This is a genomic window from Microbulbifer mixtoriginis (SeqCode) (genome assembly GCF_052466695.1).
The window spans coordinates 3226028-3283698 of record NZ_CP174285.1; the positions used below are offsets into that span (position 1 = coordinate 3226028).

At 52.7% G+C, this 57671-nt stretch carries 52 protein-coding genes (2 of these 52 running past the window's edge); 38 read left to right on the top strand and 14 right to left on the bottom strand.

The annotated features are described in order from the left end of the window. Window positions 1-891 carry the beginning of an HzsA-related protein gene (locus tag ACJJI0_RS13930; RefSeq protein ID WP_444883054.1) on the bottom strand. Its footprint begins 1725 nt before the window's first position, so only the first 891 of its 2616 coding nucleotides appear in the window; the start codon lies at window positions 889-891; its stop codon lies beyond the left edge, outside the window. A 225-nt stretch (window positions 892-1116) separates the two neighbouring features. Here ACJJI0_RS13930 and ACJJI0_RS13935 point away from each other — a divergent pair, with 225 nt between their 5' ends. The 13 genes from ACJJI0_RS13935 (at window position 1117) to ACJJI0_RS13995 (ending at window position 17064) form a co-directional block, all read left to right on the top strand. Beyond that, on the top strand, window positions 1117-2343 hold the full coding sequence (locus ACJJI0_RS13935; RefSeq protein ID WP_252083677.1) for a hypothetical protein: 1227 nt from the start codon (window positions 1117-1119) through the stop codon (window positions 2341-2343). A 5-nt stretch (window positions 2344-2348) separates the two neighbouring features. Next, on the top strand, window positions 2349-4832 hold the full coding sequence (locus ACJJI0_RS13940; RefSeq protein WP_444883055.1) for a LamG domain-containing protein: 2484 nt from the start codon (window positions 2349-2351) through the stop codon (window positions 4830-4832). 159 nt (window positions 4833-4991) lie between these two features. Next, window positions 4992-6563 (top strand): general secretion pathway protein GspF, encoded by a 1572-nt coding sequence (locus tag ACJJI0_RS13945; protein WP_252083679.1) that lies wholly within the window; start codon window positions 4992-4994, stop codon window positions 6561-6563. A 12-nt stretch (window positions 6564-6575) separates the two neighbouring features. Next, entirely contained in the window at window positions 6576-7577 is a 1002-nt protein-coding gene (locus ACJJI0_RS13950; protein ID WP_444883056.1) for an FAD:protein FMN transferase, read from the top strand. A gap of 111 nt (window positions 7578-7688) precedes the next feature. Then, window positions 7689-8213 (top strand): AraC family transcriptional regulator, encoded by a 525-nt coding sequence (locus tag ACJJI0_RS13955; protein WP_444883057.1) that lies wholly within the window; start codon window positions 7689-7691, stop codon window positions 8211-8213. 6 nt (window positions 8214-8219) lie between these two features. After that, window positions 8220-10316 carry a tetratricopeptide repeat protein gene (locus ACJJI0_RS13960; RefSeq protein WP_444883058.1) on the top strand — a complete coding sequence of 699 codons (2097 nt, stop codon included), beginning with the start codon at window positions 8220-8222 and terminating at the stop codon, window positions 10314-10316. Then, window positions 10309-13176 carry a tetratricopeptide repeat protein gene (locus tag ACJJI0_RS13965; protein WP_444883059.1) on the top strand — a complete coding sequence of 956 codons (2868 nt, stop codon included), beginning with the start codon at window positions 10309-10311 and terminating at the stop codon, window positions 13174-13176. The genes ACJJI0_RS13960 and ACJJI0_RS13965 overlap by 8 nt, the downstream gene beginning before the upstream one ends. After that, window positions 13163-13813 carry a tetratricopeptide repeat protein gene (locus ACJJI0_RS13970; RefSeq protein ID WP_444883060.1) on the top strand — a complete coding sequence of 217 codons (651 nt, stop codon included), beginning with the start codon at window positions 13163-13165 and terminating at the stop codon, window positions 13811-13813. Before ACJJI0_RS13965 ends, ACJJI0_RS13970 begins: the two co-directional genes overlap by 14 nt. Continuing rightward, entirely contained in the window at window positions 13813-14091 is a 279-nt protein-coding gene (locus tag ACJJI0_RS13975) for a hypothetical protein (RefSeq protein ID WP_444883061.1), read from the top strand. Before ACJJI0_RS13970 ends, ACJJI0_RS13975 begins: the two co-directional genes overlap by 1 nt. 236 nt (window positions 14092-14327) lie before the next feature. Beyond that, a complete protein-coding gene (locus ACJJI0_RS13980) occupies window positions 14328-14996 on the top strand; it encodes a MotA/TolQ/ExbB proton channel family protein (RefSeq protein ID WP_252083686.1) in 669 nt (222 codons plus the stop codon). A gap of 11 nt (window positions 14997-15007) precedes the next feature. Then, entirely contained in the window at window positions 15008-15535 is a 528-nt protein-coding gene (locus ACJJI0_RS13985) for an ExbD/TolR family protein (RefSeq protein WP_252083687.1), read from the top strand. Between the two features lies 1 nt (window position 15536). Continuing rightward, window positions 15537-16058, top strand: coding sequence for an ExbD/TolR family protein (locus ACJJI0_RS13990; protein ID WP_444883062.1), 522 nt, complete (start codon window positions 15537-15539; stop codon window positions 16056-16058). Between the two features lies 1 nt (window position 16059). Next, the gene (locus tag ACJJI0_RS13995) at window positions 16060-17064 is read left to right on the top strand and encodes an AgmX/PglI C-terminal domain-containing protein (protein ID WP_444883063.1); all 1005 of its coding nucleotides are present in this window, start codon (window positions 16060-16062) and stop codon (window positions 17062-17064) included. 83 nt (window positions 17065-17147) lie between these two features. Here the strand turns inward: ACJJI0_RS13995 and ACJJI0_RS14000 are convergent, their stop codons facing one another. Together ACJJI0_RS14000 and ACJJI0_RS14005 are read right to left on the bottom strand one after the other, a co-directional pair. Next, window positions 17148-17525 (bottom strand): DUF2237 family protein, encoded by a 378-nt coding sequence (locus tag ACJJI0_RS14000; protein WP_252083689.1) that lies wholly within the window; start codon window positions 17523-17525, stop codon window positions 17148-17150. A gap of 2 nt (window positions 17526-17527) precedes the next feature. Continuing rightward, window positions 17528-18145 carry a DUF2939 domain-containing protein gene (locus ACJJI0_RS14005; protein WP_444883064.1) on the bottom strand — a complete coding sequence of 206 codons (618 nt, stop codon included), beginning with the start codon at window positions 18143-18145 and terminating at the stop codon, window positions 17528-17530. Between the two features lie 170 nt (window positions 18146-18315). Between ACJJI0_RS14005 and ACJJI0_RS14010 the strand changes: the two genes are divergently transcribed. The 10 genes from ACJJI0_RS14010 (at window position 18316) to ACJJI0_RS14055 (ending at window position 29768) form a co-directional block, all read left to right on the top strand. Next, entirely contained in the window at window positions 18316-19062 is a 747-nt protein-coding gene (locus ACJJI0_RS14010) for a DUF2189 domain-containing protein (RefSeq protein ID WP_444883065.1), read from the top strand. 27 nt (window positions 19063-19089) lie between these two features. Then, entirely contained in the window at window positions 19090-19773 is a 684-nt protein-coding gene (locus ACJJI0_RS14015; RefSeq protein WP_444883066.1) for an RDD family protein, read from the top strand. Window positions 19774-19779: 6 nt separating this feature from the next. Next, on the top strand, window positions 19780-20751 hold the full coding sequence (locus ACJJI0_RS14020; protein WP_444883067.1) for a stage II sporulation protein M: 972 nt from the start codon (window positions 19780-19782) through the stop codon (window positions 20749-20751). After that, window positions 20741-22336, top strand: a complete 1596-nt coding sequence (locus ACJJI0_RS14025) for a DUF4129 domain-containing protein (protein WP_444883068.1) — start codon at window positions 20741-20743, stop codon at window positions 22334-22336. The genes ACJJI0_RS14020 and ACJJI0_RS14025 overlap by 11 nt, the downstream gene beginning before the upstream one ends. Further along, window positions 22326-23633 (top strand): DUF4350 domain-containing protein, encoded by a 1308-nt coding sequence (locus ACJJI0_RS14030; protein ID WP_444883069.1) that lies wholly within the window; start codon window positions 22326-22328, stop codon window positions 23631-23633. The genes ACJJI0_RS14025 and ACJJI0_RS14030 overlap by 11 nt, the downstream gene beginning before the upstream one ends. Beyond that, a complete protein-coding gene (locus ACJJI0_RS14035) occupies window positions 23630-24634 on the top strand; it encodes an AAA family ATPase (RefSeq protein WP_444883070.1) in 1005 nt (334 codons plus the stop codon). The genes ACJJI0_RS14030 and ACJJI0_RS14035 overlap by 4 nt, the downstream gene beginning before the upstream one ends. Beyond that, window positions 24631-26028, top strand: coding sequence for a DUF58 domain-containing protein (locus tag ACJJI0_RS14040; protein ID WP_444883071.1), 1398 nt, complete (start codon window positions 24631-24633; stop codon window positions 26026-26028). The genes ACJJI0_RS14035 and ACJJI0_RS14040 overlap by 4 nt, the downstream gene beginning before the upstream one ends. Before the next feature lie 111 nt (window positions 26029-26139). Beyond that, window positions 26140-26757: a 2OG-Fe(II) oxygenase gene (locus tag ACJJI0_RS14045; protein WP_444883072.1), complete on the top strand. Its 618-nt coding sequence runs from the start codon at window positions 26140-26142 to the stop codon at window positions 26755-26757. Window positions 26758-26925: 168 nt separating this feature from the next. Further along, window positions 26926-27375: a hypothetical protein gene (locus tag ACJJI0_RS14050; RefSeq protein ID WP_444883073.1), complete on the top strand. Its 450-nt coding sequence runs from the start codon at window positions 26926-26928 to the stop codon at window positions 27373-27375. 236 nt (window positions 27376-27611) lie between these two features. Next, window positions 27612-29768, top strand: a complete 2157-nt coding sequence (locus tag ACJJI0_RS14055; protein ID WP_444883074.1) for a TonB-dependent copper receptor — start codon at window positions 27612-27614, stop codon at window positions 29766-29768. A 91-nt stretch (window positions 29769-29859) separates the two neighbouring features. Here ACJJI0_RS14055 and ACJJI0_RS14060 read toward each other — a convergent pair whose 3' ends face one another. From ACJJI0_RS14060 to cysK, 5 genes are all read right to left on the bottom strand, one after another. Continuing rightward, complete coding sequence (locus ACJJI0_RS14060) at window positions 29860-30498, bottom strand: outer membrane beta-barrel protein (RefSeq protein ID WP_444883075.1); 639 nt, start codon at window positions 30496-30498, stop codon at window positions 29860-29862. 122 nt (window positions 30499-30620) lie between these two features. Next, window positions 30621-30878, bottom strand: coding sequence for a type II toxin-antitoxin system HicB family antitoxin (locus ACJJI0_RS14065; RefSeq protein WP_252083702.1), 258 nt, complete (start codon window positions 30876-30878; stop codon window positions 30621-30623). Between the two features lie 299 nt (window positions 30879-31177). Further along, window positions 31178-31381 carry a hypothetical protein gene (locus tag ACJJI0_RS14070; RefSeq protein ID WP_444883076.1) on the bottom strand — a complete coding sequence of 68 codons (204 nt, stop codon included), beginning with the start codon at window positions 31379-31381 and terminating at the stop codon, window positions 31178-31180. A gap of 78 nt (window positions 31382-31459) precedes the next feature. Then, entirely contained in the window at window positions 31460-32299 is an 840-nt protein-coding gene (gene cysQ / locus ACJJI0_RS14075; protein ID WP_444883077.1) for a 3'(2'),5'-bisphosphate nucleotidase CysQ, read from the bottom strand. A 38-nt stretch (window positions 32300-32337) separates the two neighbouring features. Next, entirely contained in the window at window positions 32338-33255 is a 918-nt protein-coding gene (cysK, locus tag ACJJI0_RS14080; RefSeq protein WP_444883078.1) for a cysteine synthase A, read from the bottom strand. A gap of 198 nt (window positions 33256-33453) precedes the next feature. On the opposite strand from cysK, the gene ACJJI0_RS14085 reads away from it, so the two are divergent. The 10 genes from ACJJI0_RS14085 to ACJJI0_RS14130 all read left to right on the top strand — a co-directional run bounded on the left by ACJJI0_RS14085 (window position 33454) and on the right by ACJJI0_RS14130 (window position 43072). Then, on the top strand, window positions 33454-34221 hold the full coding sequence (locus tag ACJJI0_RS14085; RefSeq protein ID WP_444883079.1) for a lysoplasmalogenase: 768 nt from the start codon (window positions 33454-33456) through the stop codon (window positions 34219-34221). Window positions 34222-34302: 81 nt separating this feature from the next. After that, window positions 34303-34977 carry a GMP/IMP nucleotidase gene (gene yrfG / locus ACJJI0_RS14090; protein ID WP_444883080.1) on the top strand — a complete coding sequence of 225 codons (675 nt, stop codon included), beginning with the start codon at window positions 34303-34305 and terminating at the stop codon, window positions 34975-34977. A 51-nt stretch (window positions 34978-35028) separates the two neighbouring features. Continuing rightward, complete coding sequence (locus ACJJI0_RS14095) at window positions 35029-35406, top strand: Hsp15 family ribosome-associated heat shock protein (protein ID WP_444883081.1); 378 nt, start codon at window positions 35029-35031, stop codon at window positions 35404-35406. Between the two features lie 88 nt (window positions 35407-35494). Then, complete coding sequence (locus ACJJI0_RS14100; protein ID WP_444883082.1) at window positions 35495-36985, top strand: S1C family serine protease; 1491 nt, start codon at window positions 35495-35497, stop codon at window positions 36983-36985. Window positions 36986-37013: 28 nt separating this feature from the next. After that, window positions 37014-37451: a DUF4124 domain-containing protein gene (locus ACJJI0_RS14105; protein WP_444883083.1), complete on the top strand. Its 438-nt coding sequence runs from the start codon at window positions 37014-37016 to the stop codon at window positions 37449-37451. 116 nt (window positions 37452-37567) lie between these two features. After that, complete coding sequence (gene hslO, locus ACJJI0_RS14110) at window positions 37568-38446, top strand: Hsp33 family molecular chaperone HslO (protein ID WP_444883084.1); 879 nt, start codon at window positions 37568-37570, stop codon at window positions 38444-38446. A 284-nt stretch (window positions 38447-38730) separates the two neighbouring features. Beyond that, window positions 38731-40278, top strand: coding sequence for a phosphoenolpyruvate carboxykinase (locus ACJJI0_RS14115; RefSeq protein WP_444883085.1), 1548 nt, complete (start codon window positions 38731-38733; stop codon window positions 40276-40278). Window positions 40279-40472: 194 nt separating this feature from the next. Then, window positions 40473-41165, top strand: coding sequence for a D-Ala-D-Ala carboxypeptidase family metallohydrolase (locus ACJJI0_RS14120; protein ID WP_444883086.1), 693 nt, complete (start codon window positions 40473-40475; stop codon window positions 41163-41165). Between the two features lie 3 nt (window positions 41166-41168). Continuing rightward, window positions 41169-41879, top strand: a complete 711-nt coding sequence (locus ACJJI0_RS14125; RefSeq protein WP_444883087.1) for a D-Ala-D-Ala carboxypeptidase family metallohydrolase — start codon at window positions 41169-41171, stop codon at window positions 41877-41879. An 80-nt stretch (window positions 41880-41959) separates the two neighbouring features. Continuing rightward, window positions 41960-43072 (top strand): AI-2E family transporter, encoded by a 1113-nt coding sequence (locus ACJJI0_RS14130; protein ID WP_444883088.1) that lies wholly within the window; start codon window positions 41960-41962, stop codon window positions 43070-43072. A 608-nt stretch (window positions 43073-43680) separates the two neighbouring features. On the opposite strand, the gene ACJJI0_RS14135 is transcribed toward ACJJI0_RS14130, so the two are convergent. Continuing rightward, window positions 43681-43860 carry a hypothetical protein gene (locus ACJJI0_RS14135; RefSeq protein WP_252083717.1) on the bottom strand — a complete coding sequence of 60 codons (180 nt, stop codon included), beginning with the start codon at window positions 43858-43860 and terminating at the stop codon, window positions 43681-43683. A gap of 172 nt (window positions 43861-44032) precedes the next feature. Between ACJJI0_RS14135 and ACJJI0_RS14140 the strand changes: the two genes are divergently transcribed. Next, the gene (locus ACJJI0_RS14140) at window positions 44033-44563 is read left to right on the top strand and encodes a peroxiredoxin family protein (RefSeq protein WP_444883089.1); all 531 of its coding nucleotides are present in this window, start codon (window positions 44033-44035) and stop codon (window positions 44561-44563) included. A gap of 532 nt (window positions 44564-45095) precedes the next feature. Next, on the top strand, window positions 45096-47060 hold the full coding sequence (locus tag ACJJI0_RS14145; RefSeq protein WP_444883090.1) for a hypothetical protein: 1965 nt from the start codon (window positions 45096-45098) through the stop codon (window positions 47058-47060). Between the two features lie 212 nt (window positions 47061-47272). Here the strand turns inward: ACJJI0_RS14145 and ACJJI0_RS14150 are convergent, their stop codons facing one another. The 5 genes from ACJJI0_RS14150 to glnA form a co-directional block, all read right to left on the bottom strand. Continuing rightward, a complete protein-coding gene (locus ACJJI0_RS14150) occupies window positions 47273-47605 on the bottom strand; it encodes a PAS domain-containing protein (RefSeq protein ID WP_444883091.1) in 333 nt (110 codons plus the stop codon). Window positions 47606-47764: 159 nt separating this feature from the next. Continuing rightward, window positions 47765-49171 carry a nitrogen regulation protein NR(I) gene (gene ntrC / locus ACJJI0_RS14155; protein ID WP_444883092.1) on the bottom strand — a complete coding sequence of 469 codons (1407 nt, stop codon included), beginning with the start codon at window positions 49169-49171 and terminating at the stop codon, window positions 47765-47767. 3 nt (window positions 49172-49174) lie between these two features. Then, window positions 49175-50257: a nitrogen regulation protein NR(II) gene (glnL, locus tag ACJJI0_RS14160; protein WP_444883093.1), complete on the bottom strand. Its 1083-nt coding sequence runs from the start codon at window positions 50255-50257 to the stop codon at window positions 49175-49177. Between the two features lie 308 nt (window positions 50258-50565). Beyond that, a complete protein-coding gene (locus tag ACJJI0_RS14165; protein WP_252083723.1) occupies window positions 50566-51207 on the bottom strand; it encodes a DUF4124 domain-containing protein in 642 nt (213 codons plus the stop codon). 225 nt (window positions 51208-51432) lie between these two features. Next, window positions 51433-52839 (bottom strand): glutamate--ammonia ligase, encoded by a 1407-nt coding sequence (gene glnA, locus ACJJI0_RS14170; RefSeq protein ID WP_252086040.1) that lies wholly within the window; start codon window positions 52837-52839, stop codon window positions 51433-51435. Window positions 52840-53158: 319 nt separating this feature from the next. Between glnA and thiI the strand changes: the two genes are divergently transcribed. The 3 genes from thiI to ACJJI0_RS14185 form a co-directional block, all read left to right on the top strand. After that, on the top strand, window positions 53159-54643 hold the full coding sequence (gene thiI, locus ACJJI0_RS14175) for a tRNA uracil 4-sulfurtransferase ThiI (RefSeq protein WP_252083724.1): 1485 nt from the start codon (window positions 53159-53161) through the stop codon (window positions 54641-54643). A gap of 212 nt (window positions 54644-54855) precedes the next feature. After that, the gene (typA, locus tag ACJJI0_RS14180; RefSeq protein ID WP_252083725.1) at window positions 54856-56664 is read left to right on the top strand and encodes a translational GTPase TypA; all 1809 of its coding nucleotides are present in this window, start codon (window positions 54856-54858) and stop codon (window positions 56662-56664) included. A 515-nt stretch (window positions 56665-57179) separates the two neighbouring features. After that, window positions 57180-57671 carry the 5' end (the start) of a glycosyl hydrolase family 18 protein gene (locus ACJJI0_RS14185; protein ID WP_444883094.1) on the top strand. Its footprint extends 1506 nt past the window's final position, so 492 of the gene's 1998 nt are visible here — the first part of the coding sequence; the start codon lies at window positions 57180-57182; the stop codon falls past the right edge of the window.

Below are 57671 nucleotides of genomic sequence, written 5' to 3' on the forward strand. Positions count from 1 at the left end.
CGAACGTAGGTTGACCAGTAAACGGCCATCAGGCATCTCACGCGGCCTGGAGAAAGTGGCAGTAGAATTTTCAGTGCCGGTCTCTTGACTGTGATAACCATAATGAAAAGACAAGTCACTACCATCCGGTTTAATGGTATATAGGCTTAAACGGTCTACACCGGCGGCATTATCCCAACGATTAAACAGAATACGTCCATTATTCAATACTGTGGGATTGAGATCGTGGCTCTGATTGAAAGAGATCTGACGAATATCACTGCCATCCGCCTCCATCACATGTAAAACAAAAGCGGGCTCATCCTGATCATCTGTCAGAGCAGAAAACTGTGGCTTATTATCATCCAATAACAAAGCGCGGGCACGACGCTGGCGACTAGAGGAAAATACAATACGTCCATCTGGCAAAAATGCCGGGGCAACATCCTGCCCTTCCTCTGCAATCAGATCGGACTGTATGACTCTATTCAGCTCTTTGGTTTCAAGATCATATAACCAAATATTCCAGGTAGGCTGTTCATCGTCATCAACATTTTCTAATTCTGGTGCGCGCATCGCAAATACCAAACGCTGTCCATCTGCGGAGGTATTGAGATCTTTAACATCGTAATCACCGGTAAAAATTTCTGCGGTAATTACTGTCTCTGCAGCACTTGCTGTAGCACGATCTTTCAGAATCAGTTCAGCACCGGGGAAAAAATCCTGGGGCTGGTATTGGTTATCTTGCTCTAGGGCTCCTTCATCATCCTTATTAAGCTGGCGACGCACGAAGGCAATAGGGTAATCCACCACTACAGGATCTTCCGCCTGCTCCCCACTACTAGAGGAACCGCCACCACCACTACAAGCAGCCACCAACAGTAGTAGTGGCACTGCACGCAAAGATTTCATTATTTTTTCTACCCAGCATAGGCACCAGCAACATGCCGGTAATATTTGCAGAAGGCCCTTCATTATTTCTGTGTGCGGTTTTTGCCGCCGAGGGTAATTCTCGCAAGTTGCGCACAAAAAGTTTGCCAACTGGGACGCAAATATTAAAAGTCATTCTGACAGTCCAGAAATTCGCTTTTAGTATGCCTTGACATACCCCACTGACCCCATCGACAAAATAAACCAATGAAAAATAATTCGTCTCGAGCGCGTGTGATCCAGCTCACAGTGGTAGGCGCAATAATCGGGGCCGGCCTTTGGAGTGCCCCAGCCCTTGCGGCCCCTCAGGATCAGGCTCTGCAAATTCACAGCCGTATCACCGGCACAATTCCCTCTGAAAGTGTATTGCTGGATATGGCCGAGGACATCGCCAATGGCGATCCTGCCAGTGCTGCCTATACGGCAATGCAACACGATGACTTTTACAATGTGACCCTGAAAAACCTGGCCACACCTTGGACTAACGAGGAACAGGATGTGTTTGCGCCGTTAAATGATTACAGCGCAACCGTTATTGGTATGGTCCGGGACGATATGGATTTTCGCCAATTACTGTCAGCAAATATTCTGTATACCGGAAATGTCTCCGGGCTGCCAAGTTACAGTACCAGCAACAATAATCACTACGAAGCTCTGGAAGCTGGTGGTTATTCCCTGAAAGAAAATCTCACCAGACAAAGTCAGTCTTCCCTTAATGGGCTTCCGGCCGATGCTACTGCCGGTGTGATTACCAGTCGTGCCGCAGCAAAGGCCTTTTTTAGTGCTGGCACCAACCGCGCCATGTTCCGTTTTACCATGCTCAACCATATGTGCCGGGATATGGAGCAGGTGCAAGACAGCACACGTTCACCGGATCGAATTCGCCAGGATGTCAGTCGCAGTCCAGGGGGGGATAGCCGGGTATTTCAAAACAACTGCGTCAGCTGTCACAGCGGTATGGACCCTATGGCCCAAGCCTTCGCCTATTACGATTATGTCTACGATGCAGACAATGACCCAGAGGGCAACAACGGGGCACTCGACTATAACGGTGCAGGAGATACAGATCCGGAAACCGGCAGTCGCGTGAAAGCTAAAAACCACATTAATGCGGCAAACTTTCCCCACGGATACCAGCTTCCCGACGATCGCTGGGACAACTATTGGCGTGAGGGCCCCAACCTGCATCTTGGATGGAATAGTGCCCTATCCGGTAGCGGTAATGGGGCAAAGTCTCTCGGTGAGGAGTTGGCCAACAGTCGTGCTTTCGCCAGCTGCCAAGTCACTAAAGTATTTCGCCAGGTGTGTTTGCGTGATCCTGAAGATGCCAATGATCGTGCACGTATAGAAGCCATCACTAACAACTTCAGCAGCTCCGGTTACAAACTGAAGCAGGTATACGCCGATACTGCAGTTTATTGCGCGGGAGATTAATAACAATGAAAATTTTTAAGAACCTGCAAATATCTACCCTTTTATGTACAGCAGCATTCCTTGCCGCCTGTAGTGGCGGCAGTGGCAAAGATACAGAAGAGCAGCCAAATACGAACCAATCCAATAACGGCACCAGCTATTCAGGCCCAGCACCGGAAACTGAAGATGTCAAACAGTACAAGCGCTATATCTGGGATAACCTGGCCGAACAGAATCGCTGTGGTAGTTGCCACGTAGAGGGCGCGCAGAGCCCCCATTTCGTACGCGGTGACGATATTAATGCAGCTTACGATGAAGGTCGTGAACTGGTAAACCTAAGCCTCCCGGAAGAGTCACGCCTGGTAACCAAGGTGGGCGGCGGGCACAACTGTTGGCTCTCCAGCGACGATGCCTGCGCTGAAATTATTACCAATTATATTGAAGAATGGGCCCGAGCCAGCGGCGGTCTCAGTAATACAGTCACACTAACTGCCCCAATTGAACGCGATGTGGGCGCGAGCAAGAGCTTCCCTGTCTCCAGTAGTAACTTCGGCACTACCGTTTACCCAGTATTGCGTAACTACTGTGCCAGTTGCCACAGCGAAGATGCCGCGCTCACACAAAAACCCTACTTTGCTAGCTCTGATGTGGATCTCGCCTACGAGGCGGCGAAAAGCAAAATGAACCTGGATACCCCTGCGGATTCACGCTTCTCTGTACGCCTGGGTAGTGAATTTCACAATTGCTGGGATAACTGCTCCAGCAACGCAGCGGAAATGACGGCGGCTATCCAAGCCTTTGCCGACAGCATTGCCCCTACTGAAGTCAATCCGAATTGGATCCTTAGTAAGGCTCTGCTTCTCACCGATGGTATTGTCGCCAGCAGTGGTGGCCGTATAGAAAATAATGCAATCGCCCTATATGAATTTAAAACCGGTAGTGGTACTACGGCTTATGACACTTCCGGGGTAAATCCAGCCATTGATTTGGCGCTTTCAGGCGATGTGGAGTGGATTGAGTCCTGGGGTTTGCAGCTTAAAGGTGGTAAAGCCCAGGGCGCTACGGCAACCAGCCGTAAGTTATACGAAACTCTCACTGCCACCGGCGAATACTCTATTGAGGTTTGGGCTGCACCAGCCAATGTCACCCAGGAAGGTCCCGCACGTTTGGTTACCTATTCCGGCGGTGACGATATTCGCAACCTCACCCTAGGCCAGGCGCAGTACAGCTACATATTCCAGAACCGCAGTGACAGTACCGATGCGGATGGAATGCCAGCTCTGATGACTGATGATGCAGACCAGCTGGTACAGGCGAGTTTGCAGCACGTGGTCGCGACCTTTGACCCGATCAACGGCCGTAAACTCTTTGTAAACGGCGCAGATACTGGGGAAATGGACCCCAGCGAAGCGGGGCTTTTGAGCACTTGGGACGACACCTTTGCCCTAGCGGTTGGTAGTGAAGTAAGTAACGGAAATAGCTGGCAGGGTTCTATCCGCATGCTGGCAATTCACTCTCGCGCACTCTCTGCCGAGGATGTTGCCACCAACTATGAAGTAGGTGTCGGAGAAAAATACTTCCTGCTGTTTAAAGTTGAAGAACACACCGGCATTGCCGAAAGCTACGTAATGTTTACCGTTCAGCAGTTCGACAACTATGCCTACCTGTTCAGTGAACCTACCTTTATCAGCCTGGATGAAAGTGTCGATCCGAAAGGCATCGCTATCGAAGGCATGCGTATCGGTATTAATGGTCGCGAAGCGGAAGTGGGCCAGTCTTGGGCTAAATTATCCGCCGAAATCGATGATAGTTATGTGCCCCTGCAAGGCCAGAAGCTGTCGAGGCTTGGCACTATCATTACCCTCGATAAAGGCCCCCTGGAAGATGAATTTTTCCTTACTTTCGAGCGTATCGGCAACGCTAGCTTTACTCGTGTAGAGCCCACACCTGCCGAACCAGCGGAGCCAGCAGACCTGGAGGCCCAACCGCGTATTGGCCTGCGCCGCTTCGAGCAGATTAACGCCAGCCTCTCTCGCGCCACCGGCATTTCCAGCGCCCACCCGGATGTGATGGAAACCTGGGAAGCCGTGAAGCGCCAGCTACCTGTCTCCAGTGATATCAGCGGATTCCTGGCTGCACAACAAATGGGTATCACCCAACTTGCCGTGAAATACTGCAGCACCCTGGTGGATTCCAATGCGCGCGGAACTTATTTCCCAGGTTTTGATTTTAATGCTCCTGCCAATACAGCTTTTGACAGCGCTAGTAAACGAGCACTGGTGATTGATCCATTAATGGAAAGCCTATTGGGCCACGAAATGAACTGGCATGACGGCAGCCACTCGCAGCTGTCTAGTGCACCAGACCTGGGCACCGTAGAAGCAGAATTAAACAGCCTGATCAACACCATGACTGCCTGTGGCAATGGTTGTGAAGCAGATCGCACCGAGACCACGGTCAAAGCCGTATGCGCCGCCGCCATGGGCAGCGCTATGATCCTGATTCACTGATTAAAAAAACGGGCTGCCGCCCAGGTACGGTTTTAAACACCGTACCTGGGAAGATTAATCACAGCCTAGACAAGATTGTCGAAAGAAAATTTTCAACAATCTGCTAAAAATTTAAAAAATAATTTACCGGCACATCGGATAAAAAATCCGCAAAAAACTATGAGCAAGAAAAAACATTTTGAGCTGGACCAGCCCCTACGCCACCCGGATCACCACCGCCCGGTAACCCGTCGTGATTTTCTCGCCCAGGGCTTCCGCGCGGGCATGGCGACAGTATTAGGTGGCTCTGTATTCAGTATGTTTGCCAACCCACATAATGCCCACGCAGCTCTGTCCGCCGACCTGGAAGACCTGCGCAAGAGTAACGGCGGCCCCTGTGATGTTAGCGCTTTTGGCGCCGGTAAAATTCCATTTATCTGTTTCGACCTCGCCGGTGGAGCCAATATCGCAGGCTCCAATGTATTGGTAGGCAAACAGGGTGGTCAGATGGATTTTCTCGGTACGGCCGGCTACAACAAACAGGGGCTGCCGGGCGATATGATCCCCTCAGCCGGAGAAGGATTTGTTAACACCGACCTGGGCCTTGCTTTCCATAGCGACAGCGGCATGTTGCGCGGTATCTTGGAAAAAGTGAGCTCCGGCACTGCTACCGCTACCAACGGTGCGGTGATCCCGGCACGCTCGGAAAACGATACCGGCAACAATCCTCACAACCCCATGTACGGAATCAACAAGGCCGGGGCCAATGGTTCCCTACTGGCCCTGATCGGCTCTCGCTCCAGTGATTCCGGTGGTAACTCCATGGCTCCGTCGGCAATGATCAACCCTGAAGTTCGCCCCACCAAAGTGGACAGGCCTTCTGATGTTACCGGCCTCGTAGATGTGGGCGACCTGGTGGGCCTGCTCAGCCAGGAAGACACGGTTGCAGTGATGGAATCCATGTACCGTATTTCTGATGCCAAGCTGGGTAAGGTAAACACTCGCGTGGGAGCCGATGCGATTATCAAGGATATGGTGCGCTGCGGTTATATGAAGAGCGCCGACCTGGCGGACCGCTTCGGTAATCCCGCCGATCTAAACCCCGAAGCCGACCCGGATATTGTCGGTCCCTCCGGTATTTTTACCAGTGCTGAACTGAGTGGGGATGGAGAATTCCGCAAAACCGCTTCAACGATGAAACTAGTGGTGAATGGCTATGCCGGTGCCGGCACTATCACCATGGGCGGCTACGACTACCATACTGGCGACCGCGCCACCGGCGAGATGCGCGACCTGCGTGCCGGTCGCTGTATTGGCGCCTGCCTGGAGTATGCTGCACGTCGTAACCAGCCACTGATGATTTATGTCTTCAGCGATGGTTCGGTTTTCTCCAACGGAATGATCGACGACTCTGTCGAAGGTCGTGGCAAGGGTGTGTGGACCGGAGACAATCAGCAAACCGCTGCTTCTTTCTTCCTGGTATACAACCCTGCCGGGCGTCCGCAATTACTCGGAGGCAGCGCCGACGAGCAGGCAAGGCATCAGCAGCTGGGTTATATGCGTTCCTCCGGGGACGTGGAAACGTCTTCAAGTCCCGCCGCCAACAACGTTAATCTACTGGTAGAAACGGTAGTCATGAATTACCTGGCTTTACATGGTGAACAAGATAACTTTGAAAAAATCTTTCCCAACCACGGTCTCGGTAGCGTTACCCTCAGGGACAGCATGACCGCTTTTGCCCCTATAAGATAATGTGATACCGAGATGTTGCGTTTTATTCGATCTCTCCTGTTAGGTGGTGCCGCCCTCTGTGCGGCACCAGTATTGGCCGAGTGGCACTATGCCGAGCGTGCAATCATGGGCACTGAAGTCCATCTTCAGCTCTGGCACGAGAATGCCAGTGAGGCTGAATACCTGATCGAAAAGGTAATGGCAGAATTCCATCGCTTAGATAACCAGTTGTCACCCTACAAGCCAGAAAGCGAGCTATCCCTCGTTAATCGGGAGGCAGGCAAAACCGCAGTCAATATTTCCGATGAGCTGCTTTCTCTGGTGGATAAGTCTCTCTGGTTCAGCCACCTGACCGATGGAGCCTTTGATATCAGCTACGCTACTCTCGGCAAACACTATGATTTCCGCAACAGAAAACAGGCAGACTCCGCCCTTACTGACTCTCTAATTGAGGCGCTGAACTACCGTCACTTACATTTGAATAAAAAGTCCAAGACCCTGCGTTTTGGTCACAGCGAAACAAAAATTGACCTGGGTGGAATTGCCAAAGGGTATGCTGTGGATAAAGCCATTCAAATTCTCGAACAGGCTGAAGTCTGCTGTGCCAGTGTCAGCGCCGGTGGCGATGCACGTATGCTAGGCGATAAACGCGGTGAACCTTGGCTGGTAGGTATTCGTCACCCGCGAGAAAAAAGCAAAAGTGCCGCAGTAATCCCCCTGCGCGACATTGCCATTTCAACTTCCGGTGACTACGAGCGCTTTTTTATTGATGAACAGCAAGAGCGTATACATCATATTTTCAATCCAAATACCGGAAAGCCCGCAGACACAGCAGTTGGAGACAGCGATAAACTAATCAGTGTCAGTATTATCGGCCCAAGGGGTTTTGATACCGATCCACTTTCCACCAGTGTATTTGTGCTGGGTAAGAAAAAAGGATTGGCACTCATTGATCGCCTGCCCCAATTTGAAGCAGTGGTTATCGACAGTAACAAACGTCTGTTCTTCAGTCAGGGACTGGCAAATCCACAATAATCGTTACAACGTCGTAAAAAATTTGCCAACGGGATCACACCAGATAGCTGCGCCCCTGACATAATTTGCGCCCATTACACAATAAAGCCAAAAGCAAGCGAAAGGCCTTCCATGGGACGCGTTCTCCAGTTGTTTATTTTCTCACTCGCCCTCTTCACAGGCGCAGCGTCTCAGGCTCAGCAAGAGTCTTTTTCTACTGAAAAGCTGGAAAATCTAAAGCGTGATGTTATTAAGTTAAACCGGGATTTATTAATCCTGGAAGAAGACCTGCTCTACCCGGCACAAAGCCAAGTGGCTTTTTATGTGTCTGTGGATGTCGGTCACTATTTTCAGTTGGACGCTGTTAAATTACATATCGACAATAAACTCACAGCTAGCCACCTGTATACCGATCATCAGCGCAGTGCTCTTGTACGCGGTGGTATCCAACCCCTACACAAAGGCAACCTAAAATCTGATAACTACACCATTTCCGCTTTCTTTACCGGTCTTGGACCAGAGGGACGCGAGTATAAGCGGGGCGCGACTCTAGCGTTGGAAAAGACCGATGAGCCCGTTGTTATCGAATTGCGCATCTCAGATAAAACCGGCAAACAACAGCCAGACTTTGAACTCATTCAATGGCCCACGCCCTGATTACCCATGAGCTACCGGCCCCTCTCCCGCATAATATCCCTCAGTGTCGCTTTGCTAGGTGCCAGTTTGCCTACTTATGGCACCGAGACCGAAGTTACCTCGGAAGGAACAGCGCCTCAGGAAAAGACGCAATCCGAAGACAAAAAGTATCGCCAAGCTCAGGATATGTCCTACGGGGCAACCCTGTATGAGTACTTTCAAGGCAATAATTTCGATGCCCTCAGCACCCTGCTTGTCGCCAAGCAACGTGATTCAATTAAAGTTCACCGCGACAGTGCCGCGTTGATCGAAGGGGGAATCAGCCTCAGTTTTGGTCTGCATCGGCGCGCTGCCGAACTTTTCGAACTACAGCTTCAAACCGGCAACCAAGATACAGATTCCAAACTGCACCAGGCAGCCTGGCTGAAACTGGCAGAGCTGAACTATTTGCAGGGTGACTTTTCCTTAGCGGCAAAAAATCTGGAAAAGTCTGGAGCCATAGATTCCTCTACCCTCCCCCTTAACCTGGCCTTGCGCAGTGAAGAAATCTCCACAGCCCAGGAATTCCTTAAAAGAGCCGATCTGCCGCTGTCAGAGCGCCTACTCGGACACATCAATCTAGGCGCAGCCTTAGCCCGAAGAGGAGAGTTAGTTGCCGCCGCCGAGGAATATCGCTTCGCAAGCACACTGGCGACTGAGCAGGATGAACCCTCAGAGGATATCCTGATACTCGCGGACAAAGCGCATATCGGCGCTGGCTACGCTATGGCATTGTCAGAGCAGTTTTCCCAGGCCCAAGCTGAATTTTCCCAAGTGCGCCTGCACACCCCCTGGGCAACCAAAGCTCTGCTCGGGCTCGCTTGGTCTTTGATCAACAGCGAGCAATACCAGGAGGGAGTAGATGCCCTGCGTTTTTTATTAGCAGAACACCAACACAGTCCCGCCGCACGGGAGGCCAGGGTCGCCCTGCCCTATGCCTATGAAAAGCAGGCTGAACGCAATAAAGCCCTAAGCGCCTATAGTGATGCAGCCACACATTTCGAGAGCACATTGCAGCAGCTGCAGCACTTACAGCGGAAGCTGTCTTCAGAACCGCTGGCGGACGCCAGTCAATTTAGCCAGTCACAACGCTACGGCTGGCTACAACTGGCTCAAGCCGCACCCTTACTGCGGGACAACCAGCATTTTCTCTTACCCATTTTACAGAGCGATCAATTCCAACTGCGCCTGTCGGAGCTACGCGACCTGCAGCAGATGGATAGAGTACTCTATGACTGGTCACAAAAAATTCCACAATTGCATTCATTGATCGAAGAGCGTCACCAAAGGCGCTCCGGCATTATCGGGCAGTACCAGAGCGCAGAGTTTGACCAGCAACTGCAAATCGCCAAGCAACACTACCGCAATCTCAACGATGCCCTGGCCCAAATAGAAGGGGAGCGTGACGCACTGACTCTGCTCGAAGCTACCAGCAACGGGGAGGGTGGAAATAACAGTGAGATATTCGAGATGCTGGAGATACTCCAGGGCGCAGAGCAACGCTATCAACTACTGCGCAGTAACGGTAAGGGGTCTGACTATCAGGGCGAGACCCTGGCTAAAGCCCGTGGCATTTTATTATGGCAAGCCAGCGAACAGTATCATCACCGCTTGTGGCAACAGCGCAAAACTCTGCAACTACTCGAATCCAGCTTACGCGATGGTGAGAAGCAACTAGGTAAAACCTCTGTAGAAGTGGGCCGCGCACCGCAATTGACCCAGCTAACAGAGCGTCTGGCTAGCACTGCGGCGCAATTATCCGGCCAACGAGCAGCCATAGCCAAAACGGCTTCAAAGGTTGAGGCTGCCCTACGCCGGGATATTATTGCTGAGCTGGAGCGAGAGCAGTCGCGGATTCACAGTTACCAGGCCCACACCCGCCTCGCTATCGCGCGCTTACAGGATGCCTCCATGCTAGAGGCCGCCAGCCAGCCTCCGCCAAAAAACCCTGAGAAAAATACTCAGGTGGAAACGCAAGATGGCGAAAATACTCACGAAAAAGGCAATGCCACAGTAGAGAAAATAACTGAGGAAAAGACCGCAGAAGCCCTATTGCCCGATAATGAAGGGGGGCAGAGTGAATAGGTTTGGTTCCAGAAGCTTTTCCCTGCGTCTGCTCACTGCCGCTATCTGCTGTATCAGTACCGCCTGCAGCAATCAGTCCGCACTGACACTTGCAGATCTGCCCACGGCCACGGCTGCTTCCACTGAAGAACCTGTATCAGCTCCCCCTGAGTTGATATCGGTTGATCTCGCCACTCTCGTGCAGAGCTATCAACAAGCACTGGCCAGCCAGCCAGACCCCCAGATTCGCGCACAGATTCGTTTGCGCCTGGCCGATCTGGAAATGGAGCGACTAGAGCAACATCAGGCGGATAACCCGGAAGTTTCAGTCGGTTTTGCCAGTGCGGTGCAGCACTACCAGACACTCGCCAAAGAGAGCCCTCGAGACGACTATATTCTCTATCGTCTGGCGCGAGCTCGTGCTATGGATGGCGAAATGCCAGGCGCGCTGCAAGCACTGGAGCGTATTGCCCAGGGCGCGCCTGACTCACCGTTTATGGGGGAGGTTTTATTCCGCCGAGGCGAAGCGGCTTTCAATCGCAAGGAGTATTCGGCAGCGGCACGGGACTTCCGCGCATTGCTGGAGAAGGGCGAAAGTCCATTTTCCGATAATGCCCGCTATATGCTCGCCTGGTCAGAGTTTAAATCCAGCGATTACCGCCGTTCCACGGAGATATTTCTCGAGTCTCTGGATATTCTGCAGCAGCGTGCCAGCGAAGCAGAGTTACCTCTGGGCCAGAAGCGCCTGCGCGAGGATAGCCTTCGTGGCCTGGCCCTGAATTTTAGTTACCTGGGCGGTGCCGAAGCTATCGAGTCCTTTAATCCCGATGGTAAACCACGAGGTTATCAGCACCTGCTGTACAGCGCTCTGGGCAATTGGTATCGAGAGAAAGAGTTATTCCGCAACAGCGCGGATACCTATCTGGCTTTTGTTAAGCACTACCCCAATAGCACTGAAGCGCCATCATTACATTTGCAAGCTATTGAAACACTGCAAAATGGCGGCTTACACGATGAGGTGCTTCCAACCAAACGGGAATTTGTACAACGCTATGGTATTCGCAGTGAGTATTGGCAGCAGGCAGAGGCAAGTCAGCGCGAAGCCCTGGCACAATCACTGCGCCCCTGGCTTGAGGAGTTAGCCCAATTTGACCACGCGCGCGCGCAGGAACTTGCTCAGTTAGCGACCAAGGCACCGGCTAATAAAAGTAAACAAAAACAGCAGCTCAAAGCTCAGTCTCGCAAAGCTTACCTAGCGGCAGCGGAACTCTACCGGCAGTTTTCACAAACTTTTCCACAGGACCCCCGCACTCCACCAATGGTCTTCCTGATGGCCGAATGTCTCGAGCAGGCTGGCGACTACGCTGAAGCCTGGCGCGCATACAGCCAGGTAGCCTGGGAATACCAAGACAAGAAGCATGGTGCGGAGGCTGGTTATGCAGCCATTCTTAGCTCGGCACAAGTGCATAAAGAAACACCGGACCAGGATGCCGAGCAAAAAATCCTGTGGCTGGATCGCAACATTGAGGCCAGCCTTAAATTTGCCCAGAGCTGGCCACAGGATAAAAGAGCCTTACCAGTACAACTATCTGCCGCAGATAAGCTGCTACAACAGTCGCGTTTTGCCGAGGCTATTGCCGCTGCACAAGCTGCAGATCAGTGGCAGCCACCAGCGAATAAAGCTCAGCAATTAAATATCGCGATGATCCTGGCTCACAGTCACTTTTCATTGAAAGATTATATGGCTGCGGAAGAAGCCTATACCCGTGCGCTGAATATACAGCCTAAGGATAGCCATTTGCGCGAGGACACACGCAAGCAACTTCAACTTTCCATCTATCGGCAGGCAGAGTTGGCACTTGCGCAACCAGCACTCACCGAGGATGGCAGAGAGATTCCCAGTGAGGAGGCGTTGCGCCACCTGCTGCGAATCAGGGAGAGTGGACGCAGCGAAATTGCAGCCACCGCCCAGTATGACGCGATCAATTACCTGATGGAATTACAGCAGTGGCAGCGTGCCAGTGCTGAACTTGCAGACTTCCGGAGTTTCTATCCTGCACATCAGCTGGCACCTACCCTCGCCGCCAAGGCGGTCGTTATTTTTGAAGCCTTGAAAATGCCTGCCGCTGCAGCCGGCGAATTACTGCAACTTGCACAAAATGATCCCGACCGAGAAGTACGTCGCCAATCCTTATTCCTCGCGGCGGAAAGCTTGCAAAAAGCAGGTGAGCATCAAGGTGCCATTGAGAGTTACCGTAACTACAACAAGCTCTGGCCAAAGCCTGCTGAACAACGTCTGGAAGCGCAATATCAGTTAGTGCAACTCTACGGGCAAACCAATCAACCTAATAAACAGAATTATTGGCTACAGCAATTAGCAAAAAATTCAGAAAAATCCCCTCGGGGCCGCTACCTATCCGCCTATTCCCAAAGCGCATTGGCAGAGCAGAGCTATGAAAAATTCGCTTCATTAAAATTGCACTTGCCGCTAAAAACCAGTCTCGCCAATAAAAAGCGCGCGATGAAAACCACCGTGGCCGATTATCGCAAGGTTCTCGAGCTGGAAATTGCGGAATTCACCACCCAGGCCAATTTCCGTTTAGCTGAAGTTTATCGACAGCTCAGCCGTGACCTGATGGAATCTCAACGCCCCAAAAACCTGAATGACCTTGAGTTGGAGCAGTACGAAATCCTACTGGAAGAGCAGGCCTTCCCCTTCGAGGAAAAGGCTATAGAGCTGCATCAGGCCAATATTCAGCGCACCAGTGATGGAATTTACGACGACTGGGTCAAACGTAGTTTTGCCTCACTCGGCGAACTGTTACCCGCACGCTACAAAAAACCGGAAGCAACCCTGGAGTGGAGCCATGCACTGCATTGATTTGCGCAATTGCCCCAGTGGTATTTTTCGCCTCACAGCAACACTACTGATTCTGGCGACACTCAGCGCCTGTGGCAGCCTTCCACTTGGTAAAAATGCTCAACAGAAGGACGCCTCAATTGAGCATGCAATTACCGAAAACCCCTATTTGGCGGATGCCATGCGGGTTCCCAAAGCGGCCAGCGTCGCTATGGCTCAGGCACACGAGAGCTTTAACAACGGAGATAGCTCAACCGCAATGCAGCAGCTAAAGCAGGTCATTGAACGCTGGCCAGAACTCTCTGGCCCCTGGCTAAACCTCGGGATAGTACAGAAGAAAAGTGAACAGACCGAGCATGCGGAAAATAGCTTTCGCAAGGCGATTGAGGTCAATGACGGTAATGTATTTGCCTGGAATCAGTTGGCTGCACTACTGCGCGACGCTGGCCGTTTCGAAGAGGCCGAACAGTGCTACCTGCAGGCGCTGAACCTTTGGCCCGACTTTAGCGATGCGCACCGCAATCTGGGTATTCTCTATGACCTCTATCTAAACAGGCCGGAAGAGGCATTACAGCAATACCGTTTGGCCCAGAGCAGTCGAGAACAAGAAGACAAATTACTCGGCGCTTGGATATTAGAACTGGAGCGTAGACTCTGATGCGAGATAAATTAATCATTCTAATGTCCGTAATATGCACCTGCTTCACCGCCCGTGCCGAAGAAATCACCACACTGGAATCCACGGTTATCGGTAGTCAGGAACAGCCCAAAGTGCTGTATATCATCCCTTGGAAGCAAGCCGACAGCCTGCAGCGCCTTGATAGTTCTCTGGCCCAAAATTTTAATACCGTTTTCAAGCACCAGGAGCTCTCAGAATTCAAACGGGAAATTCAACTGCTCAGTGCCAAGCCGGTTGTTGAAGAAAAAAATGAATAGAAAAAATAATAATACTCATCAAGCACCACAAACTAATGTAATCGTGCTTTTTTGCTGAAACTCAGTACTCCAGTGGAGCAGGGATAAGCCACCGCAGGTATTTCACTTATCAGGAGTTTATTGTAGAGCCCTCATCCGACTCCACAATATTCATCATCATGCCCAATGACCATGGAATGGCCGTTTGGCAAAAAAATATCGCTAATTAAACACTTACTTCTGTGGAGACACTCATCATGGAATTTACTCAGGCGTTATTGCGCTTTTTCCAGACTGGCGGCCCTTTTATGTACCCTATTGCCCTGGTGCTGGTTATCGGCCTCGCCATGGTAGTGGAACGCTGGATTTTTCTTTCCCGCGCTAAGAGCGCCAATCGCCGCGCTTATCTGCAGGTATTACCGCTACTGCAAAAACGCAGTTACCAGAATGTATTGCAACTGGCCCGGGACAACGATGCTGCGATGGGTCGCATTGCCGCCGCCGGTATTAATACCCTGCAATTCGCCAAGCGCGAGGAAAATATTGCATTGGCAATCGAAGAGGGCATCCTCGAAGCAGTACCGCGCCTGGAAAAGCGCACCAACTACCTGGCTACCCTGGCCAATATTGCTACCCTACTCGGTTTGTTAGGCACCATTATGGGCCTTATCGCAGCGTTCACCGCTGTAGCCGCTGCCGACCCTGCGGAAAAAGCCACTATGTTGTCTACCAGTATCTCCGTAGCAATGAATACCACCGCATTCGGGCTTATCTCAGCAATTCCCCTTCTGCTATTTAATTCCATGCTACAAAACAAGACCAATGAAATTGTAGATAGCCTGCAGATGGCCGGAGTAAAGTTCCTAAACCTGTTGACTATGGGCCGCCCACAAAAAACGGAACAGCAGCGCGCAGTGAATGCCTGAGGGCTCTCGCCATGTTGAAATTAAATATTCGTCGCCGTGGACACGAGGAAGCAGAGCTGGACATCACCTCTTTTATGAGCCTGATGACTATCCTGGTTCCTGTACTGCTGCTCAATATGGTGTTTTCCCATATTTCAGTTTTAAAACTCAATCTTCCTGGCATCAGTGATGGAAGCAGTAGTGCAACTGAACAGGAAAATCGACAGTTGGAACTGGTATTACGCACCGCACATGTTGATATCAATTACCCGGCCGGGCAACTAGTCAGGCGAGTGGAGAATACCGATGGTGAACCAGATATGGAAACGGTTTCCCTGATACTGCAGCAGATAAAGCGTAACTTAAGGGAAAAATCCATCGAGAAAGACGACTTGGTCATTCTCTCGGAAAAAGGTACATCCTACAAAACCCTGGTGGCAGCTATGGATACCGCACGCAGCTATCGAGCAGTAGTTGCCGCATCAGTCGTCGATGCCGAGTTGTTTCCACAGATTTCCCTGGGCGATGCCCCCCAGCAAACAACCGTAGTGGGGAAATAAAATGATGCTTAACGCAGCCGCCAAATTACAGGAGCGGCGTCAGCGACAGAAACGACAGCAATCGAAGCTCAATCTGGTTTCTCTAATGGACATTTTCACCATTCTGGTATTTTTCCTGTTGGTGAACTCCACTAGCGATGTACAGGTTTTGCAAACAGATAAAACCATCAAACTACCCAAGTCCACTTCTCAGCAAAAGCCGGAAGTTACTACGGTCGTGAGGGTCAATAATCAGCAATTATTCGTTGGTGATCGCATGATCGTGGGCATTAACGATATTGACGCTGGTAAGGAAAATATCGAGCCCCTCTTGAAGGAACTGGAGTACCGCGCCGAACGCGCCGGTAAACTCAGCGACGAGCAAAAGCAAAGGGGACGCTCGGTCACCATTATGGGTGACGAGCAGGTTCCCTATGAGTTGCTCAAACAGATTATGCAGACCTGCGCCCAGGCAGATTACCGCGATATCTCTTTTGCTGTTGAGCAGACAGCACCAATAGATCCCGCGGGGGTGGAAAGCTGATATGAGCACTGCAACCAGCCGCTATGCCCCCTGGCAACTACAGGAAACCCTGTTGCCCTGGTCCGCTTCCAACCAGGAAGACCAGCGCTTTATAAAGTTCCTGCGTGCAGGGCTTATTGTCTTCGCCGTTTGCGGTTCCATCGTTACCTTTGCTCCAGTGCCGGAGCTGACCCGGGAACAGGCAGAGCGAGTGCCACCACAACTGGCCAAGGTTATCCTGGAGAAAAAGGAGCTCCCAAAACCTAAGCCCAAACCCAAGGCCAAACCGAAGCCTGAGGAAAAAAAGCCTGAGGCAGAGAAGCCCAAAGAAAAGCCGGAACCTAAAAAAGTCGAGAAGGAAAAGCCGAAACCGGCTCCCAAACCCGAGCCCAGCAAAGTAGAGGCACCCCCTGTTGCCACTATACAAAAAGCGCGGGAAAAAGCGGCGAGCAGCGGCATCAATGCCCTGGCCGACGATCTATTGGATATGCGTGAGAGTTTTGATACGGGTGAAGTTACCCGCGGTCAGCTCAGTGCCGGCAGCGCCACTGCTGCACAAACACAACGCAATATGATCAGCGACAAATCCAAAACTTCGAGCGGCGGTGTCAGGGCCGGGAGCATCAGCACTGACACGGGAGGCGTATCACTGGCAGGCCGACAAACCACCCGGGTTGAGCAGGCCCAGGCGAAGGGCTCCGCCAAGCAGGCAGCCAGGAGAGTCGGGGGTGAGAAATTGGCGCGAACCGACAATGCCATTCGCGGCATAATGGAGGCCAACAAGGCGGCAATCAATGCGATCTATGACCGTGCCTTACGCCGTGATCCCACCCTGCAGGGTAAAATTACCGTGCAGCTGGTGATTGAAGCAAACGGCACTATTTCGTCCATCAAGTTGATTGAGAGTGAGCTGAACAACCCCGCCCTGGAGCGCAAGCTGCTGGCGAGGATCCGCATGATTAACTTTGGTTCTGCGGATGTTAAAGCCACAACCCGCAATTACTCCATCGACTTCCTGCCATCCTGATTGGGGTTTTGGATAAATGACATTGGCACAGCGGAGCAAATCTTTGCAGCTTGCTCGCTGTGCCAATTTCTCTTCCGCACTGATTAATTCAAATCTGCAGCGTATTGTCGCAGTAGCTGTAGAGGTACTATCTCCAGAGCTTTCACATGGGTACGCTGTAAAAAAACTCTCGGTGCCCTATCCTGCTGCTGGGCCTCCAACCAGCGGGCGGCGCACAGGCACCAGCGGTCTCCCGGAGCCAACCCCGGAAACCCGTACTCCTCAATCGGCGTACTCAGGTCGTTGCCACGGCTGCGGGAAAATGCCAAGAACTCATCATTTACTTCCACACAAACCGTGTGGGAGCCTTGATCCTCTTTGCAGGTGTTGCAGCAGCCGTCGCGAAAAAAACCGGTCATTGGTGCCAGGCTGCAGGGAATAAGTGCATCGCCAAACACATTAACCGAACTATCCATCTCCATTATCAACCTTCCCCCTCGGTGCCATTGAGTAATTCGATATCCACCAGCTGCCAATGCAGCCCATTGCGCTGCATAATCAACCGCAGTTCTGCCCGGTTGGCCTCCCCGTAATCCGCACTCAGGTGGTTAATATCGGTAAAACGCCATTTGAGACGTCTCCAACTGCTCTCAGGCTTTTCTTCAGAATCTTGCCGGGTCTGCGGATAGGAATCTGCCTGGGGGGCTGTGTCCTGGCCAAACAACTTTCGTTCCATCCCCTGTAAGTCCTCACCGCCACGCAACAGGGCTGCGACCCCCTCTGGGGTTACAAACTGTTGCATTAATGGCCCCATGACAAAATTCGCACCGGCGGTTAGTAGCTCATCAAATTCCTGTGGAATTGAATTGCCTATAGAAGAGCGCAGCTGTTCCTGTAAACGAACTCTTAAATTGTCACGTAATACCGGAAAGTCCACGTAACGTTCCAGCATATCGATACTCTCTCGCCTTTTTTCTGGCTCTTGCGCACCCGCCATTTGCGCCGCACGCTGCAACTGTTCCATTGCATAAAAGGGCAGTGCCACATATCCAGCTGTGATAACCATTATTATCACAGCCCCCGCCCATAGAAATTTCTTCATTATTACCTTTCCTCTTTACGTCTAAGGGGAATTTTATGCTGAGAAAGATTCATCACCTAATTTGCCGCTGTACTGGCGTGGCATTGTTCCCACAACGCGCCTGTGCGATATTCGTCTTCAAGGCTCTGCACATCCCAATCCGTTAACTTTTAATAAGGAAATCAAACAGGATGAGTGATATTTATAAAGCTCCCGAGTCCCAACTTGCCGAAAATAGTGAAGCTGGCGATTTTGGATCACTCGAGAAAGGCATTGCCGGTGATTATTCCTTTTCTATTGGCGAAGCCATCAATGAGGGCTGGCAGCTGTCGAAAGGCAAAAAGCGCACAGTTTGGTTTGCCATTATTCTTTATATCATCGCAATTGCTGCAACCAGTTTTGTTGCCGGCCTACTAACTGGCTACCCAGCATTTGATCTGACAGGGGCCGCTAGAGCATCCCTCTCATCAACAATCATTTATAACTTGATAACCGGAATCGTAGGGGTTCCCCTAGCTGTGGGGATGATGATGGTGGGCATCAAGATCGCCAGAAAAGAAGAAACCTCTGGTACTGAGGTTTTTGCGCACTTCGATAAAATAGTACCCTTATGTGTGACTTACATCATCATGAGCATATTAGTGGGTATTGGTTTCCTTCTACTGGTAATCCCAGGAATTTATCTGGTCATTGCCTATATGCTGGCTCTCCCCCTGGTAGCTGACCGAAATTTAGGCCCCTGGAAAGCTCTGGAAGCATCCCGCAAAGCCATTACCAACAACTGGTTTGCTTTTTTGGGCTTCTTTATTGTATTAATTCTTATCTATCTTGTAGGTGGCTTGGCACTGTTGATAGGCCTTATCTGGGCTCTCCCGTTAGCTTCTATTGCATACGGCGTCGCCTACCGCAAAGTTTTTGGTGGCCCTCAAGGTTCCTAATTTGTAGCATCTAACAGGAGTGGTAGCTTGCTGGATACCACCTACAACGTCGAAACCCCTGAGGGTATCGATCTGCGTGCACGGGCTGCAGGGCCTGTGCCGCGCATCCTCGCCTTTGCCGTGGATGTGTTTTACCGCACCCTAATACTGACTGCTCTGGGAATAGGTTTGGCCTTTGCCGAAACCACCGGTATAGGAATCTGGCTGGTCTGCTCCTTCCTGCTGGAGTGGTTCTACCCGGTGTTTTTTGAAGTGCTGCGCGGCGGCCAGACACCGGGTAAAAAGGCCTTCGGCCTGATGGTGGTCAACGACAATCTCACCCCCATCTCCTGGGGTGCTTCCATAGTGCGCAACCTTTTGCGCTTTGCCGACTTTCTCCCTTTCGCTTACGCCACCGGCGTTATTGCCATGACCCTCGGGCGACACTTCCAGCGTCTCGGTGACTTGGCCGCCGGTACCCTGGTGATCTACAGGGACGAGGACAAGGTGCCTGTAGCCCTGCCGGATACAACGCCTCTTCCACCACCGCACAATTTCAAACAACAGGACCAGCTGGCCCTGATCAGTTTACTTGAACGCCACGAAGACCTGAGCGAAGCGCGCCAACAAGAGCTGGCCAATTTGCTCGAACCCGTTACCGAGAAGAGAGATAGCGCTGCGCTGGAATACCTGCGCTCTGTGGGTAGTTGGTTATTGGGCGGCAGGGGCTGAGGGGTTATGAGACAGAGAGATTTTGAGAATCGCTACCGCGACAGCTGGGCACAGCTGGAAGCCTGGCTGAAAAGCGATAGCAAAAGCACGCAGGCGAGCGCCCTGGATCTTCCGGTCGTCTACCGGGAGCTGTGTCAGCAACTGGCGGTGGCCAAAGAGCGTCAATATACCAGCCGCCTGATCGACCACCTCAACAAGCTGGTTACAGCGGCCCACCACCGGGTTTACCGCCAGCAAACTCTGCGCCGCAAAGGTTGGCTGCACTATCTGTTGGCCGGATTTCCCCAGGCGGTGCGCGCCAATGGCCGCGTAGTGTTGTTGGCAACGGCACTGTTTTTACTGCCCGCCCTAGTGATGGGCATCGGCACCTACAATAACGACGCACTGATTTATGCGGTGATGTCGCCAGGAGACGTATTATCCTTGGAATCGATGTACGATCCCGGCAACCGCGTGCTGGGGCGCGAGCGCGGCTCCGATACCGATCTGGCCATGTTTGGCTTCTACATCAAGAACAATATTGGCATTGCTTTCCGCACTTTTGCCGGGGGCATACTATTCGGACTCGGCTCCATCTTTTTCCTGGTCTTTAATGGGCTATTTATCGGTGCGGCTTTTGGGCATATCACGCGAGTGGGATTTGTCTCCACGTTTTACCCTTTTGTGATCGGCCACGGCGCCTTTGAGCTGACCGCCATAGTACTGGCCGGCGCCGCTGGCCTGTTGTTAGGGCGCTCGCTGGTAGAGCCGGGACAACACCGCCGTTCTGTGGCGCTGCGCCTGGCCAGTGTCGAGGCCATGAAAATCATGTACGGCACTTTCCTGATGCTGGTGATCGCCGCCTTCCTCGAAGCCTTCTGGTCCTCCAGTGCTACCACGCCCATAACAATTAAGTTAGGTTTCGGCGCCCTACTGTGGCTGCTGGTATTCGCTTACTTCGCCCTGGCTGGGCGCGGGGATTCCAGCCATGCAAGTTAAAAATATGGCGGTAAGGGCACGCCTACGCTCGCCCTGGGAATCCATCGATCTGGGTGTCGCCCTGGCCCGCAAGCACTGGCTGCCGATGTTTCTGGTCTGGTTGTTGCCGGCAGCTTTGGTACTGGGTGCCTTAGCCTGGTTCTTCCCGGCTCATCCCGGCTGGTCACTGTTCGCTCTCTGGTGGTTAAAACCGGTGTTTGACCGCCTGCCGCTGTTCATGATCAGCCGCTCTCTGTTCGGCGCGCCGGTATCTGCACTGGCAGTGCTCAAAGAGTTTTTCCGCCACAACCGCACCGACTGGCTCGCCTGGATCACCCTCCGTCGCCTGAGCCCGACCCGCTCTTTTGATATGCCGGTCACCGTATTGGAGCAATCCAAAGGCACGGCTCGTAGCGCGCGTATCGGTGTACTGCACCGCAAAAACTCCGGTGCGGCCACCTGGCTGACCTTGACCGGTATTCACCTGGAATCCTTCTTCCTGATCGCAGCCTTTATCTTGATTTATCTGTTTATTCCCGAGCAGGTTGTGGCAAATATCCAATGGATTCCACTGATTCGCGGCGAGACCCTGGCGCTGGAATGGGCATCCAATATTCTCTGTTTACTTATTATGGCGGCGGTGGCGCCATTTTATATCGTCAGCGGCTTTTGCCTGTATATCGGCCGGCGCATCGAGCTGGAAGGCTGGGATATCGAGATTCAATTCCGCGATTTGGTCGAGCGCTACCGACACGCTCAGCGGGCTGGTAAAAAGACCGCCACTAGCACCTCCCCCCTAGCCGCTCTGTTGTTACTGTGCGCCCTGGCCGGCACCTCCCTGGCACCGGCGCCACAGGCCTATGCGGAAACGTTGCAAACCCCAGCTCAAGCGCAACAACACATTGACGAGATTCTCGCCGGAGAGGATTTTCACAGCATTGAGCAGGAGAGCGGCTGGCGCCTGAAAAAAATTGAAGAAGAGCGAGGAAAAATTCCCGAGTGGATCATTGAGCTATTCGAATGGCTATTCAAATGGCTTATGCAAAACTCTCAGGAGACTGATGATTCCTCAGACATCAGCTGGGGAGCACTGCTCGCCAAGCCCATTGAGTTACTACTGTGGATTGGCGTGATTGCCGGCTTGCTCTATCTGGGGTGGCGCCACCGCGAAGCCATCCTTAACAGCTTGCGCTGGCAACACAAACCCAAAACAAAACTGGTAGCGCCAGAAACCCTGTTCGGACTCGATGTACGTCAGTCCAGCCTGCCCGACGACGTATGCGCGGAAGTGATGCGCCTGTGGCGGACCGGCGATCAACGCGCCGGTCTCGGCCTCCTGTATCGTTCCACCCTGTCCCATTTAATTGAGGATTTCCAGTTCCAGTTTGGCGACCACCTTACCGAAAGCGAGTGTGCCCAGCTGGTGAGCCATCGCCAGCGATCACCACAGGAAGCGCTGCGCCCAGTCGGCGCCCCATTGAGCCAGTTTGTGCAGCAACTCACCGGCAGTTGGCAACAGCTGGCCTATGCTCATCGCCCCCCCGCCGATGAGCAGCTGGGCGGCCTGTGCCAACAGTGGCAGGAGGTGTTCGGCAATGACCGTTAAACGTCTAGTAATTGGCTTCGCCCTGCTGCTCTGTGCGGCACTGGTATGGTTATTTCTCACCTTTTTTGAACGCTACACAGAAGAAAAGGATCGCGGTTGGGGGCCTGAGGCGCGGCGCAATCTGTTTCTGGCCGCCGAGCACTACCTGGCGCAAGTAGGGCTGGAACCGCGCCAGGCAGAAAATATCTCCGTCCTGAATGGGCTGTCCCCAAATGCGACTCTGTTTATCGCTAACTCCAGCCAAGCTTACAACTCCCAGCGGGTTGAGGAGCTACTGCAATGGGTGGAAAGCGGGGGGCACGCCATCGTAGTGGCACGTACTGCAGGGTTCGATTCCGAGAAAGGAGGCAGTGCCGAACGCGACTGGCTGCTGGAAAACCTGGGTGTCTCCATCGTAGAAGGCCACGAGGAATATCGCTTTGAGCATCCCCTGCAGCCACTGCTGGGCGAAGATGCCGAACTGAGCCCGGAGCAGAGCCCCGGTGAGGCCATGCGCGAATACAATCGCAAAATCGACGAAGCCGAAGAGCAGGCCAAGACCAAAGAGAAAAAACCCCGCAACCCAGATGTTGAAACGGAAGACTTGATCACTCTGCCTACCGCCGGTGGGGCTGAGATTCAATTACATTTCGACCCAGGCCAACTGCTCTATCACGAGGGGATCGATAACAGCAGCGCTGAGGGCGCCCCGGTATTTTTCGCCAAGGTATGGCGCGAAGACGAAGCCGTGCCTTTTATGCAATTTGAGCGGGGTCAAGGGGTTATCACCCTGCTGACCGATAACACTATCTGGCAATCCCACCGCATCGGCCATTTCGACCACGCCTATTTCCTGCAGCTTTTGGCCGGAAGTGGCGATTTCGTCTTTCTGACCCGCCCTCGTTTCGACTCCCTGGGTTTTTTAGCGAAAAAGTACGCTTCTGAATTTTTTATCTCCGGCCTACTCGCCTTGCTCGGCTGGCTGGTTCTACGTGCGCGCCGCTTTGGCCCGTTGCAACCTCCGCCTGAGATTGCCCGGCGCTCACTGTTGGAGCATATCTCCGCCTGCGGCCACTACTACTGGCGCGACGACCAGTGCGAACGGTTACTGCGCGGCCAGCGCGAAGAGCTGCTGCGCCGGCTCGGCGCTGCGGACGCCAACGCCAAGACCAAGCGCAAACTGTGCCAGCACCTCAGTGATGCCACCGGCCTCAGTGAAACCAAACTGGTCGCCTGCCTTTGGGGCACACCGGCGACCAGCGAAGAAACCTTTACCGAACAAATGCGCAATCTGCAGCGTATAGAGGCAGCCCTATGAGTGATACCACCCTGAACCCAGAACCAAAAACCCACACCGAGGCACCGGACTGGCAGGCTGCCTCGGCCCAACTGCAACTGCTACGCAAAAATATCAACCGCCTGCTGATCGGTCAGGAGCAGGTCGTCGAACAGGTGTTGGTGGCCTTGCTGGCTTCCGGCCACGTATTGCTGGAAGGCGTACCCGGCCTTGGCAAAACCCTGTTGGTGCGCACCCTGGCCAGCTGCTTTGGCGGTCACTTCCGCCGCATCCAATTCACCCCGGACCTGATGCCAGCTGACGTGACCGGCCACGCTATGTACAACATGGGCGAGAGCCGCTTCGAAGTGCGCCGCGGCCCGGTATTTACCAACTTACTGCTGGCGGATGAAATCAACCGCGCCCCGGCCAAAACCCAGGCAGCCCTGCTAGAGGTGATGCAGGAGAAGCAGGTCACAATCGATGGCAAGGCATTTCCCGTACCCAGCCCCTTTATGGTGCTCGCCACCCAGAACCCTATTGAGCAAGAGGGCACCTATCCACTGCCGGAGGCGGAGCTGGACCGCTTCCTTCTCAAAGTTCTGATCGACTACCCCAGCCTGGAGGCCGAGCTGAAACTGGCCGCCGCTGCCAGCAGTGGTCGCATCGAGCAGCACCTGCGGGAGAAGTCTGCCGGCGAGATAACCGTGGAGCAGCTGCAACAACTGCAAGCCCTGGTACCCCAGGTAGCCCTGGACCAGCAGGTGCTGGATTACGCCGTGCGCCTGGTGCGCGCCACCCGCGACGCCAGCCAGTTGCGCAGCCCAGCGGGTCCCCGCGCCAGTATCGGCCTGTTGCAGGCCGCACGTGCCAGCGCCTTGTTGCAGGGGCGGGAATTTGTGCTGCCCGACGATATCAAGGCGATGGCGATACCCGTCATGCGCCACCGCGTGAGCCTGTCCCCAGATATGGAAATCGATGGCGAGACCACCGACAGTGCTCTGGCCATGATTATCGATAGCGTCGAGGCACCGCGACTGTGACACAGGATGTCGCTGCGACAGAGGTTCCATACGCAAAACCTCAGCTCGGAAGACCCGGGCCCAGCCACCGCCTGGTGAAGCTCCTCGGCTACTGGTGCCTGGCTGCGCTTACGGTGAGCGCCGCGCGCATCTGGGCACCCCAATCTGCGGAGCTGTTGCAGTCCCTCTGGTGGACAGTTGGGGGACTGCTGATCGGCGCGGCACTGTTGGATTTCCTCACCGGACGCAGGATTCTGGGCCTGGAGGGCCAGCGCAAACTGCCCGCTAATTTGGCCCTGGGCGTGCGCAACTGCGTTCATTTGAAGTTGCGCAACCATGGCCAGAGGGCCCTGAAGCTATCGGTATGTGACAACGTACCGCAACAACTGGGCAGCAACGGATTACCACGCCAGGCGCTGCTGGAGCCAGATCAGGAGGTTGCCATTGAGTACAGTCTGGTACCCCATCGCCGTGGCAGCGCCGAGTTTGGCCGAATCGAGGTACTCGCCGACTCACCCTGGGGCCTCTGGCAAACACGCCTGTGGCTCGGCCGCGAACAGTCGGTAAAGGTCTACCCCAATTTTCTCGGCATCTCCTCCCTGCAGGCGCTCTCCACTGAGCAAACTCTGCGCCACCTCGGCCTGCATCAGCAGCAGCGCCGCGGCGAAGGTATGGATTTTCGCCAGCTGCGTGAATACCGCCAGGGCGACAGCCAGCGCCAGGTAGACTGGCGCGCTAGTTCACGCCTGCACAAACTGATCAGCCGTGAATACCAGGACGAGCGCGATCAAGAAATTATTTATATGCTCGACTGCGGTCGGCGCATGCGCGCCAAAGATGGCGAACTGAGTCACTTTGATCATGCCCTCAATGGCCTGCTGCTATCCGCCTATGTGGCGATAAAGCAGGGCGACGCCGTGGGTCTGCAGGCCTTCGCCGCCACACAAGACAGCTCCGGCGGGCAACTGCCACCGGTAAAGGGTGAGAGCGCCATCAACCTGTTGCTGAACAATGTCTACGATCTGCACTCCGGCACTGGCAGCGCGGACTACAGCGGCGCCGCCCAGCAACTGCTGGGTGCCCACAAGCGCCGCGCACTGGTGATCCTAATTACCAACCTGCGCGATGAAGACAGCAGCGAACTGCTCACCGCAGTGCGGCTGCTCACTCGCAATCACTTAGTGATGGTGGCGAGCCTAAGGGAGACCGCCGTAGACCGAATGGCACAAAAGCCTATCGGGGATTTTTCCGAGGCCGTCGAAGGCGCAGCCGCACGGGATTTTCTTCGTCGCCGTGCGCGCCTATTGCAACAGTTACAAGCCTGTAATGTACTAGTGGTGGATTCCCGTCCGGAGCTTTTGCACCAGGCGCTGGTGGAAGCCTACTGGCGTTTAAAACGCAGCGGCAAAATCTAACCGGTAGTGAAAGCCGGGAATTCAAAGTATTTGATGTAAGAGGTAACCGAAGAGTGATGTTAACGATGTCCTAAAAAAATAATCCCACAGTATAGGGAGCTTAAATTGACCATGTCCCAAATCACTATCGAGCGACTCAGCAGTGCCGAAGTAAAGACTTCCCCTTTCCCCCATTTCTACCTAGAGCGCTCCCTGGCCTCCGACGAGGCCAGCGCCCTGATCGCAGACTTCCCTCCTCTAGACAAAGGCGGCAGCTTCAATATCGAGGATGTCAAAACTTCGGAACGCCTGCGCAGTTTTGTCGAACAATTTGGCAGCACAGAGGTGCGAAGTATTCTCGGTGAAAAATTTGCGCTGGATCTATCTGATAAACCGATGATGGCCACCCTGCGCGGATACTCCCGAGCCAAAGATGGGCGTATCCATACGGACTCCAAAACCAAACTCATTACCGTATTGATCTATCTGAACAACGACTGGTCTGCGCCCACTGGACGCCTGCGTATCCTGCGCAGCGGCAAGAGCCTGGACGACTACAGTGATGAACTACTACCGGGACCAGGCTCTCTGGTGGCCTTTAAGGTAACGGATAATTGTTGGCATGGTTACCCCAGTTTTGTCGGCAAACGACAGGCGATCCAAATCAATTTTTTAAGCGGTGATAAAGCGAAGAAAAAACATCAGTTTTTTCATGGCATCAGCGCACGCTTAAAATCTCTTTTGCGTTAAAAAAATCGGATAATAGTTTTATCCGAATGCGACTGTACAAATTAATTAACTTGCAAACAGAAAAATTTGTTACCGATAGTGGCACTTTTTACAGCCAGCGGGTAATCTGTTGCCACTTGCCTTCGGGAATTTATTAAGTCTATCCCGGTAACTTCAAGAACCTTATTTATGAGTCGCCCGCGCACCCGTAAAAACCGCCCTCACCTGCCACAGTGGCAGGCACTGCTGCTTTTACTGGTGTTTCTCAGTGCCCGTGGTTTGGTTCCCGCAGGGTTTATGCCCGCCGCTTTTTCTGCGGGCACCCCCTACGATTTTTGCCACGGCGACAGCCGCAGCGCTCTGTTATTAAATGCCCTGGCCAGCCAGGCTCAGGACCATCATCACAGCCATGGTGGTGGGCACGGTGAGCACAGTGGGCACAACCACGATGCACTGACCGCGCATTCTTTTGCCGACAATCACTGTAATTTTTCCGCCGCTGCCAGTCTTGTCCATGTACCTGCATTAGACCTGTATTTCGCCAGCGAGGGGAATATTCTCTCCCTTTTCAGCAACGGCATTAACACCGCTCTTTCTTTATACTACAGCCGTCCCCTTATCCGCGCCCCTCCAGTTTAAAACCTCGGTTTTCTTATTTTTCAAAAACTAAATAGTCGAAGCCTGTTTCTGCGCTTCGCTGCACTACCTTTGCCGGTAATTTTTCTGGTTGGGATATTGCAACAGCCGTAGACCCGCTTCACTAAAAAAACTGGAATTCCCGCTGCTTAGCCGGCGGGAATAAACCCGTGCGCGCTATTTTTACCGCGCTCCCCATGGCCGTGCCTGACCTTCGGCCCAGAAACGGATAAGTCACAATGCGAAAAGTTAAACTCCAAAAGAAAAAGCCATTACACACACCACTGAGCCTGGCAATTATTGCTGGTTGCACCTTTCCATTTTCCCTAATGGCCAGTGAGGGAAATGAAAAAAAAGAGGGGGAAATGGAGCAGATGGTGGTCACCGGAGTAAAAACCGAACTGCCGCTCAACCTACTGACGGACCCGAAAATGCCTCGACAGCCCCTACCAGCTAACGACGGCGCCGATTACCTAAAAACCATTCCCGGCTTTTCCGTGGTGCGCAAAGGCGGCACCAGTGGCGATCCGCTGTTGCGCGGTATGGGGGGCTCGCGCCTGGGCATGTTATTGGATGGAGAGTCTCTTATGGGTGGCTGCCCCGGCCGTATGGACCCACCTACCGCCTATATTTTCCCCGAAAGCCTCGACGAAATAGAGGTAATTAAAGGCCCCCAGAGCGTCACTCACGGACCGGGCAATTCCGCCGGGGTAGTGCTGTTCAACCAACAGCGGGAGCGCCCCAGCGAACCCGAATGGGATATGCATGCGAGCCTGCTTGGCGGCAGCGCCGATCGAAAAGACGGGCTCTTTGACCTAGCGTACAAAACTCCAGAATTTTCCCTGCGCGGTTCGGCGACCTCAGCCTCTGCGGATGATTATAAGGATGGCGACGGCAATCGGGTGCACTCCGGTTATGAGCGCTGGAGTGGCAAAGCCAATCTGGCCTGGACCCCCGACGATGACAACCGCCTGGAATTCGAAACAGCTTTTAGCGATGCCGAAGCGGCCTATGCCGACCGTGGAGTAGATGGCAGTAAATTTGCACGCGAGAGCTACAAAGCCAAATACCGGCGCAGCAATATCGGCGCTCTGCTGAATACCATCGAAGTGCAGATCTATTACAACTATGTCGATCACATCATGGATAATTACAGCCTGCGTAATCCCTCGGGAATGGCTGCCAATCCAGTCGTCATGAATTTAGACAGCGAAACCATTGGTGCCAAGCTGAGTCTGCAGCTGAATCCTGCGGATAACTTTGAGCTGACAGCAGGCCTGGATACCTGGGAAAACCGTCACCGCGGACGCATGAGCATGAACCAGACGATGGTTGATTACCGCCAGCGCAACTGGAATACGGATGCGGAATTTTCCCAACTGGGCATTTTCTCCGAAGCCAGCTGGCAATTCGCTCCGGATCAACGCTGGATCGCCGGCGCCAGAATGGATGACTGGGAAGTACGCGACCTGCGCGAGACGATTTCGTTATCGATGATGTCCTCGGTCGATAACCCCACCGCTGGTGAGAGCCGCTCAGAACAACTGCCCAGCGGTTTTATACGCTATGAATTGGCGCTGCCAAGTACCTCCACGAGCTCTGCCACCCTCTACGCCGGGCTCGGCTACAGTGAACGCTTCCCGGATTACTGGGAAATATTTTCCCGCGAAGCAGCAGATTCCTATAGCGCACTCAATATAGAGTCAGAAAAAACCAGTCAACTGGATATCGGCACTATCTATCGCACTGAAAAATTGTCTGCCAGTATTTCCGCTTTCGCCAGTGATGTCCGCGACTACCTGTTAGTACAGAATGATTACCAGAAGGCTGCGGTGATGTCAGGCATGGGCACCATGTCCTCGATGGGCAACGCAATGGATATGGGGGAGCCTGGGGATAAGCGTACCGCTGCGGTAATTCGCAATATTCAGGCGCGCACCTGGGGACTAGAACTAGATGCCAGCTATCAATTAAACGAAAACTGGCGCACCGAATTTACGGTCACTTCAGTGCGTGGTGCCAACGACACAGACAATACCACCCTGGCCCAACTGCCCCCACTGGAAACACGCCTGGGGCTGCACTATGAGCAAGCTCAGTGGTCGGCGGGTATTCTGTGGCGGGCTATTGCCAGCCAGGATCGCGTCGATATCGGTAAGGGTAACATTATCGGACAGGACTTTGGGCCCACGGATTCCGCCGACGTACTGTCAATTAACGCAGGTTGGCGCCCAAGCCAGCGGCTGCTATTCACTGCAGGGGTCGATAACTTACTAGATGAAACCTATGCAGAACATATCAGCCGTGCAGGTGTAGAAATTCCCAACTTCCCACAGTTGGATAGGGTTAATGAGCCCGGCAGGACCTTATGGATAAAAACCATTTACCGTATTTAAAACACGATGACTAATTAACTGGTCTGAAAAACCGGACATAGTATGTTAAGCGGAAAACACCTCAAATTTTCCGCTTAACATAAATTTATAGTTAAAAGCGATAGGAAAAATTAAGACTTAAAGTACGTAAGTGCCCAAGGTTCACTCGGTAGACCGAATTAATATCGTTGTAGTTGTATTCTATGGAAGTATCAAAATCCTGGTTCCACATAAACCGATAGCCAACCCCAAGGTTCCAGAAAGAATCGCTGCCACTGGCATCGATCACATGGTAATAATGGCCGTCGTAATACCAGTCTTTATCCTTGTCATAAATATCATACAGGTGCCACTTGTCTTTATTGTGATACCAATAACCATATTTACGCACATCATTCAGATCAACATCGGCATAATTCCACCCCGCCATCCAGTAGAGACACTGAACGTAACAATTCAGGGTAAAATCCACTTTAAAATTGAGCCCCACCTGATTAATTCGCACGTGATTATCATCAAAGCGAGAAAATTGTAAATTCACCTGCCAAACACCCACGGCGGGTGTTACGCCAACGCTGACATAACCAAAAAAATCCCGCTGATCATTGAGCTGTAATTCCCCTGAACCCAATCCCAGCGTGGTAATAATTCGATATTCACCCGACTCAATACCATCGAAAGGATTATTCCATTCGACTGCAGTGGCCACTGGTGATAACAGTAAGGCCAAGACACATAACACCGTCTTCATTACATCCATCCTTGCAGCACGACGCTTTTTAATTCATCCCCCTTACCAAAGCTTAGCTGTCATGGTTATCCACCTCAGAAACTTATCCGAATCGAATGCCAAATTTATATGGATAATGATCCTTAAAGGCTTTCCACATCAATGATGGCCCAGATACCACCGGCAAATGCTGGGTTATCCCGCAAATTGTCGACGTCTTGAGGCTGCGGCATCGGCTCTCCAGCTTGCCGTAATTCTTCCAGGCGTTGAAAAATAGTCTCCGCCATTTTTTGTAGAGCGGCATCCAGAGTTTCGGCATAGCAGTGACAATGCGGCAGGTCGGGTGCTATGGCACCAAAGCCGGCGTATTCAATGTTGTGAAGCACAACCGGATAGCGCATTAGAAAATTCTCTTATACATTGGCTTTCCAAAGCGTAGACGGGTTTCAAAACTGCGAACGAAATATGGCAAGGAAAATCAACAAATTCCCCAATTAAATAAACCCTGCGCAACCGCACCTATTACTTCAGAATAAACCGAAAGCTGAATAATTAATTTTTGAATTTAATGTCTAGGTTGGAGCTGAACCTCATTGCGAGGGATTGCATTATTTAACCGGAATGGTTATTGGAGGGGCCACGCCAAACAACCTAACCACTGCGACATTTAAACCTTATCAAGGTGCGAACGACGAAAAATTTAGCGCGGCATTCTTCCGAGAAGTGCCCTACGGGAAAAAATCATGCCGTTAAGAGTGCGCCATAGGAATTTTTGATTTTCTGCGTCCGGCTCCACCAGGGCATCCTGCTGCCGCTGTAACCAGGCAATCTCCTGTTCCAGCTGCCTGCGTAAACAGCGGGTTTCATTCAAATCTGAAGCTTTGCGGCTCACCTGAAGAGGCATAGCGCCGGCCTTTTGTGCTGGTTTTAAAGGTTGATAAAAAATAAATAGAACCCCCACCGAAGTGGGGGCATGGCAAGCTTAGTTCACTGGAGACTCTGCATTTAGCAAATCCTGCCAATCGTAAGATGCATCACCGATCACATAGAAAAACGGATTCAGCAAAGAATCTTTGCTGTTATAACGCAGCAGCTTGAAGGAATCGTCCACCACTGTGCCACCGGCAGCCTCAACCACCGCCTGGGCCGCGGCTGTATCCCACTCACAAGTGGGTGCGAGCCGCGGGTAGAGATCAGCGGCCCCTTCAGCCACCAGACACAGTTTGAGAGAGCTACCCATGTTTTTACAGACCACCGCACCCAATTTGGATTCGATACGCTCTACCAGTTGATCCACGGCGCCGGCACCATGGCTGCGGCTAGCAACCAATTCCACTGCACCGCCAGCTTCCAGGCGCGGCTTCAGCGGGCGCACATGAATTTCTGTATCGCCGGATAGCGTGCGCTTAAAGGCACCATCACCCTTGCCACCAGCATAGGTGATATCCAGTACCGGCACATGCACCACCCCCAGCACAGGTTCGCCATTTTCAATAAGGGCCACATTAACGGTGAACTCACCAGTGCGACGAATAAATTCCTTGGTGCCATCCAGCGGGTCCACAATCCAGTACCGCTGCCACTGGCTGCGCTCGGCAAATGATGGCATTTCCTGCTCTTCCGATAATACCGGTACACCGTCAATCAGCTGCGCCAGAGCAGGGGCTAAAATTTTGTGTGCCGCTAAATCCGCAGCTGTAACCGGCGAGTCATCCGCCTTGGTGTCCACCTCCAGCTCAGCAGTGCTGTGATAAACCTCCAAGATAGCTTCACCGGCGTTTTTGCAGATTGCAATCACCTGCTCCAATAATGCCTTATTCATTAAAACTCCCTTATTTTTCAGGTGGTGAGTATAAAGTCTCAGGAGGGGAAAAGGTCCTTCACCGACAAGTAGCGCTCACCGCTGTCATAACTAAAAATCAATACGCGGCTACCGGGCGCAAATTCGCCCTCGCGCTTTTTCAGCGCGGCCAGGCTCGCACCTGAGGAAATACCCACAAAAATCCCCTCCTTTAAAGCGCACTTACGCGCCATTTCAAAACTGTCTTCTCCATTTACCAAAATGGTGCCATCCAGCATTTTGGTATTGAGTATCTCGGGAATAAAACCGGCACCAATCCCCTGCAAGCGGTGCAGCCCTTTATCACCACCGCTGATCACTGGAGAATTTTCCGGTTCGACGGCAAAAACCTGCAACTTGGGAAAGGATTCCTTCAGTACCTCTCCACAACCGGTGATGTGGCCACCGGTGCCAACCCCAGTAATCAGGTAATCGAGCCCCTCGGGGAAATCTGCGAGGATTTCTTTGGCAGTGGTGTCACGATGCACCTGGGCATTGGCACGGTTACAGAACTGCTGCGGCATCCAGCTGTTTTCATGCAGCGCCAATAGTTCCTCGGCTTTAGCGATAGCCCCGCCCATACCCTGCTCCTTGGGAGTAAGCACCAACTCAGCCCCCATAGCTTTCATCACCTGGCGCCGCTCCAAAGACATGGATTCCGGCATGGTGAGAATCAATCGATACCCCTTAACCACAGCCACCATGGCCAAACCAATACCTGTGTTGCCGGAGGTGGGCTCGATAATCACACCACCGGGCTGCAAAGCACCGCGGCGCTCTGCATCCTCAATCATCGCCAGGGCAATACGGTCCTTGATGCTGCTGCCGGGGTTAAAACGCTCCACCTTCATCCACACTTCGATATCTGGGCGAAACAGATGATTGATACGCACATGCGGGGTATTGCCGATGGTTTCCAGAATATTGGCTGCCTTCATTGATGAAGCTCTCCGTTAATGGCTCTCACGGCAGACAGGCAGTCCACCGATTTATAATTTCCTGTGCGCAGATAGTAACCCAGATGTACGCCGCCCCAAGAGACCCACAAGGAAATCCCAATGGCACACACGTATAAATTCCTCTGCAAGTAATCGCCGCCCTCACAAGGAACTGGTTTCACACGGAGCTGTGAATTCATGGCGATCCGGTTGGTGGTAACACGTCTTTGTGCCACATTTAGTGACTGGCTTCTTTCCGATAAACATAAAACCAAAAATAAAGGCGCTGCCATGAATCCGAATATGACCTCCGATGCCCATGATGCAACTCATGCAAGCCTATTTATGCCTGTAGCATTTATATTCTTTGCCGCTCTTTTTATGCTCCTCGACGGCTTGGCAATTCAAGGGCTGTGGATGGCTTCGCTAAAAGCGCTGCCAATCGCTATTCTCACCCTGATGGCGATGCGGCACCTGGATGGACTCACTCGCACTCTGACACTTGCGGCCCTGGCTTTTTCCGCACTCGGCGATGTACTCCTGGAAATGAGGTTTGCCCACCAGTTTATCTTTGGCCTGGGTGCTTTCCTGGTGGCACAACTTCTCTACGCGGCCAATTTCCTGCGTTTTGCCGACTTCCGCAAGCGCCGCAGTCTGATACGTATCTTGCCTGTTCTGCTGGCCGCAGTGGGACTGGCCCGCTGGATACTTCCCTCTGCGGGGAAGCTGGCGCCAGCAGTGCTTCTTTACTTGCTTGCCATTGTCGCCATGGCCCTAGGCGCCGGGGCTCATCGGGGCAATTCCGGGCTGCTATTCGCCGGTGCACTCACTTTTATGCTGTCCGACGCATTGATCGCTGTGAATAAGTTCATAGCACCGCTACCTCTAGCCGACACAGCAATTATGCTCAGCTATTACGGTGCTCAGTTTGCCATCCTGTACGGCATACGCCGTGCCCAGGCATAATGCCCACCTTCATACTGGGGATATTTTGGGAAGGCTACAATTTGGCTTCCCACCCCCACCACAGAGAGGTAGACAGGCCCCATGCTCGACTGGCGAAGTATCGACACCGTACTGCTGGATATGGACGGCACCCTGCTGGACTTGCACTACGACAACCATTTCTGGCTCGACCATCTACCCAAACGCTACGCCGAAGTACACGGTCTCGATCCCGAGCGGGCCCAAATAGAGCTGCAGCGGGAAATTGATGCACGCCGCGGCACTCTGGAGTGGTACTGCCTGGACTTTTGGGCGGAAACTCTGAAGCTGGATATCCTCGCGATACTGCGCGAGATCGAAGAGCGCATCGCCCTGCGCCCCCATACCGAGGCCTTCCTGCAGGGACTGCGACAACTGCGTAAGCCCACCTATCTGGTCACTAATGCACACCGCCATGGACTCGACCACAAACTGCAAATTACCGGCCTCGAGCAATGGTTTGACGACATCATTTCCTCCCACGATTATGGACATGCCAAAGAGAGTGGAAGCTTCTGGCACGCCCTGCGCGAGGAGGTGGCCTTCGACCCGGAGCGCACGCTGTTTGTTGACGACAACCAGAGTGTGTTGGCCGCCGCACAGGACTATGGCATCGCCCACCTGTTGTGTATCCGCCAGCCGGACAGCCGCGGCCCCAAACGGCAGATCAGCGACTTCCCGGCGATTCATCACTTCGATGAAATTATGTCACTGCAACGCAGTAACAAAGCGCAGTAACAATAAGCCCGCATAACCCGGGCCCAAGTTTATATTGATCAACAGGATTCGATGGAAAAAGTACGTATCGACAAGTGGCTCTGGGCCGCACGCTTCTTTAAGACCCGCAGTATCGCCAAACAGGCTATTGAAGGTGGTAAAGTGCACGCCGATGGACACCGGGTCAAAGCCAGCAAAGATCTCACCGTTGGCGCGCTTTTGAGTATCCGCCAAGGCTGGGACTTGATTGAGGTGGAGGTTATTGCCCTCTCCGACCAGCGTCGCGGTGCCGATATCGCCCGCACCCTGTACCGCGAGACCGAGGACAGTATTGCCCGGCGCGAAAAGGAGCGCACTGAACGCCAGGCAGCCAATGCGGGGATTCAGCGCGAGCGACCCAATAAAAAGCAGCGCCGCCAGATCCACCGCTTCCTGCGCGAGCAGGAGTAGGCTCAAATGACAAAAGTGGTGAAAATTCCGCCATTTTTGTCTATAGCTGCTAAACTGCCCCCACTTAACCCGATAGAAAACAGCCACGATGAAACGACTGATCGCCATCTCCCTGCTGCTTCTGCTCGGAATGCAGACGGCCCTCGCCGATAGCCGCGAACACGAGCAGCTCAAGCGTTCGATAATCAAAATTTACACCACTGCTGCCGCCCCGGACTACTTCAATCCCTGGGCGTTGCTTAACCCCAAGCAGTTATCTGGCTCCGGCGCGGTTATCCGCAACAAGCAGATCCTCACCAACGCCCACGTGGTGGCCAACGGTAGCTTTATTCAGGTGCAACGCCACGGCGACGCCAAGAAATTCCGCGCCCGAGTGAAGTTTGTCTCCCACGACGCCGACCTGGCTCTGCTCACCGTGGATGATGACAGTTTCTTCAAAGACACCCGCCCACTGACACTGGGCACACTGCCAGACCTGCAAGAAGAGGTCACCGTGTACGGCTACCCCATTGGCGGCAAGTCCCTGTCGATCACCCGCGGCGTACTGTCCAGAGTAGAACACCAGTACTATGCCCACGCCGAGAGCTATCTGATGGCCGGCCAGATCGACGCGGCCATTAACCCCGGCAATAGCGGCGGCCCGGTCATTTCCGGTGGTCGCATCGTCGGTGTGGCCATGCAGACCAACCAGAGCGCCGAAAACCTGGGTTATTTTGTGCCTCCCAGCGTAATCGCCCATGTACTCGAAGACGCCAAAGACGGCGAACACCAGGGCTTCCCCGAGTTGGGCCTGGTGACCCAGAGCCTGGAGAGCCCTTCCATGAAGAAGGCTGCCGGTCTCAGCGAGGACCAGGACGGCGCAATGATCGTCAAGGTATTTAGCGACTCCCCCGCTGCTGAAATTTTCCAACCCGGCGACGTGTTGCTGGAAGTTGATGGCTTCGAGGTTGCCGCCGATCGCACCGTCGAATGGCGTGAAAATCAGCGCACTAACTACCACTACGCGGTGGACCGCCATCATGTCGGCGACAAATTACCGGTGCGCTTTTCCCGCAATGGTGAAGAAAAAAGTGCGCAAGTGGCCCTGGCAGCACCGCCACCCTCCCGCGCCCTGGTGGTGGGTGAGCAATTCGACCAGCAGCCGCGCTATTACATTTATGGCGGCGTGGTCTTCGTGCCTCTGAACATGAACCTGATCAAGCGGTGGGGCAAGAGCTGGCATTCCAAGGCGCCAATCGATTATCTCTATGCACGCAACCAGTGGAGTGACGAGAGCCGCCGCGAGCTGGTGGTTGCGCTCAAGGTCCTGCCCGCCAACGTCAACCTGGGTTACCACGATTGGAAAAACTGGATTATCGATTCGGTGAATGGCCACAATGTCGCGGACTTCGACGAGTTTGCCCAATTGATGGAAACCAACAAAGAGAATTTTGTAGAGCTGCGCGATCGCTCCGGCTATCGTATGGTGCTAGATCACGCCGAAGCTCAAGAACAAGAGGCAATGATTCTGCAGACCTACCATATCCCCCAGCGCCACTCGCAGGGGCTGTTCAGCAGACTGGCCAATAAAGAGGAGTAAGGCCCGCTGTGTGGGCTATGGAGAAGCCGTGAAACAACTGAGAGGAATCCTAGTTGGCAGCCTACTGCTGGCTGTCAGCGCCAACGCCGGTGAGCTCTATCGCTGGGTCGATGCCGATGGCAGAGTACATTTTAGTGATCGTCCCCCGGCCGAGGGTAAGGCCCAGGATATTTCTGGGCAATTGGGCCCAATCAATACTGCTAAGGCCACTCGGGTTCAGCGGAGTCTGATCACTTCAAAAGCCAGCGCCCCAGAACGGGAGTATCAGCAACGTCAGCAACAAGAGCAACGCGCACGCCAACAGGAGCAACAACGCATTTGCACGAAAGCGCGCCAACGCCTGCGCTCACTCAACGGGCGAGTGGCCTTTATCGACAATGATGGCAAAGAGGTGCGTTATTCAGAGCGAGAGCGGCGGCAAATGGCCGAACAACTAAAGCGGGAAATCGCTAATCGCTGCGGATAACCCTTTCCCCTCAGCCTTCACAATCAGGTGCCGGCGCCACAATTACCCACGCCGGCTACCATTTAGACATATCCACCTCTAAAATCCCGCGGTTTTAATACCGAGGCACTCGATCTATGTCCGATCAGCTGGAACGCTTTATCTTTTCCCAACACGATATTCGCGGGCAGATGGTGACCCTCACCGACGCCTACCGCGAAGTGCTCAAGCATAATCCACTGCCTGCACAGGTAGCACATTTGCTGGGAGAGTTTCTCGCAGCCGCCTGCCTACTCTCCACCACCCTGAAATTCGAGGGCATATTGAGCCTGCAGGCCCGCGGTGAGGGTGATGTGCCGCTGATTATGGCCGAGTGTACCCACCACAGTGATCTGCGCGGCATTGCCCGTGTCGCCAGTGGCGCCCAAATCAGTGAAGAGGCCAGCCTGAGCGATATGATCGGCCCCCGCGGTGTCATCGCTATCACTCTGGAGCCCAAACGTGGCGAGCGCTACCAGGGGGTGGTCCCACTGGAAAAAGAGAGCCTGGCCGGATGTCTGGAAGATTACTTTGCCCAGTCGGAACAACTGGAGACACGCTTCTGGCTGGAGTGCGATGGCAGCAACGTGGGTGGTATTATGCTGCAGGTGCTACCCGGTAATAATGCCGCCAGCGCCGAGGAAAACAGCGACGCCTGGGAAACCGCCCTGCACCTGGCAAATACCGTGACCGCCCAAGAGCTGTTCGACGTGCCCCACGACGAGCTGATTCACCGCCTGTTCCACCAGCTGAAACCGGCTACCCTGGGCACCGACACTATTCGCTTCAAGTGCAGTTGCTCGCGAGAGCGCAGCGCACGCGCCCTGGTCTCTCTCGGTGCTGAAGACGTGTACAAATTACTGGAAGAACAAAATGGCGAAATCATCAGCGATTGCCAGTTTTGTAATGCCCAATACCGCTTTGATCGCGAGCAGGTAGAGTCACTGCTCAATGCCCCACCCCACACCCTGCACTAGGGAAATTATTGCCAGTGCTGAGCAGCCTCAGCTACTGGCAATTCGCAACTTAGAACACAAAAATTCACAAAATCTATAAGGTAAAAATACTACATAGATTTTGTGAATCCAAAATGCCTTAATTTGGGGTGACAGCGCTGTCAAAGCGCAAAAAGTGACCGTGTTTGCTACCCGCTTATTTTGAATTTTGCCATAATGCGCCCCCCAAATTTTGCCTGGCTGTCTAATACTTGGACGGCTCCTATTTTTTACTATCCAACATAACATTCACGGGTAATCGACGAATGGCACAGATCGACGACACCGCGCTGGTTTATAAAAACCTTTCACCAGCAAAATTGGTAGAGCTGGCTCTTAAGCGCGGCGAGGGTAAACTTTCCGACACCGGCGCGCTGGTGGCTGAAACTGGTGCCCGCACCGGCCGCTCCCCGGCGGACCGCTTTGTTGTAGAAGAGCCCTCCACCGCCGATAGCATCGCCTGGGGCAATGTGAACCGCCCCTTCCCACAGGACAAGTTCGACGCACTGTGGGACCGCGTAGAGGCATTTGTAGCCGGTGACGACACCTTCGTGCAGCACCTACACGTCGGCCAGGACGAAGATCACTACCTGCCGGTTGTCGTAACTACCCAGACCGCTTGGCACAACCTGTTCGGCCGCAACATGTTTATCCGCGCCGAAAAGTACAACCCCAAGGCGAAGGAAGAGTGGCGCATCCTGCACGCTCCCAACTTCGTTTGTGAGCCAGAGCGCGACGGCACCAATTCCGAAGGCTGCGTCATCATCAACTTCGGCCAGCGCCGCGTGCTGCTGGCAGGTATGCGTTACGCCGGTGAGATGAAGAAGGCGATGTTCTCCGTGCAGAACTTCCTGCTGCCGGAAAAAGACGTGATGCCGATGCACTGTGCCGCCAACGTTGGCAAAGACGGCGATACCTGCCTGTTCTTTGGCCTGTCCGGCACCGGCAAGACCACCCTGTCCGCTGACCCTGAGCGCTACCTGATCGGTGACGACGAACACGGCTGGAGCAAAGGTGCAGTATTCAATATGGAAGGTGGCTGCTACGCCAAAACCATCGACCTGAGCCAAAAGAATGAGCCGGTAATCTGGGACGCTATTCGTTTCGGCGCTATCGTTGAGAACGTAGTCACCAACGAGAATGGTACCGCCGACTACTGTGACACCAGCCTCACCGAGAACGGTCGCTGCTCTTACCCGCTGGAGCACGTAGAGATGCGTCAGCTGGAAAACCGCGCCGGCGAGCCGAAGAACGTCGTCTTCCTCACCTGCGATGTATCCGGTGTACTGCCCCCGGTATCCATCCTCTCCAAAGAGGCTGCGGCATACCACTTCCTGTCTGGTTACACCGCGCGCGTAGGCTCTACCGAGCTGGGTGCAGAGGCCGGTATTCACCCGACTTTCTCCACCTGCTTCGGCGCTCCGTTTATGCCGCGCGCCCCGCGTGAATATGCGGACTTGCTGATGAAGCGCATCGAGGACTTCGGCTCCAAGGTATACCTGGTAAACACTGGCTGGACCGGCGGCTCTGGTGACAACGGCAAGCGTTTCCCGATCCCTGTAACCCGCTCAGTAGTTGCGGCTATCCAGAGCGGTGCACTGGAAGGTACTGCCACCGAGCATCTGGAAACCCTGAACCTGGATATTCCTCTGGAAGTACCGGGCGTCGACAAGTCCTACCTGAACCCGCGCGAAGCCTGGGAAGACAAGGCTGCCTACGACGACCAGGCCGGGAAACTGGCCAAACTGTTCGCCGAAAACATTGAAAAATTCAATGTCAGCGATGATGTGAAAAACGCCGGTCCCAAGGCCTGATCGGCTTGATATAGCCTTCTTTTAGAGGCGCAAAAGCCCCGCCACCGCAAGGTGCCGGGGCTTTTTTTGTTTTTCAATCCCCCAGTAAGAGGTCGATTTTTGCGGCTATAGTGTTTAAAGAAGCGCCGACGAAATAGGCGTCGGCACGAAGACTTTCATGTCTCAGGCATATTTCGGAGCTGTAGCCGCACCCCATGACTGAAGGCAATTCTTTTACCCGCTTCAGGACACTCTACCCCCACCGGCCGCCCGGCCGGCGAATCAATTTTGTGGTGGTGGCCAGCCTGACGCTGCTACTCGCCGCAGTGTTGGCTGCATTATGGCTGTGGCTATGGCTGAAGTCGCAGGAAAAACCCTATGTCGAAACCCGCGGTTATCGCATCGCCAGTGAAGAGAGCTTCAATCATTTCTTACGCAATGGTGAAAACCGCACGCGGGTACAGGCACTCACTGACTACCTAGAGAGCCAAGGGGTAGGCGAAGTGACTGCAGTGAGCAACCTCCTGCGCCAGGGTCGCGAATGGCTGGAGCTCGAGAAGCCACCATTCGCACTTCCGCCGCAGGGTGAGTGGGCCAACATGGTCTCCACTTTGAAACTACTGCGCGATGAGATAGTACCTTTAATCGGTCCAGTGGCGGTAATTTCCGGCTTCCGTAGCGACAGCTACAACCGCGAGCTGGAACACGCCGACAAATCTCGCCACCGGGCATTCTGCGCCCTCGACCTGATTCCAACCTCTCACATTAGCCAAGGTGAACTCGCGGAAGAACTGCAAGCTCTGCATGCACGCCTGGGCCCGGAAAGCAATTTCGGCCTGGGTCTCGGTAAAGAGCTGCTCTTCCATATCGACACCTGTGGCTACCGCACATGGCAACTGGTGGATTGAAGCATGGCTATACAAGACAACAGTGATCGTCAGACAGGCAATACACGAAACCAACGGCGCAGATTAATACTTCTGGGAGGGCTACTGCTCATCGCCATTATTATTGTGCTGTTATTCACCTCGGAGAAAACACGGGATCTGGGAGAACGGCTCATCAGTCCTATCGAACTCCTGCCGCTGCCGGGGATCCCCGAGGTTTACGATATCCAGGGCTACCCAGCTGCCTCCGAGCGAGTGTTCAGCCGCTTCCTAAAACAAAATGCAAACCAGGCTCTGTTCGACAAGCTAAAGAACTTTCTACACATCAACCGAGTGGACCAGGTAGTAAGCCCGTTTGAGCTCCTGCGCCAGGGCAGCGACTGGCGGGATCTGGATGAGCCCCCTTTCGCCATTCCTCCGGTGGAAAACTGGGGCTCAATGATTTACACCCTCAGGGTGCTGCAGCGGGAGATAGTACCGCGTATCGGCCCTGTTACAGTGGTCTCTGGCTGGCGTACCACCAGTTACAACAGTAAGGCCGGTGGCTCCAAAGGCAGTAAACATTTGCGCTTTTGTGGCCTGGACGTAGTGCCGCAAAATAAATTTACCCGCGAGCAGTTGGTTCCTGTCTTGAGAGATATCCACAAGCACAAAGGCAAGGAATGGAATATGGGGCTGGGAATCTATAAAGGTATCCGCTTTCACGTTGACACCTGCGGTTACAGGCGCTGGTAAATCCCCCCTGCTTCTGCTTAGATAGATCGCAAATTAGGCGCCCGATACCACAGGGCTTTGCAGAAGTAGAGGGAATCCCAGTGCAGGAAAAATTAGAAAGGCGCTCATTTATTCTTTCGCTGATACTAGTATCAATAGCTTTTTTAGTATTGATTAAGCCCTTCTTTACGCCAATTTTTTGGGCTTGTGCCATCGCTCTGATCTTTTATCCCGTATACCGGCTGTTGATGCAGCGCTTTCCCAATTCCCCCAATTCTATGGCTCTGCTGACGCTTTTTATGTGCGTCATATTGTTGGTAATACCGGTGCTGGTGGTGGCCACTTCTTTTATCAATGAAGCAGTGACCCTCTATCAAAAAGTACAAGAAGGGCAAATTGATGTCTCTAAATCTCTGGAGCAAGTGCGCAATGCCTTCCCAAGAGTGAACGATATGCTCGAGGGTATCGGTGTAGACATCGATGAGGCAAAACAGCGCCTTCTCGGTGGCGTAATGAATGCCGGCAGTTTTATTGCAAAAAATGCCATAGAAGTTGGGCAGAACACCGTTAACTTTTTTGTCATGCTCGGCCTGATGCTCTACCTCACCTTCTTTTTGATTCGCGATGGCGACAGGCTGGTCAATTTAATCATTCACGCACTGCCCCTTGGGGATGAGCGCGAACACCTACTGCTGGCCAAATTTGCCGAAGTCACTCGCGCCACAATTAAAGGCAACCTGGTTGTCGCGATTACCCAGGGCAGCTTAGGCGGTATTATTTTCTGGGTCCTCGACCTACCCGCGCCACTGCTTTGGGGCGTTCTGATGACCCTGTTGTCGCTGTTACCCGCCGTTGGCGCAGCACTCATCTGGTTTCCCGCAGCAATCTATCTGTACGGTATCGGCGAGCCGGTTAAGGCGACCATTCTGTTAGCTTATGGGTTTACCGTTATCAGCCTGGTCGACAACCTGTTGCGCCCTATTCTAGTGGGGCGGGACACCAAGCTGCCAGATTACCTGGTGTTATTTTCCACCGTGGGAGGCCTGATATTGTTTGGTATCAGTGGCTTCGCCATGGGCCCCCTGTTAGCAGCCCTGTTTCTGGCTTTCTGGGAAATCTTTATGCGGGAATTTGTCCATCCGGAAGATATGCTGATGCCCCCTAAACCGGAAAGCAAAGATATGCTGATGCAGCATAAAAAAGATAATGCGTAATTAAGACCCTCTTATTATTGGTGCGCTGCGAGAATTCTGGACCGGTCTTCTCGCAGCGCCCTGAGACACTGGTTGAGCTTACTCATCGGTCCCTAATCCACCATCTGCACTTCCCCATCGACCCTGTCTAGATCCGCAATCAACAAAATCATCTTGGCGAAAGTCAGCGCCATAGCCAGCACCACCCGATCCTAACCAGCACGGCAAGTTCCCAACTAAAAACCAATAACAAGCATTGCTAGTACAGTCATAAAGTACAGTGCCAACCACAGCAGTGCGGGAATTCTCACTACGGCAGCCCTACCACCAATCTGACGCGGTGTAGCTCGCAAATAGTCGGCCTTATAGCGTCTGATAATATGATTTGCCAAAACTCTCTGAGAACCTCTTCACTGCGCGCAATATCTACCGTACTTACCGGGATAAAGGGATAAAGGGATAAAAATCACGAAGGTCTAGATACTCTGCAATCAACTCACGCGCGCGATCACCTTCATCCTGTTTCCAAAAAATCCCATTCAGATAGACACGCTTGAGGAGATTGACCTCCCGCACTAGCAACGTCATGTGCTCATTAAAACGATCCGAAGTCATATTGAAGGAAAAGGCTAAAATAAACGCCACAAACGTTGGGTAGCTGCAACAACACCGCTGTTAGGGGATTCGATGTCGTCGAGAATATTGGATCCCCAATAGACACCCAAAGCCAGGGTGAAGAACACTAGCCACACGGTAAACAGGTAAAGCAGCGACAAGGAAAGTCCATAAGCCTTATCGCACAAATGCATAAGACCTCGCCCTCCATATCAGAAAAGTCTGGCTCACACAGTGGGCACTATTCAGTCACTCTTGGCAAAGATGACAGTTACAGAGGGTCCTCACCCTGCAAGCGTCATATAATTGTTGGAAGCACACAGCGGCAATAGCATAGACGCCACCTTTGCCGGAGCGGATGACCCTATGAAATATTGGCTTACCCTGATTGTCGCCATAATACTCAGCGTACCGCTGATGGCGTTAGAGGTCGGGCAAAAAGCTCCCGAATTCTCCTTAAAGGGCACAGATGGAAAAACCCACTCGCTACAGGACTACGTTGGAAAAAGTGCGGTAGTAATCGCCTGGTATCCCAGAGTCTTTACCAAGAACTGCACAATAGAATGTAGATCCCTAGTTAAACACGGTGAGCAAATTCGTTCCTTTAACGTTGCCTATTTTATGGCTAGCACCGATGAACTCGATGAGAAAGTCCGGTTTGCCAAGTACAATTCTGCTGACTTCCCCCTACTAAGCGACCCCACGGGAGAAGTCGCCAAAGCCTACGATGTCTTAATACCCTTTATAAAACTCGCCCGGCGAGTGAATGTATACATAGGTAAAGATGGCACCATTCTGAAAATAGACAGAGATATCAACCCCGCCACTACGGCTGAGGATATCGTCAAAAACCTAGAGAAACTCGGCGTGGAAAAAGCAGAAAGAGCAGAACAGTAATTAAGTTGCTTGCCAGGGAAGCTCCGGATTGCTTATAAAATCCAGATTTTTATAACTGTCTTTGAATAATTCACTCAATAAAAAAGAGACTCCAGAGCAACACTACTGCCCCCCAATATCATCATCGAGTCAACTTTAAATACCTCAAAAGACCCCAGACTTTTTTATAAAAAAACCAACTAGATAAAGCTCAACACATTCAAGTAGCCTTCAGCTTAACACAATCACCACATATCTAAGACTGCTACCTATTTGGCTCCCTCATCATTTCATAATTTATAACTCTCAGATTAAGCAATCTATAAAAACACTTTTTTCCATAATTTCCCCACACCCATAGTTCAGAGAAATATTTTAGAAAAATCTCAGAAGCCATAGTAAAGACTCACAAACGGTCACTACGCTGATACACCTACTAACGCCATATCCAACTACATCATTAGAAGCACCGCTGTACCAACTTCAAAGGTGAATGTTTAAATAAAAAATGTATTATGCGCAAAATTTTTTACAACCAACTGGAAGTTTATGTATGAAAAGGATAACCAACCTCTATAGAACACTACTTATTTCTACGGTATTAATTAGTGCATGCAGTGGAGGTGGAAGCAAAAGTGGCGATTCATCTGAGCCAACCCCAAGTCAATCTACACCATCCACACCTTCAACCGGGGGCGACACCTCAGGCCAACCCTCCTCCCCATCAGCGATAACTCTACATGGTATTTTCACCGAGGACTTTAAAGACTTTCCTGTCGTAACTGTCAGAATTGGTGAGAAAGAATATATTGCCGACCAAAAAAATAATAATGAATTTAGTGTTGAAGTCGACTCTAGTCACGAAAATGAACTGGTAACTTTTTCGGCCAAGGGTTCTATGCCCAACGACTGGGATTTCGAATTCCGCTCATATGCCGGATCATTTTCAGACATAAAAGATAAAGCCATTAATAATGAAGTAAGCTATTTAAATAATAACCCTGCATTTGCAGTAGGAACTTTCACTGGTGTCATGGCAGACCTTATTGACTTGGCAAACAATGGAGAACTCATTACTTCAGTCGAGGATTTAAAAAAATATACTTTCGAAGTCCCACTGGATGAAGCCATACAGCTAGCCGCCTATATGAAGGCCACCATTTCTAGCGCTACAACAGATAAAAACAACTACTATTTTCCTGTTGAAAAATACTCCAACACCAAAGATTTCGTCAAAGATTTTCAATTTTCCATACAGAAATCTGAAGATATAATTAATCAAAGCAAAAATACTCATGATATCTATTTAAAATCTATTAATCATTTATTAGAAAATAAATATTTGCGAGATCAAAGCTACAAACTCAATGCATCTGAAGAAATAATTTTCTCTACAAGAAGAACTGATTCAGATGCTATTCTAGATACCAGCCTCATTGAGCTAAGCACACAACACCAAACTAGTGGATCAGCAGACTTATCAGAAGTAGGAAAGTTTACTCTAAGCACGGATGAATTTGGCAATATAAGCGGCTCTCTAATCGGAGACTCTACATGGGAATACTATATAGAAGAGAGCTGCGTAAATATGCGGGATAGAGAGTTTGAAGCAAAACATGCTTTCACAACACCTTATAGCCAGATAGTAAAAATCGACTTTAAAGGTATGTGTGAAGGCCCTGATGGGGACTACGAGAGTACTGAGAGCAGATACTTTCATGTAACTGACACTAAGCTAACTTTCCCTTGGGACTCCCTACCAGAGGAATTTTATGCAGCCTCTTATCACCCAGAAACATATCAAAACTGTGACTGCGACATATTTCCTGCAAAGTTCACCAATAAAACTGAGAACACAGGGGAAATAGTTTATGGTGTATCCTCAGAAAACAGTGAAAAATATTCATACACCTTTGGTAAAGATCTAAGAGTGAAGTATGAGGGGGGCACTGAAGTCCGCTACATTCCGCTTGGGTTTTTCAACAAAACACTGAGGTTTATTGGTATAGGCAATAACCCTAATACCGATAAAAAGAAAATATTCTCTGGATTTATGATGGAGAAAGTATCTAAAAATATACCCACTCCTATTAGGTTTGAATATAATGCACCCTTTCTCACTGACTATAACTATGCACTAACCTATAAAGATAACGGAATTTTTCATATCGAAACGTTGTATCAGGAACAACCATTGACAGAATCCAAGTGGGGCATCAGCCCGAGAATAGGCTCCTGGGAAAAGGTTGAGAATGATACCCTAATAACTAAGCACTATTATGATCCATCACTGGACACGGAAGAAAATGGAACTCTTCCTTATCTAGCCTCTTGTGAAGGACAATCTGAAGAATGTGTTTTATGGAGAGAGAGAGACACAGAGCTGCTAGACATCGATGAGAATTTTTATTATATCCGAGTGACTCAAAACGCTCTATTTTCCATCCCAGATGCCAGTAGGATAGACTACCGGGGCGGCTATATCGGCCGATTTAAAAAAACCGATATAGAAAATTAGTTTCGTCAAGTACTTTAAGCTTGTTGAATCCCAGGACTTGTAACTATTGAGTCCTGGGATTTAGCCACAATTACTTTCAAATTAAAATCGGCAAGAATCTTGTGCATTACCGACCCTATGATGATAAATAAGAATAAGAACCTTGAACTTAAGCAACACGGATATTACGAGGCCACTACCAATTTGACCGCCCCACTCTAACAAACCTCAAATCACCCAATAACAAAAGAGAATCCAAAGCAACATTTCTGCCCCTCAAAGTTGTCGAGCCACTTGCAAACGCACAGAGTCTCCTCTCCCTTACTGGATTTCACCACGTGCTCAAGTAAATAATCAGGCTCACCGGAATTAAAAACGCGAATATCTGCCGCTTTTAGCGCTGAGGCATTTTCAGCCCAAACCAGCTGGTCATCGGTCTTTCCCACTACATCCTCACCAGCCAATTCACAAATTTTTCGATTTCCCCATAAATACTGCTCATCTCTACTTTTTACCCAGAACAGAAACGGCACACTATCGAGAACACTTAACTCATCAGCAGTCATAAACTTTCTCCAGGCTTCTACCAATACATTTAAGTGGAATAAATAAATATTGGTAGAGAGGCAAGAAAAAGTATGTACTTATTCAGCGATTAAGATTTAAAAGAAATATACGCTTAATTATTTATAAAGCTATTCCTTAAGTTAAGCGCTGAGCAATTCTTAACTTCCATTAATTTCTAACTCCTTTAACTTCCTCGTCAGAGTATTGCGGCCCCAACCCAGTAGGTCCGCAGCATCCCGCTTGCGTCCAGCGGTGTGCTTTAGGGCGATTTCTATCAGGGCCTTCTCGAAGGCCGGTACGGCCTCACTGAGAATTTCCTTGCGCCCGGCGCTCAGTGCCTGATCGGCCCAGATACGCAGGGCTTTTTGCCAGTCCAGTGGCGTTTCGATTTCATTTCCCTGCTGATGCAATTCCTGCGGAAGGTCTTCAATATGCACTTCACGGCCAGAGGCCATCACGGTAATCCAGCGACAGGTATTTTCCAGCTGGCGCACATTACCGGGCCAGTCGAGACCGGAGAGGTATTCCTCCGCATCTTTGCTGAGAATTTTCGGCTCTACGCCGAGATCGGCGGCGGCGGCATTAAAGAAGTGACGTACCAACCGTGGAATATCCTCGCGCCTGTCCGCTAGGCGCGGGATATGAATCCGAATCACATTCAAGCGGTGGAACAAATCCTCGCGGAATTTATGCTCGCGCACCAACTCCTCCAGGTTTTGGTGAGTGGCGGCGATAATACGCACATCCACTTTTACCGGTGTATGGCCACCTACTCGATAAAATTCACCATCTGCCAGCACACGCAACAGACGCGTCTGTGTATCCGCTGGCATATCGCCAATTTCATCCAAAAACAGGGTGCCACTGTTAGCTTGCTCGAAGCGACCTGCCCGCTGAGCGCTGGCGCCGGTAAAAGCGCCCTTCTCGTGTCCAAATAGTTCCGACTCCATCAGGTCTTTGGGAATAGCGGCCATATTGAGGGCAATAAACGGCTTGTTACGACGCGGGCTGTGATTGTGCAGGGCCTGGGCCACCAGCTCCTTACCGGTTCCCGATTCACCGTTGATTAACACGGTAATATTGGAATGAGAAAGGCGCCCAATAGCACGAAATACTTCCTGCATAGCTGGCGCTTCGCCAATAATTTCTTTGTTGCTTGCACCATTTTCCGGCTCCGCACGCTCTTCCTGGGCCTGTTCCTTGGCGTGCGCCAGCGCGCGACGGGTAACCGCTACCGCTTCATCGATATCGAACGGCTTGGGTAAATATTCGAAGGCCCCACCCTGATAGGCAGCCACGGCGCTGTCGAGATCCGAGTGTGCGGTCATGATAATAATCGGCAGGCCCGGCCGTTCCGCCTGGAATCTCTCCAGTAATTTGAAGCCATCGGAGCCCGGCATGCGGATATCACTGATCACCACATCCGGGGAGTCGCTGTAAAAATCATCCAGTGCGCGATCACCACTCTCGTAGCACTGGGTCTCAATCCCCTCCCGTGACAGCGCTCGCTCCAGTACCCAGCGGATTGATCGGTCGTCGTCAATAATCCAAACGCGATTGCTCATTCTCTAGGTTCCTGTATTGGCTGATTCGGTAACAAGTGGCAGATAAATCTGGAATACACTACGGCCCGGTCGGCTGTCGCATTTAATTAAGCCACGGTGTTGGTTGATGATGTTTTGCGAAATAGACAACCCCAGCCCCGAGCCTTCGGCGCGCCCAGAAATCATCGGGAAAAAAATACGCTCGCGGATCTCCTCGGCAATGCCGGGGCCGTTGTCTTCTATTTCGATACGGCAAACCAGCGGGCAGTGGCGCCGGCCAATCGTGAACTGGCGCTGTACACGCGTACGCAGCACCATTTCGCCATTGGTGAGACCAATACTCTCATCAATGGCCTGCATGGCATTGCGGGCGATATTCAACAAGGCCTGGATCAACTGCTCGGGGTCTGCCGGCACATCGGGGATAGAGGGGTCGTAATCCCGGCGAATCAGTAGTTCACCCCCACATTCGACCTCGACCAGTTGTGCCACCCGCTCTAGGATCTCGTGCACATTGCTGGGCACCAGCTGTACCGGCTGGCGCGGTCCAAGCAAGCGATCAACCAGATTACGCAGGCGATCCACCTCCTCAATGATGATCTGGGTGTATTCCTCGAGGGAAGCATCGGGTAGTTCACGCTGCAGCAGCTGCGCGGCACCGCGAATCCCTCCGAGGGGGTTCTTTACCTCATGAGCCATACCCCGCACCAAGTTGCGTGCGGTCTCCTGGGTACTGAGCAACGCATCCTCGCGCGCAATGCGCAACAGGCGATCCATCGGCTGCACTTCCACCAGCAACACCCCCAGCTCCGGTACGGGGCTGACGGAGTAATCTACGGTGCGCGTTTTTAGGTTGTGCAAGCGCCAGTGGGCGCGCCGCACCGTGAATTTTTCCCCTGTGAGGAGCGCGTTGTGCAGTGCTTTTAGTGCGACATTAGATTCCCTCACCACCTCCTGCAGAGGCATACCCTCAACCCGTGCATTGGAGGCAGCCAACAGATCCTCGGCGGCATTATTCAGGTAGCAAAGCGATAACTGGTCATCCAGTACCAGTACCGCTGAAGTTAGGCTGTCTAGTAGCTGACGCAACTGGCGATCATTGAGCATTCAATCGTTTCCGCTTTTCATCGAGGGGCCAGGACAATCTCCTATGCCCGGCGCGATAACCCCTTGTATCTAGCCAGTGCAAAAAGCAAACCAAAATGGCGCACGGAATTATTGGGAGGCACTGCCCAACCCACTTGGTCTTAGGGGGTTTAAACGATTCAGCTGACACATGCACCGAAGCACTTGAGATAGTTTACCCCTATACGCACCATTTTAGTGCGCAGAACAAAATTCAACCAGCAAGGATAAAAACGGCGACCCCCACCAAAAAAGAAGTTATCGGTGAGGGCGTTGAGGGCGGGGCAAATTTAGGGGCTGGGCTGGGCTTGGGGGATACCCGGCCCAACCGGAGCCCTGGGGGCTTGCGGTGCACGCGGTGCCGAGTTGTCAGGCAATCTGCCACCCGGACGTTTCACATAGAGAGTAACCACCTGAGATTGTGCCAATACCTGGCCCTTGGAGTCGGTGAGTACCGCCTGCACAGTATGAGTGCCGCGCTCGAGCAGGGAGATATCCAGGCCCGCTCCAGAAGAGCTACCCTGCCAGGGTTTGCCATCTACCACCGCAAAGAAACTCGCCCCCTCTGGATACACCGGCTGCACGTCTACCTGTAGTGGAATAAAGCGCTGTCCCGGCGGGATGGTGGCGCCATCCAGGGGGCTCACTATCTGGATAGAAACCGGGCCTGTATAGCCCTCCTTGCCGGTGTCAGTCTCATCTTTTGGAGACAATTTACGAGTTGGCAGGGTTCTCGGCAGGGCAATGGGCTGAACATTGATGGGAGCCAATTGCACCTCCTGCGCCTGCCCATTGGGTGGTGGCGTATCGCTGAAAGTCACCTGACCATCGGGGCCGACGACCTTGTAAATAGTACTGGAGGTATTCCCACCATCGGTGCCGGCAAAGGCCACCAATGGAACAGCAAGGAAAAGGGCCTGAAGCAGTTTCATATTTTCCATCACTCACTCAGCCGCGAAGCGGTAGTCCTTGTCTCAGCCCAATACACGGGCCTCAGTCTCAAAGAGGAGGGCTTTTGGGTCCAAGAGATACAAAATCGACCATAGACGGCAAAAGCAACCAACCCGATCAGTGTACCTCCAATAAAAAAGCCCGCACCAGTAGGGTGCGGGCTTTTCGAGAACAGCTCGACGGCATCGGCGTGATGCCGCTCGCCATTACACGGAGTAGTACATATCAAACTCGACCGGGTGCGTGGTCATGTTCAGGCGCTCTACTTCTTCGCGCTTCAGGTCGATGTAGGCATCAATGGCGTCGTCGGTGAATACACCACCTTCGGTAAGGAAGGCACGATCCTGATCCAGAGCATCCAGGGCGCCTTCCAGACTCGCCGCAACGGTCGGGTACTCGGCCAACTCTTCCGGCGGCAGATCGTAGAGATCCTTGTCGGCGGCATCGCCAGGGTGGATCTTGTTCTTGATACCATCCAGGCCCGCCATCAACAGCGCAGCAAACGCCAGATAGGGGTTGGCGGTCGGATCCGGGAAGCGGGTCTCGATACGCTTGCCCTTAGGAGAGGTCACGTAAGGGATACGGATAGACGCAGAGCGATTGCGCGCGGAGTACGCCAGGATAACCGGAGCTTCGAAGCCAGGAACCAGACGCTTGTAAGAGTTGGTAGATGCGTTACAGATCGCATTCAGGGCACGCGCGTGCTTCACAATACCGCCGATGTAGTAAAGGGCAGTCTCGGACAGGCCCGCGTAGGCATCGCCGGCAAACTGGTTAACGCCATCCTTGGTGAAGGACTGGTGCACGTGCATACCGGAGCCGTTATCGCCTACCAGCGGCTTGGGCATAAAGGTCGCAGTCTTGCCGTAGGCGTGGGCCACATTGTGTACGGCGTATTTGAGGATCTGCACCTCATCCGCTTTCTTGGTCAGGGTGTTGGCGGCAACGCCGATCTCACACTGGCCAGCGGTGCCCACTTCGTGGTGGTGTACTTCAACACGCAAACCCATCTGCTCCATAGCGGAACACATAGCGGCGCGCACATCGTGCAAAGAGTCAACCGGGGGCACTGGGAAGTAACCGCCTTTCACTCCGGGGCGGTGACCAATATTGCCCTCACTGAAGTTATGACCGGAAGACCAAGCCGCCTCTTCGGAGTTGATCTTGTAGAAGGCGCCACCCATTTCGGCGCCCCAGGTAATATCGTCGAAGACGAAAAACTCGGGCTCTGGGCCGAACAATGCGGTGTCACCCAGACCGGTGGACTTCAGGTATTCCTCGGCGCGCAGCGCGATAGAACGCGGGTCACGCTCGTAGCCCTGACCGGTGATCGGGTCGACGATATTACAGCGAATAATTACGGTGCTTTCGTCGGTGAAGGGATCGAGGAAAGCGGTATCGTCATCCGGCATCAGGATCATGTCGGACTCGTTGATGCCCTTCCAGCCAGCGATAGAGGAGCCATCGAACATCTTGCCCTCTTCGAAGAACTCGTCGTCAATCTCTGACACGGGCACAGATACGTGCTGCTCTTTACCCTTGGTGTCGGTGAAGCGCAGGTCTATCCACTTAGCTTCACTCTCATTAATCAAACCGAGCGTTTTCGCTGACATTGCTGTCCTCCAGGTCTTGAAAAGTATTTGGTCGCTATGCCTATACTGCTGGCATTCGCTCTTTACCTGGCGTGAAATAAAGCAAAGAGTGTGCCAAATTAGGGCAGTGGCGTCGCAGCGGCGGCTGGTGCCGGTGCGGGCCCCAGTACTGGGCCGACTGGGGCAGGATAGATGTATTGTGGCTGTGCAGCCATAACTAAATGCACCACAATGGCACATTTATACTCCAGCTTGCTCACAAACAGTGCACAACCAACTTGCGTCCGGCTAGTTTATAATGCCGCACCTTCTATCAACATGCGGTACCCCACGGATTCCCATGCACTTTGTCGTCAAATTTTTTCCCGAGATCACCATCAAGAGCAATCCGGTGCGCAAACGTATGTCGCGCCAGCTCAAGGACAACCTACAGCGCCTGCTGCGCCAGCTGGACGACCGTATCCAGGTGCGCAAAGACTGGGAAAAGATCGATGTGATCGCCCCGGACGCCGTGGCCCACCTTGGCAGCCGCATTGAAGAGGTGCTCTCTCACACCCCCGGCATTGCCAACTTCTCCCGCGTGCGCCAGTTCCCCCTGGGCGACCTGCACGATATGTACGAGAAGACCCTGTCGGTGTGGGGCCCCGCCCTCAAGGACAAGACCTTCTGTGTGCGGGTAAAACGCACCGGCGACCACGACTTCAAATCTCTCGATGTGGAGCAGTACGTAGGCGGCGGCCTCAACAAGAATACCGGGGCGGCCGGGGTGAAACTGAAAAACCCGGATATCACGGTCAAATTGGAGATCCGCCACGACAAACTCAACGTGATCGAGGAACAGCACCCCGGCCTCGGCGGCTTCCCCCTGGGCACCCAGGACCCGGTGCTATCGCTGGTCTCCGGCGGTTTTGATTCCACCGTGGCCAGCTACCTGACCATGAAACGCGGTATCCGCACTCACTTCCTGTTCTTCAACCTGGGCGGGCGCCAACACGAACTGGGCGTTAAGGAAGTGGCCTACTACCTGTGGAACAAATACGGCGCCTCCCATCGGGTGCGTTTTGTCACCGTGCCCTTCGACGAAGTGGTGGCAGAAATTCTCGAACGCGTAGACGACTCCCACATGGGCGTGATTCTCAAGCGTATGATGCTGCGCGCCGCAGACGTTATCGCGAAAGAGCTGGAAGTGGATGCAGTAGTAACCGGTGAGGCCATCGCCCAGGTTTCCAGCCAGACCCTGAAAAACCTGTCAGTAATCGATAGCGTCACCAACACCCTGGTACTGCGACCACTGATCACTACCGATAAGACCGATATTATCCGTACCTCCCGGGCCATCGGCACCGAGGAGTTCGCCGCCAATATGCCGGAGTACTGCGGTGTTATCTCGGTAAAACCCACCACCCGCGCCAAGATTGAAAAAGTGGAATCCGAGGAAAACCGCTTCGATTTCACCATCCTCGATCGCGCCATCGGCAACCGATCGATTCAGAATATCGACGAGGTCATCGAAGAAGTGGACGGCGAGGCGCCGGAAGTGGAGATCCGTGAGGAGGCCGGCAACGCGGTAATCATCGATATCCGCCACCCGGATGAAGAGGAGATGGACCCGCTGGAGCTAGAGGGCGTCGAAGTAGAGACTATCCCCTTCTACCGCCTCAATAACAGCTTCGCCAAGCTGGATCAGGAGCGCGAGTACCTGCTTTACTGCGCGCGCGGCGTGATGAGCCGCCTACATGCCTCTCACTTGCTGGATGAAGGCTTCCGCAATGTGGGCGTATTGCGCCCACAGATTCCGCACCGTCCAGACGGCATCAAGAAGTAATTGCCCCCGGCGCGGGCGGCAGATTCGCCCGCGCCCTACCTGCTCTCTTCTTCTGGTCGCCATTCTGAACGCGACCGGTGATTTTTTACTCAAAATCACTCCCAATTGTCATGCGGCCCCCCTATAATCGCCGCCTTTGGCCGGAATGCTGCTGTAGAAACCCCGCAGGCCCCCGCCCCGATTTACCAAGATTTAACGCCCAGAGGCCCCCAGTGATAGAGAATCTGCGCAATATTGCGATTATTGCCCACGTAGACCACGGCAAAACCACCCTGGTGGACAAGCTGCTGTCCCAGTCCGGCACACTCGACCGTCGCGACGAAGGCGCCGAGCGGGTCATGGACTCCAATGACCAGGAGAGAGAGCGCGGCATTACCATCCTCGCCAAGAACACCGCCATTCGCTGGAACGACTACCGCATCAACATCGTCGACACCCCAGGGCACGCCGACTTTGGCGGTGAGGTAGAGCGCGTACTGTCCATGGTCGACTCCGTATTGCTGTTGGTAGATGCGGTGGACGGCCCCATGCCGCAAACCCGCTTCGTTACCCAAAAGGCGTTTGAGCAGGGCCTCAACCCCATCGTGGTGATCAACAAGATCGACCGCCCCGGCGCACGCCCAGACTGGGTGATGGATCAGGTCTTCGACCTGTTCGACAGCCTCGGCGCCACCGACGAGCAACTGGACTTCCCGGTTGTTTACGCCTCCGCTCTAAACGGCATCGCCGGCCTAGACGATACCGACATGGCCGACGATATGACGCCGCTGTTCCAGATGATCGTGGACAAGGTTGAGCCGCCCAAGGTAGACCCGAAAGGCGCCTTCCAGATGCAGATTTCCGCCCTGGATTACTCTAGCTATGTCGGTGTTATCGGCGTAGGCCGTATCACCCGTGGCACCCTGGCCCCCAACCAGCAGGTGGTGGTACTGGACCGCGAAGGCAACTCCCGCAAGGCGAAGGTTCTGCAGGTGATGGGCTACCTGGGCCTTGAGCGCACCGAAGTGGAACTGGCCAGCGCCGGCGACATTGTGTGTATTACCGGTGTGGGCGAACTGAATATCTCCGATACCCTGTGCGACCCAGACACTCCGGAGGCCCTGCCGGCCCTGAGCGTGGATGAGCCCACCGTGAGTATGACCTTCCAGGTGAACGACTCGCCTTTTGCCGGCCAGGATGGCAAGTTCGTTACCTCGCGCAATATCAAGGAGCGCCTGGATCAAGAGCTGATCCACAACGTAGCCCTGCGCGTTGAGCAAGGTGATTCCCCGGACAAATTCCGCGTATCCGGTCGCGGCGAACTGCACCTGTCGGTACTGATCGAAACCATGCGTCGGGAAGGCTTCGAGCTAGGCGTCTCCCGTCCGGAAGTGGTGCAGAAAGAAGTGGACGGCGAGATCCAGGAGCCCTACGAAGAGGTGGTGATCGACGTTGAAGACCAGCACCAGGGCCCGATTATGGAAGAGCTGGGTCTGCGCAAAGCCGAACTGACCAATATGGAGCCGGACGGCAAAGGCCGTGTGCGCCTGACCTTTATCGTGCCCTCGCGCGGCATGATCGGTTTCCGCAACCAGTTCCTGACCCTGACCAGCGGCTCCGGCATCATGACCAGCATCTTCGACCACTACGGCCCGGTAAAACAGGGTGAAGTGGCCAAGCGCATCAACGGCGTACTGGTATCCATGGTGAACGGTAAGACTCTGGCCTACGCTCTGTTCGCCCTGCAGGACCGTGGACGCCTGTTCCTCGGCCACGGCGAAGATATCTACGAAGGCCAGGTTATCGGTATCCACTCCCGCGGCAACGACCTGGTGGTAAACCCCACCAAAGGTAAGCAGCTCACCAATATTCGCGCCGCCGGCACCGACGAAGCCCTGACCCTCACTCCGCCCATCCGCCATACCCTGGAGCAGGCGCTGGAGTTTATCGAAGAGGACGAGCTGGTTGAGGTGACTCCCAACCATATCCGCATACGTAAAAAAATCCTGCAGGAAAATATGCGTAAGCGCACGAAGAAATAATTAAAATTTTCTTCAGCTTAAAAAGGGCCCTGTAGGGCCCTTTTTTATTTTTCACACCTGGTGACAACCTACACCGAAAACTTAAGCAAACTAGAAAAAAATACTTTATCCGGGCAGCCAGAGTTTATTGCTATTTATTTTTGGAAAGCGCTGACAGCGACACCTAGGCAACTGCCCTTGGGTATTATCCAGACCAATACTATTTTTATTTTTTTTGCTCACATCATAAAAATTAATTCTTAAATAACTCTAATAATTCGACCATCACCACCAGATATTTATCACATTAACCCCTATGCCATAGAAACTGATTTTATCCTGTAAAAAGCGGTTTACATCTTGATTCTTTCACTTTTCTTGCACAATTTATCGGGAAAAATGAGTTAGTCACGATGGTACTCTCAGTTTCAGATGGAACTTTTATCCCCCGGTTTTTTTCCAATTTCCTCAACTATAAAGTTTAGTTCTATAACGCTAAGTTTCATCGTAATTAAGGCCCATGGGAGGTCACTGTAATGTTTTCTTTCCTGCAATCTCAGGATCGAACAGGGATGTTGGAGGGGGGCCGCAATGAGCGCGGACTCGGATTTAAAAAAGTAGCAACACTTGCTGCGGCGCTCGTGTTGAGTGCCAATGTCAGCGCTCAGGAGACCAAACGTGTTTCCGCTTACTGGGCCGACTGGGAGTATTGGGCCGACTCCTCCTTCACCCACGACAATGTGGATTTTTCCAAACTGACCCATGTGCAATACGCCTTTGCCTGGAATGACGAAGAGGGCACCATCTACTTTACTGATCCCTATGTCTTTTACGGAATGGGGGCTCAATCTTTCTCCGGCGGCGCCGGCAATGGTCCGGTCAAGTGCTCACCGCCGTTCTGGCATCCCTACAGCCAGTACGATGCAAGCAAGCAGGACGCAGTCTGCCAGAGCTGGAACGATCACGAATCCGGTTTCGTAAAGTCGGTACACGACGATGGTGCCAAGGCGATTCTCTCCGTAGGTGGC

Bases quoted from the DNA above. Each gene is read 5' to 3' on its own strand.
- ACJJI0_RS14100 (WP_444883082.1), top strand. From the start codon at position 35,495: ATGAAACGACTGATCGCCATCTCCCTGCTGCTTCTGCTCGGAATGCAG.
- ACJJI0_RS13985 (WP_252083687.1), top strand. From the start codon at position 15,008: ATGTTGAAATTAAATATTCGTCGCCGTGGACACGAGGAAGCAGAGCTG.
- yrfG (WP_444883080.1), top strand. From the start codon at position 34,303: ATGCTCGACTGGCGAAGTATCGACACCGTACTGCTGGATATGGACGGC.
- ACJJI0_RS14045 (WP_444883072.1), top strand. From the start codon at position 26,140: ATGTCCCAAATCACTATCGAGCGACTCAGCAGTGCCGAAGTAAAGACT.
- ntrC (WP_444883092.1), bottom strand. From the start codon at position 49,171: ATGAGCAATCGCGTTTGGATTATTGACGACGACCGATCAATCCGCTGG.
- ACJJI0_RS14050 (WP_444883073.1), top strand. From the start codon at position 26,926: ATGAGTCGCCCGCGCACCCGTAAAAACCGCCCTCACCTGCCACAGTGG.
- ACJJI0_RS13975 (WP_444883061.1), top strand. From the start codon at position 13,813: ATGCGAGATAAATTAATCATTCTAATGTCCGTAATATGCACCTGCTTC.
- ACJJI0_RS13960 (WP_444883058.1), top strand. From the start codon at position 8,220: ATGAGCTACCGGCCCCTCTCCCGCATAATATCCCTCAGTGTCGCTTTG.
- ACJJI0_RS14005 (WP_444883064.1), bottom strand. From the start codon at position 18,145: ATGAAGAAATTTCTATGGGCGGGGGCTGTGATAATAATGGTTATCACA.
- ACJJI0_RS14060 (WP_444883075.1), bottom strand. From the start codon at position 30,498: ATGAAGACGGTGTTATGTGTCTTGGCCTTACTGTTATCACCAGTGGCC.
- ACJJI0_RS14085 (WP_444883079.1), top strand. From the start codon at position 33,454: ATGGCGATCCGGTTGGTGGTAACACGTCTTTGTGCCACATTTAGTGAC.
- cysQ (WP_444883077.1), bottom strand. From the start codon at position 32,299: ATGAATAAGGCATTATTGGAGCAGGTGATTGCAATCTGCAAAAACGCC.
- ACJJI0_RS14125 (WP_444883087.1), top strand. From the start codon at position 41,169: ATGGCTATACAAGACAACAGTGATCGTCAGACAGGCAATACACGAAAC.
- ACJJI0_RS14120 (WP_444883086.1), top strand. From the start codon at position 40,473: ATGACTGAAGGCAATTCTTTTACCCGCTTCAGGACACTCTACCCCCAC.
- thiI (WP_252083724.1), top strand. From the start codon at position 53,159: ATGCACTTTGTCGTCAAATTTTTTCCCGAGATCACCATCAAGAGCAAT.
- ACJJI0_RS14000 (WP_252083689.1), bottom strand. From the start codon at position 17,525: ATGGAGATGGATAGTTCGGTTAATGTGTTTGGCGATGCACTTATTCCC.
- ACJJI0_RS14035 (WP_444883070.1), top strand. From the start codon at position 23,630: ATGAGTGATACCACCCTGAACCCAGAACCAAAAACCCACACCGAGGCA.
- ACJJI0_RS13970 (WP_444883060.1), top strand. From the start codon at position 13,163: ATGCACTGCATTGATTTGCGCAATTGCCCCAGTGGTATTTTTCGCCTC.
- ACJJI0_RS13995 (WP_444883063.1), top strand. From the start codon at position 16,060: ATGAGCACTGCAACCAGCCGCTATGCCCCCTGGCAACTACAGGAAACC.
- ACJJI0_RS13940 (WP_444883055.1), top strand. From the start codon at position 2,349: ATGAAAATTTTTAAGAACCTGCAAATATCTACCCTTTTATGTACAGCA.
- hslO (WP_444883084.1), top strand. From the start codon at position 37,568: ATGTCCGATCAGCTGGAACGCTTTATCTTTTCCCAACACGATATTCGC.
- ACJJI0_RS13980 (WP_252083686.1), top strand. From the start codon at position 14,328: ATGGAATTTACTCAGGCGTTATTGCGCTTTTTCCAGACTGGCGGCCCT.
- glnL (WP_444883093.1), bottom strand. From the start codon at position 50,257: ATGCTCAATGATCGCCAGTTGCGTCAGCTACTAGACAGCCTAACTTCA.
- ACJJI0_RS13950 (WP_444883056.1), top strand. From the start codon at position 6,576: ATGTTGCGTTTTATTCGATCTCTCCTGTTAGGTGGTGCCGCCCTCTGT.
- ACJJI0_RS14135 (WP_252083717.1), bottom strand. From the start codon at position 43,860: ATGCATTTGTGCGATAAGGCTTATGGACTTTCCTTGTCGCTGCTTTAC.
- ACJJI0_RS14025 (WP_444883068.1), top strand. From the start codon at position 20,741: ATGCAAGTTAAAAATATGGCGGTAAGGGCACGCCTACGCTCGCCCTGG.
- ACJJI0_RS14055 (WP_444883074.1), top strand. From the start codon at position 27,612: ATGCGAAAAGTTAAACTCCAAAAGAAAAAGCCATTACACACACCACTG.
- ACJJI0_RS14065 (WP_252083702.1), bottom strand. From the start codon at position 30,878: ATGCGCTATCCGGTTGTGCTTCACAACATTGAATACGCCGGCTTTGGT.
- ACJJI0_RS14020 (WP_444883067.1), top strand. From the start codon at position 19,780: ATGAGACAGAGAGATTTTGAGAATCGCTACCGCGACAGCTGGGCACAG.
- ACJJI0_RS13935 (WP_252083677.1), top strand. From the start codon at position 1,117: ATGAAAAATAATTCGTCTCGAGCGCGTGTGATCCAGCTCACAGTGGTA.
- ACJJI0_RS14010 (WP_444883065.1), top strand. From the start codon at position 18,316: ATGAGTGATATTTATAAAGCTCCCGAGTCCCAACTTGCCGAAAATAGT.
- ACJJI0_RS13990 (WP_444883062.1), top strand. From the start codon at position 15,537: ATGATGCTTAACGCAGCCGCCAAATTACAGGAGCGGCGTCAGCGACAG.
- glnA (WP_252086040.1), bottom strand. From the start codon at position 52,839: ATGTCAGCGAAAACGCTCGGTTTGATTAATGAGAGTGAAGCTAAGTGG.
- ACJJI0_RS14140 (WP_444883089.1), top strand. From the start codon at position 44,033: ATGAAATATTGGCTTACCCTGATTGTCGCCATAATACTCAGCGTACCG.
- ACJJI0_RS13945 (WP_252083679.1), top strand. From the start codon at position 4,992: ATGAGCAAGAAAAAACATTTTGAGCTGGACCAGCCCCTACGCCACCCG.
- ACJJI0_RS14095 (WP_444883081.1), top strand. From the start codon at position 35,029: ATGGAAAAAGTACGTATCGACAAGTGGCTCTGGGCCGCACGCTTCTTT.
- ACJJI0_RS14165 (WP_252083723.1), bottom strand. From the start codon at position 51,207: ATGAAACTGCTTCAGGCCCTTTTCCTTGCTGTTCCATTGGTGGCCTTT.
- ACJJI0_RS13955 (WP_444883057.1), top strand. From the start codon at position 7,689: ATGGGACGCGTTCTCCAGTTGTTTATTTTCTCACTCGCCCTCTTCACA.
- ACJJI0_RS14150 (WP_444883091.1), bottom strand. From the start codon at position 47,605: ATGACTGCTGATGAGTTAAGTGTTCTCGATAGTGTGCCGTTTCTGTTC.
- ACJJI0_RS14070 (WP_444883076.1), bottom strand. From the start codon at position 31,381: ATGCCTCTTCAGGTGAGCCGCAAAGCTTCAGATTTGAATGAAACCCGC.
- cysK (WP_444883078.1), bottom strand. From the start codon at position 33,255: ATGAAGGCAGCCAATATTCTGGAAACCATCGGCAATACCCCGCATGTG.
- ACJJI0_RS14115 (WP_444883085.1), top strand. From the start codon at position 38,731: ATGGCACAGATCGACGACACCGCGCTGGTTTATAAAAACCTTTCACCA.
- ACJJI0_RS14030 (WP_444883069.1), top strand. From the start codon at position 22,326: ATGACCGTTAAACGTCTAGTAATTGGCTTCGCCCTGCTGCTCTGTGCG.
- ACJJI0_RS14145 (WP_444883090.1), top strand. From the start codon at position 45,096: ATGAAAAGGATAACCAACCTCTATAGAACACTACTTATTTCTACGGTA.